This window comes from Pseudomonas fontis, from assembly GCF_028656955.1.
Taxonomy (GTDB): domain Bacteria; phylum Pseudomonadota; class Gammaproteobacteria; order Pseudomonadales; family Pseudomonadaceae; genus Aquipseudomonas; species Aquipseudomonas fontis.
On record NZ_JAMDGY010000051.1, the window covers coordinates 1 to 49,643 of the forward strand.

The following is a 49,643-nucleotide window of genomic DNA, read 5'->3' on the forward strand; positions in this document are numbered from 1 at the left end:
CTCCTCAGGAAAAGTGAGAACCTCAGCAGTGTAGACCTGAGGTTCTCGCCGGGCTGACCATCTCATTAACGCCTAGCCCCCCATTCGGCCCTACGCTGCGCTTCGGGTCCCTTCACTCCGGTGCCGTTAAACGGGCCCGCGGACACAAGTTGCTGCGCAACTTGCACGCCTCGCGTCTTCGGCTTACGCCGAAGGGGGCTACGCCCCTGCCCGTTTAACGACACCTGCGTTCAGCCTCTGGAAGACGGGGCGCTCAGATCAAAATCAAGGGCAGATCAAGATCAACGGCACAATTCGCTTCGCTCTTGCTTTGTTAACTGTGGGCTGGCCTATCGCTGGCTAACGTAGCCGCTGCCGTCAGGCTGCGCTCGCCTGCACAGCAGGCGCCGCCTTTGGGAGCCCTTACGGGCTCCAGCGCAGCCTGCCGGCAGCGGCTACGAAAATTGTGCAAGAGTGTGTTTGTGTGGTTTTTGCTTTAAGTGACGTACACAAATTTTGCAAACGACTCGGTCTCCCGGCCCCCCAGTAGGCTGAGTGGAGCCCACGCGGAGTGGGGTGAGGGCCATGGATGGCCCGAAAGCGCCGATGGGCCAGGGACGTCCCTTCGGCGCGGCCCCACGGAGCGTGGGCGGAAGGGGCCCTTAGCCCCAATAAAATCAAATGGATAAGCCCACAGAAACCAACCTCAAAAACCCTATTTCAACAACGCATCCCGCTCATCCTGCGCCACCACCGCCTGACACAACTCAATCATCTGCTCGCGCATCCACCGATTGGCCGGATCCTGATCCGTACTCTCATGCCAATACAGGTGCGTCTCCAACGCCGGCACCTCAACCGGCAAACTCACATAGTTGAGCTGATGCCGCCGGGCAAAACGCTCCGGCACGGTCATCACCATGTCAGTCTGCTGCAACACCTGCGAGGCCATCAGGTAATGCTGCGAACGCAGGGCAATCTTGCGCTGCACACCCATCTTGCCCAACGCCAGGTCCACATACCCCAGGCCATTGCGCCGGCTGGAGATATGGATGTGGGTCATGGCCAGATAATCATCCAGGCTGATCTTGTCCTTGGCCATCGGGTGCCCCTGGCGCAACGCACACACATACTGGTCCTGCATCAGCTTGACGTGGCGCACCTGCGGGTCAGTGTTCAGCGGGGCATCCACGGCAAAGTCCAGCCGCCCGGCGGCCAGTTCCTTGGTGGTTTCCCGGCGTTTGCAAAGGAAACTCTCGATCACCACCGCCGGCGCCAAGCGCCGCAAACGCTGGAACAGCGACGGCAGGATCACCGCCTCGGTCAGGTCGGTCATGCTGATACGGAAGGTCTTGTTCGCCTGCAACGGGTTGAAGATCCGGCTCTCCTGCACCGACACCCGCAACAACGACAGCGCATTGCGCACCGGGCCGATGATGTTCTGCGCCATCGGTGTAGGCACCATGCCCTGGGCCGTACGCACGAACAACGGGTCGTTGAAGGTCTCGCGCAACCGCGCCAGCGCATTGGACACCGCCGGTTGGGTAATGCCGACAATCTGCCCGGCACGGGTCAGGTTGGCTTCGGTATAGATGGCGTCGAAGACGATGAACAGATTCAGGTCGACCTTGCTCAGGTTCATGGGCGCTGCTCTTGTAGGTGTTATCAGCCGATCATATATCGGTTATGAATGTTAATACACGCCGAGAATAGGCTAGGTGGATTTTGCCGGGTGATCTAGCATCAGTGACAGACCCCTTTTCCGTAGAAGGTACTGCCCATGGATTTCGCCTATTCACCCAAGGTCCAGGCGCTGCGCGAACGTGTTACCGCGTTCATGGACGCCTATGTCTATCCCGCCGAAGCGGTGTTCGAGCGTCAGGTCGCCGAGGGCGATCGCTGGCAGCCGACCGCGATCATGGAAGAACTGAAGAACAAGGCCAAGGCCGAAGGGCTGTGGAACCTGTTCCTGCCCGAGTCGGAACTGGGCGCGGGCCTGACCAACCTTGAATACGCGCCACTGGCGGAAATCATGGGCCGCTCGCTGCTCGGCCCCGAGCCCTTCAACTGCTCGGCGCCCGACACCGGCAATATGGAAGTGCTGGTGCGCTACGCCAGCGAAGCGCAAAAACGCCAATGGCTCGAACCGCTGCTGCGCGGTGATATCCGCTCGGCATTCGCCATGACCGAGCCCGACGTGGCCTCCTCGGACGCCACCAACATGGCCGCCCGCGCCGTGCGCGATGGTGACGAATGGGTGATCAACGGCCGCAAGTGGTGGACCTCCGGGGCCTGCGACCCACGCTGCAAGATCATGATCTTCATGGGCCTGAGCAACCCCGATGGCCCACGCCATCAGCAGCACTCGATGATCCTCGTGCCCACCGACACCCCCGGGGTGAAAATCGTCCGCCCGCTGCCGGTGTTTGGCTACGACGACGCACCGCACGGCCACGCCGAAGTGCTGTTCGAAAACGTCCGGGTCCCGTACGAGAACGTATTGCTCGGCGAGGGCCGAGGCTTCGAGATCGCCCAAGGCCGCCTCGGCCCTGGCCGCATCCACCACTGCATGCGCTCGATCGGCATGGCCGAACGCGCGCTGGAGCTGATGTGCAAACGCTCCGTTGAACGCACCGCGTTCGGCAAGCCGCTGGCGCGCCTGGGTGGCAACATCGACAAGATTGCCGACTCGCGCATGGAAATCGACATGGCCCGCCTGCTGACCCTCAAGGCGGCCTACATGATGGACACCGTCGGCAACAAGGTCGCCCGCAGCGAGATCGCGCAGATCAAGGTGGTCGCGCCCAACGTGGCCCTCAAGGTGATCGACCGCGCCATCCAGATTCACGGTGGGGCAGGGGTGTCCGGCGACTTCCCGCTGGCCTACATGTACGCCATGCAGCGCACCCTGCGCCTGGCCGACGGCCCGGACGAAGTCCATCGCGCGGCCATCGGCAAGTACGAGGTGGGCAAGTACGTGCCCAAGGAACTGCTGCGCAGCGGGCATTGATCCACGCCGCTACAGGGCCCGCTTCGGCGGGCCTTTTTCATCCTGCGGGAGCGCTTTCACCTCGGCCTCTGGGGGTTGCCGGGTCTTGAACAGCGACAGCAGCACCCCCCCGGCCAGCAAGCCGAACGTCACCCCCAGCGAGAGCAGCGGCGGCACCTTGCCGATGATGCCGTGCAGGAAGATCTTGCCGCCAATGAACATCAGCACCAGCGCCAGGGCGTACTTGAGATAGACAAAGCGATGCATCAACGCGGCAAGCGCGAAGTACAGCGCACGCAGGCCGAGAATCGCGAAGATGTTCGAGGTGTAGACGATGAATGGGTCCTGGGTGATGGCGAAGATCGCCGGCACGCTGTCCACGGCAAACACCAGGTCGGCCAGCTCGATCAGCACCAGCGCCAGGAACAGCGGCGTGGCGTAACGTATGGCCTTGCTCGCGCCCGGCGGGGTGAGGTGCACGAAAAAGCGCGCGCCGTGCAGCTCGTCGGTGACGCGCATGTGCCGGCGCACGAACTTGATCACCGGGTTTTTGGCGAGGTCAGGGTGTGCTTCTTCGCGGGTGAACAGCATCTTGATCCCGGTGAACAGCAGGAAGGCACCGAACACGTAGAGAATCCAGTCGAACTCGCGCACCAGCGCACTGCCCACGCCGATCATGATCGCCCGCAACACCACCACCCCGAGGATGCCCCAGAACAGCACGCGATGCTGATAGCGCCGAGGGATGGCGAAGAAGCCGAAGATCATCGCCATGACGAACACGTTGTCCATCGACAGCGACTGCTCGACCAGCAGCCCGGTGTAGAACTCCAGCGCGCTTTGCGCCCCCAGCTCGTACCAGACCCACCCGCCGAACATCACCCCGACACTGAAATAGCCGGCATACAGCAGCAGGCTTTCGCGCATTTCGATTTCGCGCTCTTCGCGGTGCAGCACGCCGAGGTCGAACACCAGCAGGGCAAAAACGATGACGATGAACACCAGCCACAGCCAGGCCTGGGTGCCGAGGAAATCCTGAGTGAAAAACGCCTGTAGAGCTGCCATGAGCCCCTCCTTGATGTCGTAGTTGTCTACACAACTGTGATCCGACATGGCGGCTTGGCAGCCGTCAGAGGGGCCCGGTATCACGCTTTAGAGCCTAGTACCGGGTAGACGCAGGCGTGTGCTTGCGCTGTTACAAGCTTTTACAAGGTTTGTGAAAAAATCGTGATTTGTTGTCATTTGCATATGGAAATGATTCTTAGTAAGTTTTAATCTTCGCCCCCTCGCCAGCGCCAGGACGCTTTGGCTGACAAAAAATAGCAATCAGCGATTGGCCAAGCCATCAGCAGATTGACCATTCAGGGGAATTGAGCGTGCAGTATCGGAGTGGCTTCAAGGCGAAAAAATCGACAGTTGAAACCGTGGGCGGGCGGCTTCAGCGTCACCCACTGGCGTGTGCGGTGCTGGGTGTGACCCTGGCGATGCAATCCACAGTGCTCTTTGCCCAAGGGCAGGCCGCGCAGACGTCCGTACTCGAACTGGGCGCTACCTCGATCATCGACAGTCATCTGGGGGAAACCACGGAAGGCAGCGGCTCCTACACCACCGGGGCAACGCGCACCGCTACCAAGCTGGTCTTGGCACCTCGTGAAACCCCGCAGTCAGTCAGTGTGATCACCCGTCAGCAGATGGACGATCAAGGCTTGACCAGCATCACCGACGTACTGAGCAAAACACCGGGCATTACCGCCAACAAGCTCGACAGCAGCCGGGTTACGTTCAAGGCGCGCGGTTTTCAGATCGACAACTTCCAGCTCGACGGCATTCCTGCTTCTTTCCGCTTCGGCAACAGCCTGGACCAAACCGACATGGTGATCTTCGACCGTGTCGAGGTGCTGCGCGGTGCCACCGGCCTGCTCAGTGGTTTTGGCAGCCCGGCAGCGACCGTCAACCTGGTGCGCAAGCGTCCAACCAGGGAGTTCTCCGGCTATGTGTCTGCCAGCGCAGGGAGCTGGGATACCTACCGCAGCGAGTTCGATATCGGCGGCTCGCTGACCCCGCAGGGCAATGTGCGTGGGCGCTTTGTCGCGGCCTATGAAGATGGCCAGTCGTTCATGGATCACCTGGCTGAAAAGAAGCAGGTGTTCTATGGCATCGTCGAAGCTGACCTCACTGAAGACACGCTACTCAGTGTCGGCCTGAGCCGCCAGACCAATCGCCCGGAAGGCACATCCTGGGGGCCGTCGACGCCCTTGTTGGACAGCAAGGGCAACAAGTTCCGCCTGCCGCGCTCGTTCAATCCCGGCGCCAAGTGGAGCCACTGGGACAATAGCGTAGACAACACCTTCGTGACCCTGGAGCAGCACCTGGCGGCGGATTGGTCGCTGAAGGCCTCGATCAGCCACACCGAGTCGGACTCGCCGACGGTGCTGGGCTCGGCGGCCAATGGCGCGCCAGACCTGAACGATGGCAGCGGCATGTCGATCTGGCTGGGCAAGTATCGCTACAAGAGCACCCAGGATGCCTACGACCTGTATGCTAGTGGCCCGTTCCAGCTCCTGGGGCGAGAGCATGAACTGGTGGTTGGCCTGACGCACCGTGATGTTCAGGCCAAGGACACCAACTGGTCGTTCATGGGCGGCAGTGCCTCGAACATCTTCGAGTGGAACGGCAACATCGCCGAGCCAGACTGGGGTGCGCCGCGCTCCCGTGCAACCACGGACGTACAGGAAACCGCCGCCTACCTGACCAGCCGCTTCAAACCGACTGACGATCTGGCGCTGATTGTCGGTACGCGGGTATCGAACTGGAAGCTGGACAGCAGCAACCATGACCTGGTCTCCGGTGCGCGCAACCCTGACCAGTCACTGCGCGAAACCGGGGTCGTGGTGCCCTATGCTGGCATCGTCTATGACCTGAACGATACCTACTCGGTCTATGCCAGCTACACCAGCATCTTCAAGCCCCATGAAAGTGAGCGCGACGCCAGCGGCAAGACCCTTGCGCCGGAAGAGGGTGATGCCTACGAAATGGGGCTCAAGGGTGCGTTCTTCGACGGTCGCTTGAATGCCAGCCTGGCGGTCTTCGAGATCAAGCAGGACAACCTGGCTGAAGACACCGGCATCATCGACCCCGCCAGCAACCGATCGGTCTTCCGTGCCATCCAGGGCGCCAAGACACGAGGTTACGAACTGGAAGTTGCCGGTGAACTCGCCACTGACTGGCAAGTGCAGGGCGGTTTCACCCACCGCATCACCCGCAATGGCGAAGATCGGAAAATCACCACCACCGAGCCTGAAAACCTGTTCCGCCTTTCCACCAGCTATCGCCTGCCGGGTCAGTTCAACAAGTTGACCATCGGCGGCGCGACAACCTGGCAGAGCAAGATCTGGCAAGACCTTTCCAACCCGCTCGGTGGTCAGACCGAGTACACCCAATCCAGCTATTGGGTCGTGGATGCGATGGCCAAATACCAGGTGACCCAGCAGTTGTCCGTCACCGTGAACGCCAACAACCTGACTGACGAGAAGTACTTCAGCAACCTTGGTTTCTTCAACGGCGGCTATTACGGCGACCCGCGCAACTACATGCTGACCACCCGTTACGCGTTCTGATTGACGTACCTGCCCCCTTCGCAAGGTGCGAGGGGAGTGCAGGGCTCAATACACCCAGACTTCCACCCGGCGGTTGCGGATGCGCCCTTGCTCGTCGTTGTTGGCGGCCACCGGCATCTCGTCACCCAGGCCGATGACCTCGCGCAGGTCGACGCCGTTCTTCGCCAGTTCACGGCGCACCGCCAGGGCGCGCAAGCGCGACAACAGGTCGGCCCGCTGGGTATCGTCCTTGGCATCACCGAAGCCCACCAGCACTACTTTCTGCTGCAGTTTGTCGTTCTGGCGCAGGTACTCCACCACCCGCTGCACATCGCGCAAGGCCTTGTTGTCGAGGCTGGCATTGCCTTCCTGGAAGCGGAAGTTCACCGATAGGCGCTGGGCGGAAGTGGCCAGGCGCCGATAGCGCGGCGGTTGCTCGTCCTGGGCATCGACCTGCAACGGCGTGACCTGCTGGCCAATGAAGCCGTTGCTGGCAACGATGGCCTGGCCCTGGGCTTGCTGGGTGAAGTCGAGCAGTGCCCGTGCCAGTGGGTTGCGCTGGCCGGCCGGCAGGTAGAAATACAGGCGCCGCGCCAACGGATAATCCTCGCTGGCGATCAGCCCGGGGCTGGGCAACATCGCCTGGGAGTGGCCGTCGGCAATCGCCAGCACCTTGTTGCCATGCACGCTGGACAGGCTGCTGAAACCAATGGCCAGGCGGTCGTGGCGCACTTCATTGGCCAGCTCGTCTGCCGCCTCGAAACGCCGTGCGTTGGCCGCCAGCGACTGCTGGTGCGGGTCGAGCACCAGCGCCTTGAAGGTTTCGAAGGTGCCGGAGCGATCATCCCGGGCGTACAGGTGGATCGGCCCGCTGCCAATGCCCAGCTCGCTCCAGTTGCGCAGCTTGCCGGAGAAGATCTCGGCCAGTTGTGCGGTGGTCAATTGCGGCAGGGGATTGTCCGGGTGGACGATCACCGCGACGCCGTCCAGGGCAATCACGTGCTCGGCATCGGCGCGCTTCAGGTCGCCGAAGGCGCGCAGCTCCTGCCATTCGCTGTCCTTGATCGGGCGCGAAGCGGCGGCCATCTCGGCTTGCCCGGCCTTCAACGCGCTGAAGCCGGTGCTGGTGCCGTGGGCGGCAATGGCGACACGGGTGTAATTGCCCTGGGCATCGCGGCCCTGGACGATGACTTCGTTGGCCACCGCCGTGGGCAGGGTCTCGATGGCGCCCAGGCCCTGGGCGGCCAGCAGGCCACGTACCAGCGCCGGCGCGAGGGCCGCGCCGATGGTGTTGGACCCTTGCAGGCGCAGGGCCGGGGCGTCTTCGTTGGCGGCGAAGGCGGGCAGCGCGAGCAGGGTGAAACACAGGGCAATCAGGGCGCGGTACATGCCAGTAGGCACTCTCGGGGTAGAGGTCGTGCGCGCAGAATAAGTCGGTTTGGTGACGGGTTGATGACAAGGTATCGCGCATGGATCCATGAGCGATCAACACAATCCTTCTATTAATACTGTCGGCTTATAGCCAAAACCAATCAGCAGCATCAGGTTTGCCAATGAGCGTTGCTGGCGATCAGTGGTTAGGATTCTCCCCATCAGATTTTCAACCCCCCTGAAGGAGCGTCACTCATGCCTATCATCAATAGCCAGGTAAAACCGTTCAACGCTACTGCTTACCACAACGGCGAGTTCGTCCCGGTATCGGAAGCCAACCTCAAGGGCAAATGGTCCGTCGTATTCTTCTACCCAGCCGACTTCACCTTCGTCTGCCCAACCGAGCTGGGTGACCTGGCCGACAACTACGCCGAATTCAAGAAACTCGGCGTCGAGATCTACGGCGTGTCCACCGACACCCACTTCACCCACAAAGCCTGGCACGACACCTCGGACACCATCGGCAAGATCCAGTACCCACTGATCGGTGACCCGACCCACGTCATTTCGCGCAACTTCGACGTGCTGATCGAAGAAGCTGGCCTGGCCGACCGTGGCACCTTCGTGATCAACCCGGAAGGTCAGATCAAGATCGTCGAACTGAACGACGGTGGTGTAGGCCGTGACGCCAGCGAGCTGCTGCGCAAGGTCAAGGCTGCCCAGTACGTCGCTGCCCACCCAGGCGAAGTCTGCCCGGCCAAGTGGAAAGAAGGCGAAGCTACCCTGGCACCATCGCTGGACCTGGTCGGCAAGATCTAAGACCGTGAACCAGCCGAGGGCGGGCCACCGCACCTGACGTTGTCCCTGCCCCGCAAAACGCCCGGGCGCTTTCGCCCGGGCGTTTTTATTTCTACCGTTTGCACAAGGAATCGCCCGTATGTTGGACGCCACGCTTAAAACTCAGTTGAAAGCCTACCTGGAGCGGGTCACTCAGCCGATCGAGATCGTTGCTTCCCTCGATGACGGCGCGAAGTCCCAGGAACTCCACGACCTGCTGCGCGAGATCGCCAGCCTGTCGAACCTTATTGCCTTGCGTGAGGACGGCAGCGACGCCCGTCGCCCCTCGTTCTCGCTCAATCGCCCGGGTGCCGATATCAGCCTGCGTTTCGCCGGCATCCCCATGGGCCACGAATTCACCTCGCTGGTGCTGGCGCTGCTGCAAGTCGGCGGGCACCCTTCCAAAGCCAGTGCCGAGCTGATCGAGCAGATCGCTTCGCTCAAGGGTGAGTTCAGCTTCGAAAGCTACTTCTCGCTGTCCTGCCAGAACTGCCCGGACGTGGTCCAGGCGCTGAACCTGATGGCGGTGCTCAACCCGAATGTGCGCCACGTGGCGATCGACGGCGCGCTGTTCCAGGCTGAAGTCGAAGCCCGCCAGGTGATGGCGGTGCCGAGTGTGTACCTCAACGGTGAAGTGTTCGGCCAGGGCCGCATGGGCCTGGAAGAAATCGTCGCCAAGCTCGATACCGGCGCCAGCGACCGGCAGGCCGAGAAGCTCAACGCCAAGGACGCCTTCGATGTGCTGGTGGTCGGCGGTGGCCCGGCGGGTGCGGCGGCGGCCATTTATGCCGCACGCAAAGGCATTCGTACCGGTGTGGCGGCGGAGCGTTTTGGTGGTCAGGTGCTGGACACCATGGCCATCGAGAACTTCATCTCCGTGCAGGAGACCGAAGGGCCGAAGCTGGCCATGGCGCTGGAAGAGCACGTCAAGCAGTACGACGTTGACATCATGAACCTGCAGCGTGCCGACGTCCTGGTTCCAGGCACCGACGGTGGCTTGCACGAAGTGCGCATGGCCAGCGGCGCGACGCTCAAGGCCAAGACGGTGATCCTTGCCACCGGCGCCCGCTGGCGCGAAATGAACGTGCCGGGTGAGCAGCAATACCGCAACCGTGGCGTTGCCTACTGCCCGCACTGCGACGGCCCGTTGTTCAAGGGCAAGCGCGTGGCGGTGATTGGTGGCGGCAACTCGGGTGTGGAAGCGGCCATTGACCTGGCGGGTATCGTTGCCCATGTCACGCTGATCGAATTCGACAGCCAGTTGCGCGCCGATGCGGTGTTGCAGCGCAAGCTGCATAGCCTGGCGAACGTGACGGTGATCACCAGTGCGCTGACCACTGAAGTGCTGGGCGATGGCCAGAAGGTCAACGGCCTGCGCTACAAGGATCGCACCAGTGATGCCCTGCATGATGTGGCGCTGGAAGGGATCTTCGTGCAGATCGGTTTGCTGCCGAACACTGACTGGCTCAAGGGCACGGTCGAGCTGTCGCCGCGTGGCGAGATCATCGTCGATGCGCGGGGCCAGACCAATATCCCGGGGGTGTTTGCCGCCGGTGACGTGACCACGGTACCGTTCAAGCAGATCGTGATTGCGGTGGGCGAGGGGGCCAAGGCTTCGCTGGCAGCCTTTGATCATCTGATCCGTACCTCTGCGCCGGCCTGACGGGCCTTATCGCTGGCAAGGCCAGCTCCCACAGCTGCTGATAAGCTTTTTGTAGCCGCTGCCGGCAGGCTGCGCTGGAGCCCGCAAGGGCTCCCAAAGGCGGCGCCTGCTTTGCAGGCGAGCGCAGCCTGACGGCAGCGGCTACGTGGGAGCTGGCCTTGCCAGCGATGCTGTTCAAGCCACTGTGCCAAGTTCGTCACCGTGCCCGGCTAAAGCAATCAAGCCGCAGCGCGCTCCCTGAGGCAGTCTGGTCAGTCTGTTCAAGGAGATGACCATGATCCGACTGACCCTGTCCGATGCCCATTCGCTGGCGCAATCGATCCTCTTGCACGCAGGCTTCAGCGCCGCCCACGCCACGGCAGTCAGCGCCACGATTGTCGCCGGCGAGCGCGATGGCTGCGCCTCCCATGGCCTGTACCGGGTGCTGGGGTGCGTCAGCACCCTGAAAGCCGGCAAAGTGGTTGCCGATGCGCAACCTGAAGTCATCGACCAGGCCCCCTCGATCGTGCGCGTGGACGCTGCCGGCGGCTTCTCGCAACTGGCGTTTCAAGCCGGCCTGCCCATGCTGCAAAACAAGGCCCGCGAGAACGGCATCGCCGCGCTGGCAATCAACCGCTGTGTGCACTTTTCCGCATTGTGGGTCGAGATCGAACAACTGGCCGAGGCCGGGTTCGTCGCCCTGGCATTTACCCCCAGCCATGCCTGGGTCGCACCGGCCGGCGGGCACCAGCCAGTATTCGGCACCAACCCGGTGGCCTTCGGCTGGCCACGTCCTGGCAAACATCCCTATGTCTTCGACTTCGCTACCAGCGCCATTGCCCGGGGTGATATCGAGCTGCACCGGCGTGCCGGCAAAACCATCCCCGAAGGCTGGGGCGTGGACGAGCAAGGGCAGCCGAGCACCGATCCGAACGTGGTGCTGGACCGTGGCGCCATGCTCACCTTCGGTGGCCACAAGGGCTCGGCGCTGGCGACCATGGTCGAGCTGATCGCCGGGCCATTGATTGGTGACCTGACCAGCGCAGAGTCACTGGCCCATGCCGACGGCAGCAAATCTTCGCCCTATCACGGTGAGTTGTTGATTGCCCTGGACCCGAGGCGTTTTCTCGGCGCGGCCACCGACCAGCATCTGGCCCGTGCCGAAACCCTGTTCGAGAGCATTGAGGGGCAGGGCGCGCGCTTGCCGTCGCAGCGACGCTTCGAGGCGCGTGCGCGTAGTCTGGAAGAAGGGGTGCAGATTCCCGAAGCCTTGTACCACGACCTGAAGGCACTGCTGGCCTGAAGCATGTGCCCCTCACCGAGGCAGCTCGGTGAGGGGCGAAGGTTACAGCGCGTCGCGGCTTTGCTGGCCGTCAACCAGGCGCGCAATGCCCAGCGGGTTGGCATTCTGCAACGCCTGCGGCAGCAGGGCATCCGGGCAGTTCTGGTAGCACACCGGCCGCAGGAAGCGCTCGATGGCCAGGCTGCCGACCGAGGTGCCGCGCGCATCGGAAGTCGCCGGATACGGCCCGCCGTGGACCATCGCATCACACACTTCGACACCGGTCGGGTAACCGTTGAACAGCACCCGGCCAACCTTCTGCTCCAGCAGCGGCAACAAGTCGCCATGGGCGTGCAAGTCTGCCGCTTCGGCAATCAGGGTAGCGGTCAGTTGCCCGTGCAGGCCGTGCAATGCCGCGTGCAGTTGCTGCGCATCGGCCACTTCCACCAACACGGTTGCCGGCCCGAACACTTCCTCTTGCAGCAGTGGCTCGCCTTCGATCAGCAGGCGTACATCCGCCTTGAACAGCTGTGGCTGCGCCTGGCTGCCCGTTTGCGCCTGGCCCGCCAGGTGGCTGATGCCCGGATGCGCCTGCAAGGCCTGCACGCCTTTGCTGTAGCTGGCCAGCGTGCCGGCGTTGAGCATGGTCTGCGCCGGTTGTTCGGCCAGTTGCGCCGCCAGTTGCTCGGTAAACGCGGTGAAGGCAGGGGAACGCAGGCCGATCACCAGGCCAGGGTTGGTGCAGAACTGCCCGCAGCCCATCACCACCGACGCCGCCAACTCGCGAGCGATCTGCTCGCCACGGCTTGCCAGCGCCTGCGGCAACACCAGCACCGGGTTGATGCTGCTCATTTCAGCGAACACCGGAATCGGCTGCGGGCGTGCCGCCGCCATGTCGCACAGCGCGCGGCCGCCCTTGAGCGAGCCGGTGAAGCCGACCGCCTGGATCAGCGGATGCTTGACCAGCGCTTCGCCCACCCCGGCGCCGTAGATCATGTTGAACACACCCTGGGGCATGCCGGTTTGCTCGGCGGCGCGAATGATCGCATCGGCGACGATTTCGGCCGTCGCCATATGCCCGCTGTGGGCCTTGAACACCACCGGGCAACCGGCGGCCAGGGCAGCGGCGGTGTCCCCGCCAGCGGTCGAGAAGGCCAGCGGGAAGTTGCTGGCGCCGAACACCGCGACCGGGCCGACACCGATGCGGTATTGGCGCAGGTCGGCACGCGGCAACGGCTGGCGATTTGGCAACGCCCGGTCAATACGCGCACCAAGGAAGTCACCCCGGCGCAGCACCTGGGCAAACAGGCGCATCTGCCCACTGGTGCGCCCGTGCTCGCCAAGAATGCGCGCGTTGGGCAGGGCAGTCTCGCGGGTGACCAGCTGGATGAAGTCGTCGCCCAGCGCATCGAGCTGCGCGGCGATGGCGTCAAGGAACTGGGCGCGGCGTTCAGGTGGCAGGCTGCGATAGCTCGGGTAGGCCTGCGCCGCGGCCTGGGCGGCGGCGTCGACTTCTGCTGCGGTCGCCTGGTGGAAGGCATACGGCAGCGCCTCGCCACCGCTCGCCGCGTGGCTCAGCAGGGTGGTGTTGCCGGCGGCGCTGCGTGCGCCGCCGATGTAGTTGTGGCCGATGATGTCCGGCATGGAGCACTCCTTTACACAGGTTGGGTCAGGCCAGCGAATTGCCCTGGCGCGCGGGGGCGGCCGGTTCGGCAGCGGCGACGCGGGCGGCGGCTTCGGCATCGACCTGATGCAGCGACTTGCCACGGGTCTCCCGGGTCAGGCCGACCGCCACGATGGAAATCAGCGAGGCGCCCACTAGGTACCAGGCGATGGGGGTCGAGCTGTGGAATTCGTTGAGCAGGCTGATGGCGATCAGCGGCGCCAGGGAGCCTGCGAAAATCGGTGCCACCTGGTAGCACAGCGACAACGCGGTATAGCGCACATGGGTGGGGAACATCTCGGCCATCAGCGCGGAGTAGGGCGCGTAGGTCATCGACTCGATGGCCAGCCCCAGGGTGATGGCCGCCATGATCAGCCAGTTGTTGCCGGTGTCCATCAGCGGGAAGCCGATGAAGCCCCAGAACGCCGTCAGCACCGCGCCGGTCAGGTACACCGGTTTGCGCCCGATTAGATCGGACAGGTAGCCCATCAGCGGGATCATGAAGAAGTGCAGCAGGTGTGCACCGAACATCAGCAGGAGGATCTGCGAGGTGTCCTTGTGCACCACGAGCTTGAGGTAGGTGATCGAGAAGGTCACCACGGTGTAGTAGAGGATGTTCTCGGCAAAGCGTGCGCCGATCCCGACCAGTACCGCGCGCCAGTGGTGGCGCAGCACTTCGACCACGCCCAGTTGCTGCTCGGCCTTTTGTGCCTGGCGGGCCTGGGCTTCCTTGAAGATTGGCGCATCGTCGACGCTGGTGCGGATCCAGTAGCCGATCAGCACCACCACCGCCGAGAACCAGAACGCTACGCGCCAGCCCCAGGCGAGGAATTGCTCTTCCGACAAGGTACTCGACAGCGCCAGCAAGGCCACGGTAGCTACCAGGTTGCCGGCCGGCACTCCGGCTTGCGGCCAACTGGCCCAGAAGCCGCGACGGTTGTCCGGGCAGTGCTCGGACACCAGCAGGATCGCCCCACCCCATTCACCGCCAAAGGCAAAGCCCTGGATCAGGCGCAGCAACACCAGCAACAACGGTGCGGCGTAGCCGATGCTGTCGAAGCCGGGCAGGCAGCCCATCAGGAAGGTGGTGATGCCGACCACCACCAGGCTCAGTTGCAGCAGGCGCTTGCGCCCGAACTTGTCACCGTAGTGACCGAACACCAGGCCGCCCAGGGGGCGGGCGAGGAAGCCGACGGCATACAGGGCGAAGGCAGCGATGATGCCGTCAACCGGGCTGTCGGTCTGGCGGAAGAACAGCTGGCCGAAGACCAGGGCCGAGGCCGTGCCGTAGAGGAAGAATTCATACCATTCGGCGACGGTGCCGGCCATGGCGGCGGCCACGACGCGTTTGAGTCCCGAGGGGGTGGTTGCGCTGGACGATGAGCTGGACATGCTGGCGTTTCCTGTATGGGCGCAAAACAGGCGGGCCGGCCTCCATTTACAGAGCCGGCCCGGCAATCACTCAGAGACCGACGTCTGGCAGGTGCGGACGGTTGGCCAGGGCCTTGGCCATGATCGTCTCGACATGCAGGCGGTCCGCTTCCGGCAGGGCCAGGCGTGGCGGACGGGTCAGCGCGCTGCCGCGACCGGCAATGGCTTCGCAGAGCTTGATGCACTGCACCAGGTCGGCGCGGGCATCCAGGTGCAGGATCGGCATCAGCCATTCGTAGATCGGCATGGCTTCGGCGAAGCGACCGGCCTTGGCCAGGCGGAAGATCGTTTCACCTTCCTTGGGGAACACGTTGGACATGCCCGAGACCCAGCCCTGGGCGCCCACCGCGATGCTTTCGACGACCACATCGTCCAGGCCTGCGAAGAGGATGAAACGGTCGCCTACTTCATTGCGCACGTCGATGAAACGGCGGGTGTCGCCGGAGGAGTCCTTGAAGCACACCACGTTGTCGCAGTCGGCCAGGGAAATCAGGATGTCCGGGGTGACGTCGTTTTTGTAGATCGGCGGGTTGTTGTAGACCATCAGCGGCACGTCGGTGTGCTTGGCCACGTAGCGATAGTGCTCGGCGGTCTCGAACGGCTTGGAGCCGTAGACCAGCGCCGGCATCAGCATCACGCCGTCAACGCCAACCTGGCGCACCGCGTTGGCCACCTTGGCCGCCTGCACGCTGGTGAACTCGGCGACGCCGCAGATCACCGGCACACGGCCGCGCGAGGCGTCTACGGCGACTTCGGTCACGGCGATTTTTTCTTCGGCAGTCAGCGAGGTGTTCTCGCCTACCGAACCACACACCACCAGGCCCGACACGCCATCGCGGATGACGTTGGAAATGACTTCGTGGGTTTTCTCCAGGTTGATGGAGAAGTCGTCATTGAATTGGGTGGTGACCGCAGGGAAGACGCCGCTCCAGTTTACGTACTTGCTCATGGTGTTCTCCGGGTTGTTTATTGTATTTCGTATACGATATTGCAAATGTTTGAAGGTCGACCAGTGTTTTTTTCATCTGTTGCTGATCGGCTTTACAAGGTCTTTTCAAATCAGGGGGTTAGCGATCAGGCGCCGGGCCAGGTGTCCGACAACCGGTAGCCTTGTGGCCAGGGATCGGCGGGATCGAGCAGCACCTGATGGGTGCCGGTGATCCAGGCGCGCCCGGAAATGCACGGGTAGATGGCCGGGCGGCCGGCGATTTCGGTGTGTGAATCGATGCGGCAATGGAACTCGGAACCGATGATCGAGCGGCCGATGAAGCGCTCGCCGACCTTCAGCAAGCCTTTGGCCTGCATCACCGCCATGCGCGCCGAGCAGCCGGTGCCGCAGGGCGAGCGGTCGATCTTGCCGGGGCGGATGACCACCGCGTTGGCGCCGGTGGCGATGCCGTTTTCATACTCGACGGGGGCAGCGATCTGGCAGAAGGAGAGGTGCGACCAGTCCGGGTTGGTCGGGTGGCTGAAGCCCAGTTGCTGGTTGGCGGCGTGGGTGATTTTCAGGCCGACCTCGACGATCTCCCGGGCTTCGTCCGGGCGGATGGCGAAGCCCAGTTGGCGGGCATCGGCAATCACGAAACTGTCGCCGCCGTAGGCCGTATCGACCTGCAGCGAGCCGAGGCCTTCGACTTCGATCCAGGCGTCCAGGCGGTCGGCGAAGGAGGGCACGTTCTTCACCTCCACCCGTTGCACCTTGCCGTCGCGGCATTCGGCAACCGCCTCGATCAGGCCGCCGGGGGCTTCAAGTACCAGGCGGGTTTGCGGCTCGGTCATCGGCAGGATGCCGCTGTCGAGCAGCACGGTGGATACGCACAGCGAGTTGGAGCCGGACATTGGCGGGGTGTCGGCCGGCTCCATGATGATCCAGGCCATCTGCGCCCGTGGGTCCTTGGGCGGGACCAGCAGGTTGACGTGGCGGAACACGCCGCCGCGCGGCTCGTTGAGGACGAAGTTGCGCAGGGTCTGGTCCTGGGCGATCCAGCGCGACTGTTCCCAGACGCTGGCGCCGGGCGGCGGGGCCACGCCGCCGACGATCACGTCGCCGACTTCACCTTCGGCGTGGCAACTGACGATGTGGATGACTTTTGATGAACGCATGAGATCTCCTGAGCTTCGTCAATCCCGGTGGGAGCCGGCCTTGCCGGCGAAGCAAGGCATAGCCTTGCCCTAGCCCTCGGGGCTGCCCTGCAGCCCTTCGCCGGCAAGGCCGGCTCCCACAGAGGGCGTTGGGCTATTTGACTGATTTGAGAAACGCCGCCGTCTCCGGCTGCAACGGATTGCCGATCACCTGGTCCGGCGCGCCGATCTCATGCACCAGGCCATTGCGAAAGAACGCCACCCGGTCCGAGACATCCCGGGCAAAACGGATTTCATGGGTCACCAGGACCATGGTCATGCCGTCTTCAGCGAGCATGCGCATGGTGTCCAGTACCTCGCCCACCAGCTGCGGGTCGAGCGCCGAGGTGGCCTCGTCGAACAGCATGTAGTCCGGCGACATCGCCAGCGCCCGGGCAATCGCCATACGCTGCTGCTGGCCACCGGACAACTTGCCGGGGAAGGTCTTGAGCTTGTCGCCCAGCCCCACGTGGGTGAGCTGCTGCACCGCCAGCGCCTCGGCCTCTTGCTTGCTCTTGCCGAGCACCTTGCGTGGCGCCAGCATCACGTTCTCCAGCACGGTCAGGTGCGGGAAGGCGTTCCACTGCTGGAACACGATGCCGATCCTCTGGCGCAGGCGGTTGAGGTCGGTGGCCTTGTCGTGCACCTCGACCCCGTCAACGCGGATGCTGCCCTTCTGGATCGGCTCCAGGCCGTTGATGCACATCAGCAAGGTCGACTTGCCCGAGCCCGAACCACCGATGATCGACACCACCTCGCCCTTTTCCACGGTCAGGCTCACGCCCTTGACCACTTCCAGGTCGCCGAAGGATTTATGTACGTTCTGGATCTCAATCATTTTCTTGCCACCTTCTTTCCAGACGGGCGCCCAGGCGGGCAACCACCAGGCTCATGACGTAGTAGATGAGGCCCGCGATGCACAGCACCAGCAGGGGTTCCTGAATCCGCGTAACGATGGTTTGCGAGGCCCGCAGCAATTCGACGATGCCGATCCACATCACCAGGGCGGTGTCCTTCATCACCCCCAGCACCAGGTTCAGCCAGCCGGGGAAGGCCACGCGGGTGGCCATGGGCAGGACGATCCAGCGCAAGTCCTGCAGGTAGCTCATACCCAGCGAACGGCTGGCCCGGCGCACACTGAGCGACACGGCCAGCACGCCACCGCGAACGATCTCGGTGAAGTACGCGGCGGTGTACACGCCCAGCACGATGCAGCCGACACTGAAGGCACTGATGTTCAGCCCGACGATGCTCTTGAACGAGTTGAACAACACGAACTGGATCAGCAACGGTACGCTGCGAAACACGTCCAGCACCCACGCCAGTGGCAGGCTCAGGCGCGGCCACAAGGCGCGGGCCAGGCCGAACAACAGCCCGGCGAAGGTGCCGATCAAGATCGCCCAGAAGGTCAACTGCAAGGTCACCCAGGCCCCCTCGAGCAGGAACACCAGGTCATTCCAGGTAAAACTGGTGGCGAACATGCAGGCCCCCTCAGTAACGGAACAGACGCCAGGCCATCAGCCGGGCCAGCCCGACGATCGCCTTGGCAATCAGGTAATAGAGCCCCGCCGCCAGGGCGAAGTATTCGAAGGTGCGGAAGGTCTTGACGTTGTAGTCCTGGGTAACCCCGGTGAGGTCGTTGTTCAGGCCGACGATCACCCCCAGCGAGGTCATCAGCACCGCCCAGACCATTTGGTTGGTCAGCGGGTAGAACACCACGCGCAGCAACTGAGGAATGATGATCATCCGGTAGGCCTGGAACGCACTCATGCCCAGCGAACGCGCCGCACGCATCTGCGTGGTCGGCACGGCCTTCAGGCCGCCACGGAAGTTTTCCGCAAGGTAGCCGGCGTTGTTGAAGGTGATCCCGGCCAGCAGGGCGATCCACGAACTGACGTGCAGCCCCAGCGAACCCAGGCCGAAGTACAGGATGTAGATCTGGAACAGCGATGGCGTGTTGCGCGCGATCGACACCCAGCCGTTGGCAAAGCCGCGCAGCACCGGCTGAGTGCCTTCGCGCATCAGGGTCAGGGCCAGGGCAATCAGCACCCCGAAAATCATCGACAAGGCCGCCGTCTCGAAGGTCACCAGGGCGCCCTGAAGCATGTCCGGCAGGGCGCGCAGGGCCGAGCGCCATTGGAAGGTGTAGTCAAACATGCGCAGGGCTCTCCAGGGTGACGGCGGGTTGCAGCCAGGCCGGCAAGCGGCCGCTGGCCTGGCCGGTACAGGCCGACTCGACACACTCGGCAAGGCTGGCGAAGTGCACCGGGCGACCGGCCAGGCCCGGGCCGTAGTGGGCGTATTTGCCGGAGTTGGTCATCAGGGTGCGCGCAGCTGGCGGGATCACCGGTTCGCCGAGCATGCACCAGCAGGTATCGGTCACCAGGGTCACGCCGAAACGTTCGAGCCCGGCGATATGCCCCGCCGCACGCGCCTGTTCCAGCACGGCGCGACCGCAGGTGATGGCGATGACCACGTCAGGGTGCTTGTGGCGGTCGCGGCAGAGTCGATCAAGCTGGGCGAATTCGCTGAAGGAAAAGTGCGGGTTGCCCAGCGACACCACATCCACCCGCGATTCGCGCGCGCTGTTCAGTTCACGCCAGCTGTGCAGCAGCTCGCCCAGTTGCAGGCGTTCGGCGGGCAGTGCCTGGTCAGCCTCCAGTACCTGCGCCGGGTCGAGGGCTTCGGGGGTGACGCCGGCAATATGGAACAGCGGCGCGGCAGACGTCGTGGCAAAGGCCGCGCCAAAGGCTTTCAGGTCATCCAGGCTCGGCTTGGCCTGCTCCAGGCCGAACACCAGCGGGATCCGCGAGCCGGCGAGGGCGCCGATGTGGTAGCCGAGCAGCGGATAGAAGCTGTCGTCCAGCTCGCCCAATGCCGGCAGCTCGATCAACAACTGGGCCATGCGCTGCGCTTGCTGGTGGCAGCCGATATTGGGCGCCCGGCCGGTGAGGGCGATGCAGATATCCAGGTAGTCCGGGTACTTCAGGGTACGGGCGCCGAGTACGCTGTTGGCATACACCACGGCGTTGGACTCGGCCCACACCACCTGCTCGCCAAGCGTTGGCGCCGTGTCGAGCAGGTAGGGCGCACAGGTGAAGCTCAGTTGCGCGCCCATCGCCATGTACGCATCACCCAAGGCACTGGCCGGTACGCCCAGTGCCGGGTCGATGCCCAGTTCACGCCAGCGACGCTGGTCCACCGAGATGGAATTGAGCGTGGTCGGTATGCGCACCTTTGCCCCCCACTGCACCAGCTGTTCGGCAAAGCGCAGGCTGGCCGGGCCGGTGTAGATGCAGCCGTCGATGTGCGCCTGGGTCACGTCCAGCAGTTCGCTGGCGCCTTGCAGCTCGGCCATGCGCAGGACGATCTGCATCGCCATCTGCGCAGCCTGGCCATGGCTGCCGTCGAGCAGCGCATGGTCCATGGCCGTCAGTTGGATGTGGCTTGCAACGGCCACGGGTTCGGCGCCAGGATCCGGCGCTTGCCAGCCATCGGCAGGCGCCTGGGCGAAGCAGCTCAGGTGTTCGCCTTCAACCCGTACAAAGGCTGCGCCGTGCAAACCGGCGAAGGCCTCCCGGCCGATGCACAGCACCGGCAGGGAACGCCCGAACAGGGTCTGTGCGACCAGCACGCCAAGGGTGAGGATCTCGTCCGCTTCGGCCAGCACCAATGCCGCCGGGGCATGGCCGTTGCTGATCAGTTCCATCATCACGCTGCTGCCGGTACACGAGCCGCGCCCGCTGGGGATCGCCAGCACGCGACCGGCAATGCACTGGCCGCTGAGGGGGTGGTGGCGGTCGATGACCTCGCCACTGAACGGGTCGACCCCGCCCCAGAAGCTCAGCCCGGTGTCGGCGAACAGCAGTTCGCCTTCGGCCGCCCCCGCCACCAGGCTACGCCCGGTCAGCGGGTTGGCGCTGCGGGTCAGGCCCGGCATCTTAGTAGTACACCTCTGGCACGGTCAGGTTGGTCGGCGGGATCTCGGTGCCGACCCACTTGGTGAACAGCTCCTTGTAGCGACCGGTGCGCACTTGCTGGTTGACGAACAGGTTGAGGTAGTTGAGCAGGCCGTACTCGTTGCGCTTGGCACCCAGCGACACGTAGTCGATGACATATGGCGCGTTGCCGGCGACTTTCAGGTTCTTGTATTTGCCCGACTTGAGGGTGGCGGCGGCTACGGTGTTGGTGACCACGGTGGCGTCGATATGGCCCTGGGCGACGGCCAGCAGGGTGTCGTTCTGCGACTGGTAGGCACGGAAGCTACCGCTGCCCCAGCTTTTCACGTCCTTCTCCAAGGCGATGGCTTCGTAGGTGCCGCTGGTGTTGCCCAGCGCCTTGCCCTTGAGGTCGTCGAAGCTGTTGATGCCGGTGTTGTCGCGGGTCAGCACGACCATCTGGAAGGCGAAGTAGGGCACGGTCAGGCCGACGGTCTTGGCACGCTCGAGGGTGTCGGAGGTCGACGCGACAATGATGTCGGCGCGCCCGGACACCAGCGCCGGAATACGGTCCGGGAACGGCGTCTCGACCACTTCGGCATCCACGCCGAGCACCTTGGCCAGATCATGGCAGTAGTCCACGTCGAAGCCGGCCGGGTTGTTGGCGTCGTCACGGAAACCCATCGGCGGGAAGTCCAGGGTCACCGCGCAGCGCAGCTTGCCGGAACCGATGATGTCGTCGAGCTTGTCGGCCTGGGCACTGGCAATGCAGGTGGTACCGAGAACAGCGCTGAGGGCTACGGCAAAGGTGCGTTTTTTCATAGGTGCCTCGTGGTCGGAGAAGTGCTGTTAGATATCGTATTGGTAATTTCGTATACGATATTTCTAAGAGCAATCACCGTGCCTGTTTCACCGAAAAAGCGAGAAATAGCTGTCAGCCCTTGTGGCAGGGCGTTTGTAGGAAAGTGCTGGGGATGCGCGAGGAATCAGCTGGAAACGCTGGCAGGTGATGAGGTGTTACATAAGGGAGCAACCCCGTGCGCGAGCGCCCCGTAACGGAACACTCAGCGCTGGTTGTCGCGGTACTGGCTCGGCGAAATCCCGGTGAGGGCGCGGAACTGACGGCTGAATGCGCTGTGGTCGGTGTAACCGCAGCGCAGGGCGATATCGGTGATGGGCAGGTCGAGGTCTTGCAGCAAGCGCGAGGCTTCTTCAAGGCGCGCCTTGTGGATCATCTGCCGGGGTGTGAGCTGGAAGATGCGTTTGCAATGGCGCTCCAGTTGCGCCACTGACAGCCCGGCGATGGCGGTGAGTTCGGCGAGGCTGACGGGGCGGGCGAAGTGGCTGCGGATGTGCGCATCCACGGCGGCGAGCTTGTCGAATGCCGGGTGGCTGGACTGTGGCAGTTGCAGGTCGCGGGAGATCCCGGCGAGGCCGACGATGGCGCCGTTGGCGTCGCGCAGCGGGCGTTTGTGGGTGAGGCACCAGATGGGTTGGTTGCCGAAATACAGGTGCAGTTCGAGTTGGTCGGCCAGCTCCCGGCCGCTGCTCAGTACGCGGCGATCCTGTTCTGTGTAGAGCGGGCCGAAGCGTGCGGGGAAGACGTGTTCGGCGGTCAGCCCAAGCAGTTCGCGGGTGTCTTTGCGGCCGCAGCGCCGGGCCAGGGTCTGGTTGACGAAGGCGTAGCGCGCTTCGCTGTCCTTGATGAAGAACACCACGTCATTGAGCGTGTCGAGCAGGGGGGCGATGGGCTGCAGGCTGCCGAGCAGGGTTGGCAGGTCACAAGGCGCGAATTGGTTGAGCGTGGCGTGCATGGGGCTGTCGGTCCGGGGGGTGACCGTTCGGATCATAGAGGGAAGGGGGGTGGGCTGAAAGGCTTGTGGGCACTTTTGAGGGCCTCATCGCCGGCAACGCCGGCTCCCACAGAGGTGGTATGCACTGCTGACACTGCGGGAGCAACTGTCTTGCAGCAATCTCTGTGGGAGCTGGCCTTGCCAGCGATTGACTGCATAGCAGTCACCGCTGACTCAGCTGGAGATATCCTCCAGGCACAACAGCGTTTCGATGCGTGCCGGGCTGAACGGTGGGCGTGGCGCCGAAGGCTGCCAGCCAAACAAATGCTGCACCGCCGCACCACACACCCGGCCCTGACAAGCGCCCATGCCACAACGGCTGGCAAGCTTGGCCTCACGCCAGCCAACGTGCCCGCTGAGCTCGGCGTAAGCCACATCCTCACAGCGACAGACCAGCGTATCGGCAGTGGCCAGTGCCTTCAGCGCCGGGTTGAGGGCGAACGCCCGATTCAGTGCCCGGGCAAACCCCTGCCAGCGCGCCCGCCGTGTCCACAACGCCTGCGCCGCAGGGTGCTCGCCAACCGCTGCATGCCCGGCAATTGCCCCTTCCACCAACGCCAGTTCGCTGCCCCCGAAACCGCTGCATTCACCCGCCGCATAGACTCCGGCAACGGACGTCGCCTGCCAGCCATCCACGGCCAGCGCCTGTTGTTCCAGCGCACAGCCCAAGGCCTGGCCCAGCTGGCTGTTGGGGATCAAGCCAAAGCCACACGCCAGGCGGTCGCAGGCCACCTCGACAATGTTGCCCTGCTGGCTCAAGCGAACACCTTCCAGCCGATCACTGCCAAGCGCCGCGAGCACATGGGTGCCGGTGCGGTATTGGCGATCAAACAGGCTGAACGACTGCAGCAACTTGTGCGGCCAGCGCGGCAGTTGGGCCGCGAACCCGGCGACTGCCCCGCGTGCGGCTTGCTCGGCAATGCGCACGATCCGTGCGCCGTTGTGCCGGGCCGTGGCAGCACTGGCCAGCAGCAACGGTCCACTTCCGGCGATCACCAGCGCCTGGTCCCGTACCGGCAGCCCCGCCTTGATCAGCGCCTGCAAGCCACCCGCACCGGTCACCCCGGGCAAAGTCCAGCCGGGGAAGGGCAGCAGCAGTTCGCGGGCGCCGGTGCAGAGGATCAGTTTGTCGTAGCGGATCTGCCAGCCGCGCTCGGCGTCCTCTACCAGCAAGGTGTTGGGGCCGGCGCTGGCAATCACGCGGGTGCCGGGACAATGACGCACATTTGGGTGACCAAGCACCCGCTCACGCAGGCTGCGTGCTTGCTCCGGCAATTCTGCCTGGGGGCCGTCGCGCCAGATCTGCCCGCCTGCCAGCGGGTTGTCGTCGAGCAGCACGATACGGGCGGTGCTGCTCGCCGCCGCCAGCGCCGCCGCAAGCCCGGCAGGGCCGGCACCGATGATCAGCACATCAGTCTGTTCAGGGCTCATGGCCGGGTCTCCACGTGCATGCCGTCGCGACACAGGGTTTGGCAGGCGAGACGGCGGCGGCCGTCGATATTCACCCGGCACTCCTGGCAGATGCCCATGCCGCACAACGGCGCGCGGCGCTGGCCGCTGACCGAGGTACGCGCGCAGCCATCACCGCCAAGGGCCAGGGCGGCCGCCACGCTGGTGCCGTCGGGCACGCGCAGGGGGCGGCCATCCAGAATCAGTTCAGGCACAGGCAGCTACTCCCAGGAAGCGTTCAGGTAGATAAGGTTCGGCTGCCAGTGGCGGTGTTTCGCCGAACAGCTGCGCGACCAGCAGGTCGGCGGTGGCGGGGGCCGTGGTTACCCCCAAGCCTTCATGACCGACCGCCAGCCACAAGCCGTCCTGCCGCGGATGGCGACCTACCAGGGGCAGGCCATCCGGGCTGGCCGCGCGAAAGCCGGTCCAGGCGCGGATGCCATTGAGCTGGGCCAGGCCGGGCATGTATTCGGTGGCCCGCTTGAGCATGCGCGCAAGCATCCAGCCTTCGACGGCCGGGTCGGTGGTGCCGAACTGGCGCGAGGCACCAATGAACAGCTGGCCCGTCGGGCGCGGCTGGATATTGCACGCGGTGGACGGGCCGCTGGCGTTGTGCGCGCTGGTCACATAGCCCAGCTCCACCAGCGTATGGGTGACGCTGCCGGGGTAGCGGTCGGTGATCAGCAGGTGGCCTTTCTTCGGTTCAATCGGCAGTTCCGGGCACAGGTCGGTGGCCTGGATGCCGTTGGCCAGCACCACGGCCTCGGCGCTCAGCCACTGGCCATCATCCAGGCGGACCTGATTGCCTTCGATGGCGCTGACCCGTGCCTGACGCTGCTCGATGCCGTTAGCCTGCAACATCCAGCGCGCGGTCGCCGGGGCATAGAGAATGCCGTCCTGGTTGATCAGCAGGCCGCCTTCCAGGCCTTCGCGCAGCGCCGGCTCACGCTGGCGCAGGGCCGGCCCGCCGACCAGCTCGCAGGCCACGCCCTGTGCGCGCAGCACCTGGTATTTGTGCTCGGCGACGGCCATTTCCTCGGCGTTCGCGGCCAGCCACAGCGTGCCGTTGCTGCGGTAGGCGCAACTGTCGGGCAACGCCGGGGCGATCTCGCGCCAGCGTTGCAGCGAATGCTTGCTCAGCGCCAGCTCGGCCGGGTTGTCGTCGAGCACCAGCAGGTGGCCCATGCCGGCGGCGGTGGCGCCGTGCAGGCCGGCGTCCAGCACCAGCACGCGCAGGCCACGGGCGGCGAGCGCCTGGGCGCAGGCCGCGCCGATGATCCCGGCGCCGATCACGATCACATCGGCGCAGGGTTTCACGAGCGAATGCCCCAGGCGAACGGGTCGTCTTCCTGGATGAGCAGCGTGGCTTCGGCGCTGATATGGGCACGGCCACGAATGGTCGGGATGATGCGTTCGCCTTCGGCTTCGTAGGTACCTTCGAACACGCTGCCGATCACGCTGGCCTGGCGCCAGGTCTGCCCGGGTTGCAGCTTGCCGTCGGCGGCCAGGCACGCCAGCTTGGCGCTGGTGCCGGTGCCGCAGGGCGAGCGGTCGTAGGCCTTGCCCGGGCACAGGACGAAATTGCGGCTGTCGGCCGTCGGGTCATCGGCGAACAGCTCGATATGGTCGATCAGGCCGCCGTCTTCGCCGCGGATGCCCTGGTTTTCCAGGGCCTGCTGCACGGCGTAGGTGTAGGCGGTCAACGCCTCGATATTGTCGCCAGCCACCGCCAGGCCATGCTCGGCGATCAGGAAGAACCAGTTGCCACCCCAGGCGACGTCACCGACCACTTGGCCAACTCCCGGCACCTCCAACACCAAGGCCTTGCGGTAGCGGTAGGCCGGTACATTGCGCACGCTGACCGAGTGATCCCCGTGCAGGGTCGCCTGCACGGTGCCGACGGGGGTTTCGATGCGATGCACGCCCGGGCCGATGCGCCCCAGGTGGGCCAGCGAGACCACCAGGCCGATGGTGCCGTGGCCGCACATGCCGAGGTAGCCGGTGTTGTTGAAGAAGATCACCCCGGCACAGGCGCTCGGGTCTACCGGTTCGCACAGCAGGGCGCCGACCAGTACATCGTTGCCGCGTGGCTCGAGCATGCAGGCGGTGCGCCATTGATCGTGCCGTTCAGCCAGCAATTGCTTGCGCTGGGCCATGCTGCCGCTGCCCAGTTCAGGGAAGCCGGCGGTCACCAGGCGGGTAGGTTCGCCGCCGGTGTGGGAGTCGATCACGGTAATGCGTTTCATCGAGAGGCCGCGTCCATTCAGGGGGAATGAACTACAGAGTGGCCTGTTGCAGCGCCTGGCGGCTTGATGCCTTTACGCCGTGCCGACGACGAAATCGGCACAGTGGCAACGCTGTTAGCGAGTCTGTGGCAGGTGCTCGAAGAGGGTCTTGCAGACGCCGGCAATGTGCTCGTCGAGCAAGCCGACGGCACGCTCGACATCGCCGGCGCGGCAGGCTTCGAGGATGTCGCGGTGCTCGTGGTCGGCGCGGTCCTTGCCTGCCGAGAGGCTCATCTGCATGCGCAGGTAGCGCTCCAGCTTGTCGTTCACCGAGCGGATCATGTTGACCAGGAACGGTCGCTGCGCCGGCTCGTACAGGCAGGCGTGCAGTTCCCAGTTCAATTCGGCCCAGCGGCCGACGTCGTTCTCGCCGACGAATTCCTGGCAGATGCGCTCGGCGCGGGCGAAGGTGGCTTCGGTCATGTTCGGGATGGCCAGGCGCAGGGCCTTGTCTTCAAGAAGCATGCGCACTTCGAACATCTGCGCCAGCTCTGCCTCGGACATGCGCGTAACCATCGCCCCACGGTTGCGCTGGAACATCACCAGGCCTTCGGCTTCCAGGCGCTTGAGCGCTTCACGCACGGGGATTTTGCTGACGTTGAACTGGCGGGCGATATCGTCCTGGCGGATCGGCTCGTCCTCGCCAAAGTGCCCGGCAATGATGGCCTCGCGCAGGTGGCGGGTGATGATTTCCGAGGTCGAGGGCGTGTTGCCCAGGTCCGGCGCGTTCAGGCGGGGTACGGTCACGGTGGGGTCGTCCGAAGTTGTTTCTGGATATGGTATACGAATTTACCAAAACCAGTTGTCACTTGCGCCCAATGGTGAATGCACCGAAGCGGAGTAGCCGCTGCCGACAGGCTGCGCTGGAGGCCGTCAGGACTCCCGCTGTTGCGCCTGCGTTGCAGGCGAGCGCAGCCTGACGGCAGCGGCTACAGGTGTTTCAGTAAATCAGAACTCGGTAGGCTGGATGATCTCGACCCAGTAGTCGTCCGGGTCCTTGACGAAGGCCAGGTGCTTCATGCGGCCATCGCTCAGGCGCTTCTGGAAATTGACGCCCAGGGCCTCGAAACGCTCGCAGGCAGCACGAATATCCGGCACCGAAATGCAGATATGGCCGAAACCGCGCGGGTCGGTGTTGCCGTTATGGTAGGCGAAGTCCGCGTCGTTCTCGGTGCCGTGGTTGTGGGTCAGCTCGAGAATGCCGGGCATCGACTTCATCCACTCGTTGCGCTTGGCGTCGTCGGCCGGGATTTGCGCCTTGTCGACCAGTGCCAGGAAGTACAGGCTGAACTCGGCTTCCGGGAAGTCGCGCTTCTCGACCAGGCTGAAGCCCAGCACGCGGGTGTAGAAGTCCAGGGACTTGGTGACGTCTTTCACCCGCAGCATGGTGTGGTTGAAGACGAAATTCTGGGTCGCGGCGTCAGGTTGCGCGGTAACGCCGGGGAGGGTGTTGAGGTCTTGCAGGCTCATGGGCACTCCGCAGGTAAAGGCTGGCGGCAGAAGCACCAGCGAAACAGTCAGCTGGCCATGATACGGAACTGATTCGATTGCGCAAACGGTTTGCGCCCCGTGGGCCAGGGGCCGACGGGGCGCAAGAAATAGATGCCCGCCGAAGCGGGCTTATGGGGCGCTAATCCTTTAGCAGCCTGTATCCTGAAACAGTCGATGTGAAAAATATGTGAAGCGATTCTCAACCGCGCAACCAGCTGTCGACTGTCGCGGCGCCGTACTCCTGCTTCCAGGCTTTAAGGCCTCGGTGGTTGCCGCCTTTAGTCTCGATCAACTCGCCGGTGTGCGGGTTCTCGTAGACTTTCACCACCCGCGCCCGGCGGGTTTTAGGCACGCGCGCAATGCTCTTGGTGGCGGCCCCGGGGTCGAGGATATCGATAATGTCGCGCAGGCCCTTGTCATAGGATTTCATCAGGCTGACAAGTTTCTGCTCGAATTCGATTTCGCGTTTAAGCCCGGCATCCTTTTTCAGCGCCTCCAGTTGTGCGAGCTGTTCCTGAAGGGCTTTTTCGGCAGCACGAAACTCTGCAAGTCTGGACACTGTCATTACTCCTCTTAGTCGGCAAATGGGCGCACGCGTTGGCACGAACAATAAGTGGTTATAACGCAACGTCCACAGGGTTGAACAAGGCAACTCCATAATCCCGAGTGTAGCCAATACCCTTCGGTTAATCAGTAAACTTTTAGTGACGGCGCGCAGGGAACTTCATTACTTGCACTGGCACTCACACTAAAGAATTAACCGGGTAGCCTTGGCGCTGCCTTAGACCATGGTCCAATGGCCCGTAATAGAGCGCTCTACGGATAATTATCGGTCATCGCCAGGTGGCTGGCGGTGCTGCATGACCTGCACCAGCAAAGCGCAGGTTGATTCTTTGCCCCTCTATTGCGGATGTTCGTTTCTGATGTTTGCCCCATTCCCTCTCGCCCCTGGGCGCCGTCTAAGCGGCCTGGTGGTGATGTTCGTCGGTGCGTCGGCCCAGGCCGGTGGTTTTCTTGAAGACAGCAGTGCCAAAGTCGAAGCACGCAATGTTTATTTCAACCGTGATTTTCGCGACGGTCACAGCAGTTCCAGCCAAGGCGCCTCAAAACGCGAAGAGTGGGCACAAGGCTTTATTCTCAATGCGCAGTCCGGTTACACCGAAGGCACTGTAGGCTTTGGTGTGGACGCCCTGGGCATGATCGGTTTCAAACTCGATTCGAGCCCGGCAGACAGCAACAGCGGCTTGTTGCCTTCCAGTGGCCACGACCCGCGTCACTCGGTGGACCAGTACGCCAAGTTGGGGGTTGCCGGTAAAGTGCGCTATTCCAAGAGCGTGTTGAAAGTCGGTGCGCTGCTGCCGGACATGCCACTGCTCAAGTACAACGACGGCCGCCTGCTGCCAACCATGTTCAATGGCGCGCTGCTCACTTCCAAAGAGATCAACGACCTCACCTTCAGCGCTGCGCGCCTGGACAAGTACACCGCCCGGGATTCGACCAATGCCCAGGACCTGCGTGTGCATTGCAAGAACAAGCGCTATGCCTGCGACATCACCGCCGACCACTTCGATATGGCCGGCGTGGACTACCGCTTCAACGAACGCGTGAGTGCGCAGTACCAGGTAGCCAAGCTCGAGAATATCTACCGCCAGCATTTCCTCGGCCTGGTGGCCAGCCAGCCGCTGGATGTCGGCAGCCTGTCTGCCGACCTGCGCCTGATCAAGAGCGACGACATCGGCCGCGCCCGCGCCGGTGACATCGACCACCGTGCGTTCAGCGGCATGCTCGGCTACAGCCTGGGCGGCCACAAGGTCAGTGCCGGCTGGCAGCGCATGTTCGGCGACAGCGCCATGCCGTACCTTGATGGCAGCAACCCGTACCTGGTCAACTACGCCCAGGTCAACGACTTCGCCGCCGCCCAGGAGCGTTCCTGGCAGTTGCGCTACGACTATGACTTCAAGGCCCTGGGCATGCCCGGCCTGAGCTTCTTCACCCGCTACATCAACGGCGACCACATCAAGGTCCCGGGGAGCCTGGCCGAAGGCAAGGAATGGGAGCGCGACAGCGAGCTCAAGTACCAGGTGCAAAGCGGCACGTTCAAGGATGTCAGCGTGCGCCTGCGCAACTCCACCTACCGCAGCAACTACGAGAAGTGGGCGCGTGACATGGACGAAACCCGGGTGATCGTCAGCTACAACTTCTCGATCTGGTAACTCATCGGCGCTTTGCCAATGGGCGCCGGCCGGTCGACAATGGCCGCGCGCCCACTGGAGAGCTTCGCGATGAAACACCTGCTGCTGATCGGCATCGGCCCCGGCAACCCCCGTCAGATCACCCTTGAAGCCATCGATGCATTGAACCGCGCCGAGGTGTTTTTCGTGCTCGACAAGGGCGCGGCCAAGGATGACATGCTGCGCCTGCGCAAAGAGCTGCTGGAGCGGCACGTCAACCGGCCGTACCGTCTGGTTCAGGTGGAAGACCCGCTGCGTGATGGCGAGGCGTCCGACTACGTCGGCGCGGTGCAGGACTGGCACCGTCAGCGGGCGGCTTTGTATGGCCGCCTGATCGACAGCGAGCTGGCTGACGGTCAATCGGGCGCCTTCCTGCTGTGGGGCGAGCCGGGTCTGTATGACAGTACCTTGCGCATCCTCGAGCTGGTCGAGCACCAGCACTTCAGCCTGGAAGTGATCCCTGGCATCAGCAGCGTGCAGGCGCTAGCCGCGCGTCACCGCATCCCTCTCAATCGCATTGGCGAACCGTTGACGGTACTGCCGGGGCGGCGCCTGGCCGAGCAAGCGCAAATCGACAACCTGGTGGTGATGCTCGACGGTCATTGCGCCTTTGCCCAGCTGGAAGACCCCGACCTGCACATCTACTGGGGCGCCTACCTCGGTACCCCGGACGAATTGCTCATCGAAGGCCCGCTACTGGCCGTCAAGGCGCAGATTCTGGCGCAGCGCGAGCAGGCCCGCGCGCGCAAGGGCTGGATCATGGACACCTATCTGTTGCGGCGTCGGTAAGCCGACACAGCATGGCCCCGGTGAAATTGAACAGGCGGTGCTGGGGCAGGTCCATCAGCGCCTGCTCGATGCGCTCGACCAGGGCCTCGGCGTGCCAGCGCGCGTCATAGCGCTGGGCAATCAATTGGCGCGTGGTGTGCTGGGCCTGCTGCCAGCGGGCTTCGTCGCTGTAGAGCTGGGCGGCGGCGTCGGCCAGGGCTTCGGCCAGCGACACTACGCTGCCGGGCCAGGGCAGGGCGCCGTGCATGGCCTCGCTGCCGATGGGCGTGGTCACGCTGGGCGTACCGCATTGAATGGCATCCACCAGCAGCCGCTTGATGCCGCCACCAAAACGCAGTGGCGCCAGGCAGACGCGGGCCTTGCTCATCAATACCTGCGCGGGCTCGGTGCACGCCTGAACGTGAAAACCCTCATCCGGCTGGTGCAGGGCGAGTTCCCTGGCTGCGAGGCTAATCCCGTGGACCTGCAACTGCGCTTCGGGCAGGCGGCGACGCAGCATCGGCCAGAGGCTGTGCTTGAGCCACAGCAGCGCGTCACGGCTGGCAGGGTCGGTGAAGTCAGCCAGGAAGATGAAGCCATCGCGCTCAGCGAACGGGCGTGCCGGCTCGGCGCTCAGCAGGCTGGGACACCAGTGCAGCAGGTGGTCGGGCATGCCGAAGCCGTTGACCAGCAGGTTGATCTCGACATCGGAGGGCAGCAGGCTGAGGTCGCAGCGGTACAGGGCGGCGATTTCGCGTTGGGTCAGCGCAGCGCCGGCCATCTGCTGGTACAGGTCAGGGCCGGAGGTGGCGAACAGCGCGCGAAAGTCGTTGCTGTCCAGGCCTTCCGCGAGGCGCCGCCGCAGCAGTTGCTGGCGGGCGCTGCCCAGGCTTTGCAGGGCATTGCATTCGAGCAGGCGCAAGGCCTCGGGGAAGCGCTGGCGAACCTGCGGGCCAAAGCTTTCCTCGGTACTGAAGTGGTCGAACAGCACCACGTCGGGTGATTGTTCGCAGGCGGTCGGGAATTGCTCGGTAATGCGCCAGCCCCGGGCGATCAGGGCGTTGCGCAGGTCCAGCCGAGGTTGGCCGAGGGCCAGGAGGTTCAGGGGGGAGGTGGACATGGGGGACCCGGTTAAAAGGGGCGTATTAAACCAGAAGGCGGGCCCCCGCAGGGTCACGGCCAAGGGTTCAGCCGGCAAGAATCCCGTTCACCTTGTCACGCAACTGATCAATGCTGAACGGCTTGCCAATCGAGTGCATGCCATCTGGCAGCTCAAGCGCATCGGCATAGCCACTGGCAAACAGGATCGGCAACAACGGCCGCGCCTCCCGTGCCCGCAAGGCCAGGCTCCTGCCGTCCATATCGGGCAGGCCGACATCGGTCATCATCAACGCCAACGACTGCCCGGCGTCTTCCAGTACGTTCAGCGCCGCTGCGGCATCCGCAGCCTCGACCACGGCATAGCCCAGCTCACCGAGCACATCGACAATCAGCATCCGCACGATGTCGTCGTCTTCGACAACCAGCAGGGGCAAGGTAGGGGGCATGGCCAGCAATCCTGTACAAAAGGTGACACTTAATCTGTAAGCGCAACGGCATTCGAAGTTCCCGAAAACCTGAAAAAACCGGGCGGGCGCGCAGCATAACGGCCCTGTACGCAACAGGGAACGATTGCGTTACCTACCCCTCAAATGCTGGCTAAGTGCCCTGTCAGAATAGGCAAAGGCAGATAGACTCGAAAGTCGAAGGGGGCATTTTTGTTTGCATGTGCCGCCATAAACTAGAACTATTACTCGAATTGACTCCTTGTCCGGACTTTGACATGACCCAAGCAGCCTCGACCGACCAACAGAGCTTTCGCAAGCTGCTGAGCCGAAACATCGGCTTGCCTCTGGGGGTTGGCTTGTTGAGCGCGGTGGTGTTCATCGCGATCATTGCCTACCTGCTCTCGGCGATCCAGTGGGTGAAACACACCGACCGGGTGATCAACAACGCCACCGAGGCGGTCAAGCTGTCGATCGACATGGAGACCGGCATGCGCGGCTTCCTGCTGACCGGCGAGGAGCACTTCCTTGACCCCTACGAGGTCGCCAGGCCGCGCATACAGGCCGAGCTGGACAGCCTCAAGCAACTGGTCGCCGACAACCCGACCCAGGTTGACCGGCTGACCCGGCTGCAAGCCCTGCAAAACGAGTGGAATGCCTTCGCCAGCGAACTGATCACCCTGCGCCGGGAAAGCGGCGAGTACCGCGCGCCGATCCGTTCCGGCCGGGGCAAGCGCCTGACGGATGAGATCCGCAAGGAATACGACGCCTTTGTCGCCACCGAGCAGCAACTGCGCCAGGCCCGCAACGAGACCGTCAGCACCATCACGGTGGCCTCGATCTCCATCTACCTGGCCTTCGTCGTGCTGTTCAGCGCCTTGTTGGCCTATATCGGGCGGCGTGACCTGCTCAGCCTGTCCGGCAACTACGCGGCCAACCTCGAAGCCCAGCAGCGCGCCACCGAGCGCCTGCAACAACAGGCCTGGCTGCGCAGCGGGCAAACCCAATTGGCCGAGCAGGTGCTGGGCCAGCTGACCCTGCCGACCCTTGGGCACAATATCCTGCAATTCTTCGGCAACTACCTGGGCAGCGTGGTGGCCGCGGTCTATGTGCGTGACGACCATGGCAACCTGCAACGTGTCGCCAGCTACGGCTTCTCCCGCGAGCAGGAGAACGAGCAGCAGCTGTTCGGCGCCCAGGAAAGCCTGCTGGGGCAGGCCGTGATGCAAGGGCGCCTGGTGCGCCTGGACGATGTGCCCCAGGGCTATTTCAAGGTCAACTCCGGCCTGGGCGATGGCTTGCCATGCAGCGTAATGATCCTGCCGGCGAACAACGATGGCCGGGTCAACGGGGTGGTCGAGCTGGGCTTCCTGCGCCCGTTGAGCGAGCGTGACACCGAGTTCCTCGAACTGGTCGGCGACAACGTGGGTATCTCCATTGAAAGCGCACGTTATCGCCAACGCTTGCAGGAAGTGCTCGCCGAGACCCAGCAGCTCAACGAAGAGCTGCAAGTCCAGCAGGAAGAACTCAAGACCGCCAACGAAGAGCTCGAAGAGCAGTCCCGCGTGCTCAAGGAGTCCCAGGCCCACCTGGAAACCCAGCAGGCGGAACTGGAGCAGACCAACGAGCAGCTTGCCGAACGCACCGAGGCCCTGGCCGAGCAGCGTGATGCGCTGAACCACAAGAACGGCGAGTTGAACCAGGTCCAGGTCGAGCTGCAGGAGCGCGCCGAAGAGCTGCAGCGCTCCAGCAAGTACAAGTCCGAATTCCTCGCCAACATGTCCCATGAGCTGCGTACACCGCTCAACAGTTCGCTGATCCTGGCCAAGCTGCTGGCCGAGAACGCCCAGGAGAACCTTACGGGTGAACAGGTCAAGTTCGCCGAGTCGATCTACTCGGCCGGCAACGACCTGCTCACCCTGATCAACGACATCCTCGACATCGCCAAGGTCGAAGCCGGCAAGCTCGACGTACGTGCCGAAACCACACCGGTCGCACGCCTGGCAGAGGGCATGCGCGGCCTGTTCGGGCCGTTGGCAGCGGAGAAGGGCTTGACCTACACCGTGAGCATCGACCCCGATGTACCGGCAACGCTCTACACCGACCGCCAGCGACTGGAGCAGATCCTCAAGAACCTGCTGTCGAACGCCTTCAAGTTCACCGACAAAGGCCAGGTCAGCCTGAGCATCGGTTATCAGGTGGGCAGCGGCCTGGTGTTCTCGGTGCGCGACAGCGGCATCGGCATTGCCGCCGACCAGCAGCAAAGCATCTTCGAAGCCTTCCACCAGGCCGATGGCACCACCAACCGCAAATACGGCGGCACGGGCCTGGGCCTGTCGATTTCCCGCGACCTGGCGCAGTTGCTCGGTGGCCAGATCAGCGTCGACAGCAGCCTGGGCCAAGGCAGCGTGTTCAGCCTGATCCTGCCCGAGCGCTACGAACCGATCGTCAACCAGAGCCGTCCGGTGGTGATCAGCCAACCGGCGCCGGCCTACCAGCCGCAGGTGGTCGAGCCGGTGCTGGACGTGCCGCGCGCTGCGCCGAGCTTCCCCGACGACCGCCACAACGCGCCGTTCAGCAATCGCTGCATCCTGGTGATCGAGGATGAGCCGAACTTTGCCCGCATCCTCCTCGACCTGGCCCACGAGCTGGGCTACAGCTGCCTGGTGGCCCAGGCCGCCGATGAAGGTTTCGAACTGGCGGCAGGCTTTATCCCCGATGCGATCCTGCTCGACATGCGCCTGCCCGACCATTCCGGGCTGACCGTGCTGCAACGGCTCAAGGAGCAGGCCAGCACGCGGCATATCCCGGTGCACATCATTTCCGTCGAAGACCGCGTCGAGGCCGCCATGCACATGGGCGCCATCGGCTATGCGGTCAAGCCGACCAGCCGTGAAGAACTCAAGGTGGTATTCGCCCGCCTGGAAGACAAGCTGACGCAGAAGCTCAAGCACATCCTGCTGGTCGAGGACGATGACCTGCAACGCGAAAGCATCGCCCGCCTGATCGGCGACGAAGACATCCAGATCACCGCCGTGGGCATGGCCCAGGAAGCCCTCGACCTGCTGCGCGAGAACGTCTACGACTGCATGATCATCGACCTCAAGCTGCCGGACATGCTTGGCAACGAACTGCTCAAGCGCATGACTGCCGAAGACATCCGCGCCTTCCCGCCGGTCATCGTCTACACCGGGCGCAACCTGACCCGTGACGAAGAGGCCGACCTGCTCAAGTATTCGCGCTCGATCATCATCAAGGGCGCCCGCTCGCCGGAGCGCCTGCTTGATGAAGTCACGCTGTTTCTGCACAAAGTCGAATCGACGCTGTCCCATGAAAGGCAACGCATGCTCAAGACCGCGCGCAGCCGCGACAAGGTCTTCGAGGGGCGCAAAATCTTGCTGGTGGACGACGATGTGCGCAACATCTTCGCCCTCACCAGTGCCCTGGAGCACAAGGGGGCGATTGTCGAGATCGGCCGTAACGGCCGCGAGGCCATCGAAAAACTCGAGCAGCACAGCGACATCGACCTGGTGCTGATGGACGTGATGATGCCGGAAATGGACGGCTACGAAGCGACCCGGCTGATCCGCCAGGACGCCCGCTGGCGCAAACTGCCGATCATCGCGGTCACTGCCAAGGCGATGAAGGATGACCAGGAGCGCTGCCTGCAAGCCGGCGCCAACGACTACCTGGCCAAACCGATCGAGCTGGACCGCCTGTTCTCGCTGATCCGTGTATGGCTGCCGCAACTGGAGCGAATTTGATCATAGAGCGCAATACCGACATTGAAATCCGGCTGTTGATCGAAGCGATCTACCTCAAGTACAGCTATGACTTTCGCGATTATTCCGGCGCCTCGATCAAGCGCCGGGTGCTGCACGCAACCCGTCAGTTCGAGTGTGCCACGGTGTCTGCGCTGCAGGAGCGGGTGCTGCACGATCCGGGGATGTTCCTGCAACTGCTGCAATACCTGACGATCCCGGTCAGCGAGATGTTCCGCGACCCCGAGCACTTCCTTGCGCTGCGCCGCGAAGTAGTGCCGCACCTGCGCACCTGGCCGTCGATCAAGATCTGGATCGCCGGTTGCAGCACCGGCGAGGAGGTCTATTCGATGGCCATCCTGTTGCGCGAGGAAGGGCTGTTGGAGCGCACGATCATCTACGCCACCGACATCAACCCAAGCTCGCTGGAGAAGGCCAAGCAGGGCATCTACTCGATGCAGAGCATCCGCGAGTACACCGAGAACTATCAGCGGGCAGGCGGCCGCCAGGCGTTCAGCGACTACTACACCGCCGCCTACGGCAACGCCATTCTCGACAGCAGCCTGCGCGAGAACGTGACCTTCGCCGACCACAGCCTGGCCACCGACAGCGTGTTCTCCGAAACCCAGCTGGTGTCGTGCCGCAATGTGCTGATCTATTTCAACAAGAACCTGCAGGACCGCGCCTTCGGCTTGTTTCACGAGTCGCTGTGCCACCGAGGCTTCCTGGTGCTGGGCAGCAAGGAAACCCTGGATTTCTCTGCCTATTCGGACCGCTTCGAGGCGTTGGTCAAGCCCGAGCGGATCTACCGCAAGCTATGAACCCGGTCGAAGCGATCGTCCTGGGCGCCTCGGCCGGTGGCGTCAGTGCGCTGCTGACGGTGTTTGCCGCGTTGCCGCGCGATTACCCGATCCCGCTGCTGTGCGTGCTGCACCTGCCGGATGACCGCCACAGCCAGCTGGCCGAGGTGTTCAGCCGGCGCCTGCACCGCCCGGTGCGCGAAGCGCAGGACAAGCAGCACATCGAACCCGGCATGATCTATGTAGCAGGGCCGGGCTATCACCTGTCGGTGGAGCGTGATCGCAGCGTGTCCCTGAGCCAGGAGGAGCGCGTGCATTTTTCACGGCCTTCCATCGATTTTCTGTTTGAGTCGGCGGCCGATGCCTACGGCCGTGGCCTGGTCGGTGTGCTGTTGACCGGGGCCAATGAAGACGGCGCCAGAGGCCTGGCGCGTATCCAACAATGTGGCGGCCGGACCATCGTTCAGGACCCGGCCCAGGCGCAAGTCGCCGTCATGCCAGAAGCAGCGCTGGCGCTGCTGCGGCCTGACCATATACTCCCTTTGAACGGCATCGGGCACTTGCTCGCCACGCTGGAATCCTGCGAATGCTAAGCCATATCCAAGCCAAACTGCTGATCGTCGACGACCTGCCGGAGAACCTGGTGGCGCTCGAAGCGCTGATCAAGGCCGACGACCGCGAGGTGTACCAGGCGCAGTCGGCCGACCAGGCACTGGGCTTGCTGCTGGAGCACGAGTTTGCCCTGGCCATTCTCGACGTACAGATGCCCGGCATGAACGGCTTCGAACTGGCCGAACTGATGCGCGGCACCGAGAAAACCAAGAACATCCCGATTGTTTTCGTCAGCGCTGCGGCCCGTGAAATGAACTACGCGTTCAAGGGCTATGAAAGCGGCGCCGTGGACTTCCTGCACAAGCCGCTGGACACCCACGCGGTGAAGAGCAAGGTGGCGGTGTTCGTCGACCTGTTCCGCCAGCGCAAGGCCCTCGACCAGCAGTTGCAGGCGCTGGAGCGCAGCCGCCAGGAGCAGGAGCTGCTGCTGGCCCAGTTGCAGGTGGCACGGGGCGAGCTGGAGCATGCCGTGCGCATGCGGGATGACTTCATGTCGATCGTCTCCCACGAAGTGCGCACGCCGCTCAACGGGCTGATCCTCGAAACCCAGCTGCGCAAGCTGCACCTGGCGCGGGACAACGCCGATGCCTTTACCCTGGACAAGATGCGCGCCATGGTCGAGCGCGACGAACGGCAGATCAACAGCCTGATCCGCCTGATCGAAGACATGCTTGATGTGTCGCGCATTCGCACCGGTAAGCTGTCGATCCGGCCTTCGCAATTTGACCTCAGCCAGCTGGTGACGGGGCTGGTGGAGAACTTCGCCGCGCAGGCCAGGGCGGCGGACTGCAACCTGGAGCTGGAGATCAATGCGCCGGTGGTCGGGGTCTGGGACGAGTTTCGCATCGAGCAGGTGATTGCCAACCTGCTGACCAACGCCCTGCGCTACGGCAGCAAGCGCCCGGTGCAGGTGCGCGTGCAGGAAGCCGACGGCATGGCCTGTGTCGAGGTGCGCGACCATGGCATCGGCATCAGTGAGGCGAACCAGCAACGGATCTTTCAGCAGTTCGAACGGGTCTCATCCAGTCAGAGCACTGCCGGTTTGGGCCTGGGCCTGTATATCTCCGAGCAGATCGTGCTGGCCCACGGTGGCAGTATCCGCGTGAACAGTGCCGAGGGGCAGGGTGCAACCTTTGTCGTGCGCCTGCCGCTGGTACGCGACACGCGTGAAAATACGCAGCAGCAGGCAACCTCTGCGTAAGCCAGGGGTCGTATGGCGGTCCTATCGAGTGAATAGAGCTAAGGCATTGGCATGAGCGAAGATGCACAAGATGTAGTACTGGTGGTCGAAGACGAGCCGGTGATCCGCATGGTCCTCAAGGACTATCTGTCCGGTGAGGGCTATCACGTGTTGGTCGCCGAAGATGGCGAACAGGCGTTCAAGATCCTCGCCAGCAAACCGCACCTGGACCTGATCGTTACCGATTTCCGCCTGCCGGGCGGGATTTCCGGGGTGCAGATTGCCGAGCCAGCAGTGAAGCTGCGCCCGGACTTGAAGGTGATCTTCATCAGCGGCTACCCGGCCGAGATCCGCGAGTCGGGCAGCCCGATTGCCTTCAAGGCGCCGATCCTGGCCAAGCCGTTTGACCTGGACAGCCTGCGCGACCAGATCCAGGAACTGCTGAAATAGCCCGCTTCAGGCAGCGGAACTGATCACCCCGGTTGCCAGGGTGCGTTCAATCGCGCCCAGCAACATGTTCTCCATCAATGCCAGGCGCTGCGCCTCGGGCAAGGGCGATTGCTGCAACCAGCCGGGGAGGCTGTTGAGCAGCGTGGCGATGACGTGCCCGGTGGCTTCCAGGCTGGCCGCTGGCAGCGCCGCTCGGGGGGCGATCAGGTTGAGCAGGCGCGTTTCATAGTCGCGGCGCAAGGCCGCGATACGCGCTTGCTGCTCGTCACTCAGGCAGCACACATCACGCTCCGCCAGGCGGAACTGCAGCGGCCGTTCGGCGTGCAGCGTCCAGTGCGCGCGAATCACCGTCGCCAGTACCTGGGTTGCGCCGCGCGCGCGCGCGGGTGGGTTGAGGGTGGCCAGCAGCTCTTCGAACAGCTCTTCGATCAGGTCGAACAGCAAGTGCTGCTTGCTCGGAAAATGGTGATACAGAGAACCGGCCGTCAGCCCCAGGTGGCTGGCCAGTTCGCGCATGCTGACCTGGCCGAAGCCCTTGTTTGCGAAGAGCTCGAGCGCTTTGTCGCGTCGTTCCTCGAAATTGGCGCAGCGTTCGGCGCAGGTCATTGGCATGCTGCTACCTCAGTAGGTGAAGAAACCGCGACCGCTCTTGCGGCCCAGGTAGCCGGCGGCGACCATTTCCTTGAGCAGCGCGGCAGGGCGGTATTTGCTGTCGTTGAAGCCGTCGTGGAACGACTCGATGATCGCCAGCAGGGTGTCCAAGCCGATCAGGTCGGCCAGGGCCAGCGGGCCGATCGGCTGGTTGCAGCCCAGGCGCATGCCGGTGTCGATGTCCTCGGCGCTGGCCAGGCCCTCCTGCAGCACCATGATCGCCTCGTTGATCATCGGCACCAGGATGCGGTTGACCACAAAGCCTGGGCGGTTGCCCGCGCCGATGGCGGTCTTGCCGACACGCTCGGTCAGGGCCTGGGCAGCGGCGAAGGTGGCGTCGCTGGTTTGCAGGCCACGGATGATCTCGACCAGGGCCATCATCGGCACCGGGTTGAAGAAGTGCACGCCGATGAAGCGCTGCGGTTGGCTGACCGCAGCGCCCAGCTGGGTGATCGACAGCGACGAGGTGTTGGTGGCGATCACGCAGTCGTCCGTCACGCTGGCGGCGACTTGCTGGAGGATACGGATCTTCAGGTCGAGGTTTTCGGTGGCGGCTTCAATCACCAGTTGCGCACTTTTCAGCTGCGCGTAGTCGGTGCTGGTGCGGATGCGCGCCACGGCGGCTTCGGCCTGGGCGGCGTCGAAGGTCTGCTTGCTGACCTGGCGTTCGAGGTTCTTGCGCAGGGTGGCCAGGCCACGCTCCAGGGCGGCGTCGGAGACGTCGATCAGGGTGACCGAGTAACCGGCCACGGCGCATACCTGGGCGATCCCGTTGCCCATGGTGCCGGCGCCGATCACGGCGATGTTTTCAATGCTCACGTTCAACTTCCTCAGACGCGTTCGAAGACGATGGCAATGCCTTGGCCACCGCCGATGCACATGGTCGCCAGGGCGTAGCGGCCCTGGATGCGTTGCAGTTCATGGATGGCCTTGGTGGCGATGATCGCCCCGGTGGCGCCAACCGGGTGGCCCAGCGAGATGCCCGAGCCGTTCGGGTTGACCTTTTCAGGGTCGAAGCCCAGCTCGCGGGACACGGCGCAGGCTTGTGCGGCAAAGGCTTCGTTGGATTCGATGACGTCCAGGTCGGCGACGGTAAGGCCGGCCTTTTCCAGTACTTTGCGGGTAGCCGGCACCGGGCCCAGGCCCATCAGCTCCGGCTCGACGCCGGCGTGGGCGTAGGCCACCAGGCGGGCCAGGGGTTTGAGGCCTTCGCGCTGGACCATTGCACCGGTGGCCAGCACCAGTGCACCGGCGCCATCGTTCAGGCCGCTGGCATTGCCGGCGGTGACCGTGCCGTCTTTCTTGAACACGGCTTTCATGCTGGCCAGTTGTTCGATGCTGACGTCAGCGCGCACGTGCTCGTCGACCTTGAACTGCACCGGGCCTTTGCGGCCTGGGATTTCAATGGTGACGATCTGGCTGTCGAAACGGCCTTCGGCGATGGCGCGGGCCGCGCGTTGCTGGCTGGTGATCGCGACTTCATCCTGCATCTGCCGGGTGATGCCGTTTTTCTCGGCGACGTTTTCCGCGGTGATGCCCATGTGGAAGCCGGCGAACGGGTCGTGGAGGATACCGAGCATGTAGTCGACGCCTTGCAGGTCACCCATGCGCGCGCCCCAACGGGCTTGTGGCAGCAGGTACGGGCCACGGCTCATGGATTCGGCGCCACCGGCAATCACCGCTTCGGCGTCACCCAGCAGCAGGCTCTGCGCTGCCGAGACAATGGCTTGCAGGCCCGAGCCGCACAGGCGGTTGACGTTGAAGGCCGGGGTTTCCTTGGGGATGCCGGCGTTCATGGCGGCCACCCGGGCCAGGTAGGCGTCGCGGGGTTCGGTGGGGATCACGTTGCCCATCACCACGTGGCCGATCTGCTCGGCCTTGAGGCCGGAGCGTTCGAGGGCGGCGCGGGTGACCTGGGTGGCGAGGTCGGCCAGTGGCAGGTCCTTGAGGGCGCCGCCGAAGGTGCCGATGGCCGAGCGTACGGCGCTGACTACGTAGATATCATTGTTGTTCATGGTCGACTCCAGAGTGCGAAAGCGTGGCGGGGCGCGGTGCGGCTCTGCCAGAATGGCGCCCGGGCCACGTCCGGGATGGGCCTGAGTCTAGGCAAAGGCCGTGCGCCGGCCTATGCCTTAACTGTCCAGCCCGATTGACTGTTTTTGCCATACCTTGCGGTTACTGCGGAAAACCTGATGCGGGACAACGATTCGGTCGCGATTTATTTCGTCCATACCATGCTCCATGGCTTGCGCCATCAGCCTGAGCGGGCGCACGCCCTGTTGCGCCAGGCCGGGATCGACCCGGCGCTGATGGGCCAGGCGGGCGCGCGGGTGCCGGCCAAGGCGTTTGCGCGTTTGTGGCTGATCCTCATTGAGGCGCTGAATGACGAATTTTTCAACCTCGACAGCCATGGCATGCCGCTGGGCAGTTTTGCCCTGATCTGCCGTGGGTTGATCCAGGAGCCGAACCTGGAAAAGGCGCTGCGCCAGTGCTTGGGCAATTTCGGGTTGTTCCTGCGTGATTTACGCGGCAGTTTGACGGTGCGCGGCCAGCGCGCGGTGATCAGCCTGCAATCGCAGATCGACGATCCGCTGGCGCGGGTTTATGCCGAAGAGACCTTGCTGGTGCTGGTGGTCAGCCTGTTGTGCTGGCTGGGTGGCCGGCGCATTGCCATCGACCGCACCGAGCTGCGCGATGCGCGCCCGCCGCTGGAGGACGATGCCTTGCTGTGGGGGCCGAACCTGCAGGTGGGCAGTGGGCGAACCGAGGTGGAGTTTGCTGCGGACTACCTGCGCTTGCCGGTGGTGCAGGATTTGGGGGGCTTGAAGACCTTTTTGCGCAGTGCGCCGCAGTGGCTGGTGGTGCGTTACCGCAACCAGAACGGTTTGGCGGCGCGGGTGTACCGGCATTTGCGTGGGCGCTTGTATGGGCAGTGGCCGACGTTGTTGGCGATGGCTGAGCGTGAGGGGTTGAGCCCGAGCAGTTTTCGCCGGCAGTTGGAGCGCGAGGGTTGCTCGTTCCAGCAGATCAAGGATGAAGTGCGGCGGGCGATGGCATTCGAGTGTTTGCGCGGGACCGAGCTGAGTGTGGCGCAGATCGCCGAGCAGACCGGGTTCCAGGAGCCGAGTGCGTTTCACCGGGCGTTCAAGAAGTGGACAGGGGAGAGTCCGGGGAGTTATCGGTTGCGCTTGGCAGGAGGTAACTGACCCCAGCCCCCCGCGCTTTGCTTTGTGGGAGCCGGCGTTGCCGGCGATGGGGCGCGTAGCGCCCCCAAAAGATTCGCCGGCAAGGCCGGCTCCCACAGGTTAGGCCCAGGCCTGGATGTTCAGGCCGGGACCATCGCGAACCCGACGCCAAAGCGGTTCCAGGCATTGATCGTGGCAATCGCCAGGGTCAGGTTCACCACCTCAGCCTCGCTGAAATGCACCAGCAGCGCTTCGTACTGATGCTGCGGTGCATGCTGTTCCGGCAGCAGGGTCAGGCTCTCGACCCAGGCCAGCGCCGCGCGCTCACGCGGGGTGAAGTACGCGGTCTCTTGCCATGCCACCAGCGTCTGCAAACGCGCCTCGGTTTCCCCGGCCTGGCGCGCATCATTGGCATGCATGTTCACGCAATACGCACAGCCATTGATCTGCGACGCGCGCAGGCGCACCAGCTCCAGCAACGAGTTCTCCAGCCCGGACTTGCCCAGTGCCATCTCCAGGCCGACCATCGCCTTGTAGGCCTCGGGTGCATGCTTGGCCCATTCGATACGGTTGCTCATCTTCGTGCTCCAGTGCAGTTCGCGTTATGCGGGAATGGCGCTACCTTACCGCCGCCCCGGCAACCCTCGAATAGCCAATCCGGTGCTTTGTCAGGAGGCCAATCAGCGGGTATTCACAAGCCAACTACAAGCCATCCAATCATTTAATTTTTAGATAGTGACCGCGCTCGGGATAATCGCCGCACTGCCGTTATCGAGCGCCACCCATGCCGTACCCACGCACTACCCGCAGCCTGACCTTGCTGTTGCTCATGGTCGCCGTCGCGCTGAACCTGCGCCCGATCCTCACCAGCATTGGCCCCTTGCTCGAAGACATTCGCCACAGCACCGGCATCGGCTACCAGCAAGCCGCCTTGCTCACCGCCTTGCCGGTGTTGTGCATGGGGCTGGTGCCGCTGCTGCAACCCTGGCTGCGCCGCTGGGTGAGCGAGCGCAACGCCTTGCTCGGTGGCCTGGGGGCGATTGCCCTGGCCTGCACCTGGCGGCTGTACCTGGACAGCAGCACGGCGCTGATTGCCAGCGCAGTGGTCGCCGGGCTGGGCGTGGCGTTTGTCCAGGCGTTGATGCCAGGCCTGGTCAACCGCTGGTTCGCGCAGCGCCTGGCCATGGCGATGGGTATCTACTCGGCGGCATTGATGAGCGGCGGGGGCCTTGCGGCCGTGCTCGGTTCGCGGGTCGCCGAGGGCTTCTCGCGCTGGCAGGCCGGACTGGGTATCTGGCTGGTGCCGGCGTTGCTGGCCTTGCTGTTTTGCCTGATCGTGCGGCCCCGGCTGGAGGCCGCCAGCGGACGCGGCGGGGTCAGCGGGCATTTCTTCGGCAGCCGCCGAGCCTGGCTGCTGGCGATCTATTTCGGCCTGATCAACGGCGGCTACACCAGCATGGTGGCCTGGTTGCCGGCCTACTATCAGCAGATCGGCGGCAGCGCCCATGGCGGGGGCGGCCTGGTGGGGCTGATGACGATCTTCCAGGTGCTTGGCGCATTGGGCCTGCCGCTGCTGTTGCGCGGCGTCAGCGACCGACGCCCCGGCCTGTGGCTGGCGCTGGCCACGCAACTGGCGGGCTTTGTCGGGCTGCTGCTGGCGCCGACGCTCTCAGCGGGCCTGTGGGTCGCCTTGATCGGTTTCGGCCTGGGTGCCTGCTTCAGCCTGAGCCTCACCCTGACCATCGAACACCTCAAGAGCCCAGCCGCCGGCAGCCTGGCGGCGTTCGTGCAGGGCATCGGTTTCATCATCACCGGTATCGTGCCGTACCTGGCCGGCTGGCTGCGGGACATCACCGGTGACTTCCAGGCCTCCTGGCTGCTGCTGACCCTGACCGTGCTGCTGATGCTGCTGGTGACCTGGCGCTTCGCCCCCGACGGCTATGCCGAGGCCATGGCAGGCCCGTCGCCGGGAGTGCCGGACGGCGCCGTCAGGTAAGGGTCTGCAAGGTGTCGCGCACCCGGTCCAGCGCCGGGTCGATATCCAGCAGCTCGATGGCCCCGAACCCCAGCAGCAAGCCCGCTTGTACCGGGACTTCGGCATGGAAGGGCGCCAGCGAATACAGGCCGACCTCGACCTTGCGCGCCAGGCTGATCAGGAAGTCGATATCCAGCGGGCCCTTGGCCAGGGCGCTGAGGTGATAGCCGGCCGTGGCCGGGACGGCGCTGAACCATGGGCTCAGGTCGCCCTGCAGGCGGGCCAGGATGCGTTCGCGGCGCGTTGCGTAAACAGCATGGCAGCGGCGGATATGGCGCAGCAGATGCCCCTCGTCCATGAACCGCGCCAGGGTCCACTGGCTCAGTGACGCGGTGTGCCAGTCAGTCAGTTGCTTGGCCACGCACACCGCCTCCAGCAGCACCGGCGGGACGATGGCGTAACCCAGGCGCAACTCGGGCAGCAGGGTTTTCGAGAAGGTCCCGACGTAGGCCACCAGGCCTTCGCTGTCCAGGCTTTGCAGGGCGTCGGTCGGGCGGCCTTCGTAGCGGAACTCGCTGTCGTAGTCGTCCTCGATGATGATCGCGCCTAGCGCGCTTGCCCGCGCCAACAAGGCCTGGCGACGCGCCAGGCTCATCGGCATGCCGAGCGGAAACTGGTGCGAGGGCGTCACGTAGATCAGCCGCGTACCGTCGGCGATTTGCGCCACGCACAGGCCTTCACCATCCACCGGCACCGCCTGCACCTGCGCCCCGAGGGACAGGAACAACTGGCGGGCAGGGCTGTAGCCGGGGTCTTCCATGGCCACGCGACAGCCCGGCTCGATCAGCACGCGGGCAATCAGGTCGAGCGCCTGCTGGGCGCCATTGCACACCACCACGTCGGCGGCGCTGCAATGCACACCACGGCTGAAGGCGATATGCCGGGCAATCGCTTCACGCAGTGGCGGCAAGCCTTGCGGGTGGCTGTAGCGGCCATTGCTGCTGCGGCTCTGGCGCAGGGCGTGCTGGGTGCAACTGCGCCACTCGTCAAACGGGAACTGGCCCTTGCTGCTGGCACCGCCAATGAAGTCGTAGCGTGCGGTGGCATGGGGCGGGCGGGCCAGGGGCATGGCCCGTGCCCGCCATTTCGCCAGGATTGGCTCGCTGGCCAAGTCCGGCAGTGCCCGAGCCTTGGGCGGGGTGAGCGCATGCGGGGTGATGAAGGTACCTTTGCCGACCTGGCCGCTGAGCAGGTTGTCGTAGGTCAGGCGCGAATAGGCCTCGGCCACGGTCTTGCGCGACACCCCCAGTTGCTCGGCCAGCAGGCGCGTGGGCGGCAGTTGGGTGCCGGCCGCCAGGTGGCCGCTGTCGATGCCTTCGCGCAACTGGCGGTAAAGCTGATCGGCCAGGCCTTTGCGGCCTTGCAGGCTGATGTGGAGTTCCATGCGGGAGCAGTTCCGAGTAGGGCGGGCGCCTGCGCAGGTTAACCGAAATCGCTACGCAGTGCCGTTGGTCTCCCGGCCACCACGGTGCTGGGCAAAGGCTCACACTGGTACCTGTCGGGTTCGCCGGCAGGCCGGCGTGCCTTCCTCTTTGCAGGAGAATCGTCATGAAGTTTCGTTTTGTGCTTGGCCTTGCCGTTCTGGTCGCCGCCAGTGCACAGGCCCAGACCCAACCGCAAGCCACGACACCGGTGCAGGCACAGGAGTACAGCTACGGCACGCGCCTGGACATCAAGAAAGTGGTGTCGATGAGCGAGCCCAGCACCCCGGATTGTGGCGTAGTGAAGGCCCACATGATCTACAACGATCACGCCGGCGTGCAGCATGACTTGCAGTACCTGAAAGTCGCCGAAGGTTGCGACAACCAGCATTGACCCATCCTCTTCCTGTCGTCATCGTTCAAACGCAGCTCGCGGGCCTTGAGGTTGCCAGCGAGGTTTTCGCGTTTGCCCGACGCTTAGCCGTGGGCGTGGCCTGAGACCAAGGCAGCACAGCGCTCACGCAGGAACGCCTGGACAATCCTGACCCGCTCACTTACCTGTACCCGATGCGGGCACATCAGGTAGACCGGCGCGTGTTCGCCCTGCCAGTCCTCCAGCACCTGGCATAGACGCCCGGCACGCACATCGCTGACCACATCGAGCCAGGCCTTGTAGACGATGCCGTGGCCTGCCAGCGCCCAGCGCCTGGCCACCTCGCCATCGTCGCAGCGGTAGTCGCCTTTTACCTTCACTTCACAGACACGCGTGCCCCGGGTAAAGCGCCACAGGTCGTACGGGCGGCCATGGCGCTGATAGATGATGGCCTGGTGTTCGGCCAGGGCCTCGGGCGAGGCCGGCACACCCCTTCGGGCGAGGTACGCGGGGCTGGCGCAGAGCACCCGGTGATGCGCTTCCAGCACCGGCAAGGCCACCAGGCTGGAGTCCACCGGCACGCCAAAGCGCAGCGCGACATCGACCTGCTCGCGGAACAGGTCGTTGGCGCGGTCATTGAGCAGCAGATGCAATTGCAGGTGCGGGTGCATTTCGCGCAGCTCATCCAGCCAGCCGAGCAACACGCTGCGGCCGAAGTCCGACGGTGCCGCCAGCTGCAACACCCCGGCCAGGCCGCCCTGGCCGCCACGGATGGCGCGTTCGCCTTCTTCCAGCGCCGCCAATGCCACCCGTGCCGCCTCCAGGTAACGCTCACCCTCGACCGTCAGGCGCTGCTGGCGCGTGGAGCGGGCGAACAAGCGTGCACCCAGGCGTGACTCCAGGCGCTTGAGCGCAAGGCTGGCAGCCGCCGGGCTGATATCCAGGGTGCGCGCGGCGGCCGAGAGGCTGCCAGTGTCGGCGGCTCTGACCAGGACGTGCAGGTCGTCGAGGGTGCTCATTTGTAAGTAATCCTAATAAGTCTTATCCATTCAGGCCTGTTTATCACGAATAGGCAATAAATGATCATGGTGTCACCCGTTCAGCGCCCATCGAGGTGTTCATCATGTCACTTGATTTCCAGTTCGATCACCTAGCCTTCAGCACCCCCGGCAACTCCACTTTGCAGGCGTCGCTGCAAACCCTGCTTGGCATCGCGCCGGGGTTCCGCCCGCCATTCCCGTTCCCGGGGCAATGGCTGTACCAGGGCGACCAGGCGCTGGTGCACCTGATCCAGCGCGATGAACAGACCGACACCCAATTCAGCCACCTGGCACTGCGCACTGCCCAGCCGGCATCTGCCGTGCTGGCGCGGGTACGTGCCAGTGGCCTGGCGTACCAGGTCGCGGTGGTGCCCGAAGAGCGGGTCTGCCAGATCTTCGTCAATTTGCCCGGTGGCCTGGTCCTGGAACTGGACAGCCCGCTCGACAACCAGGGCATCAGCATCACCCACGACTACCAGCACACCACTCACGCCCCCGTTTGACTTCAGGAAGCCCACTCATGACTACCCCGACATCGCTGTTTACTGCTTTCAACCTTGGACCGCTTGAGCTGGCCAACCGCATCGTCATGGCCCCGATGACCCGCTCGCGCAGCACCCAGCCGGGCGATGTGCCCAATGCCGGCATGGCGACCTACTACGCCCAACGTGCCAGCGCCGGGCTGATCGTCAGCGAAGCGACGCAGATCAGCCCGCAAGGCAAGGGCTACAGTTTCACCCCGGGCGTCTACAGCGCCGAGCAGGTGGCAGGGTGGCGCCAGGTGACCGATGCCGTGCATGCCCAGGGTGGGCGGATCTTCTTGCAGCTGTGGCACGTCGGGCGCATGTCGCATGCCAGTTTTCACGCTGATTCCCAGCCTGTAGCGCCCTCGGCGTTGCGCGCCGATGCCCAGGTCTGGGTGGTGGGCGATGATGGTGTCGGGCGCATGGTGGAAGTGAGCGCGCCGCGTGCCCTCAGCGAATCGGACATCCTTGCGGTGGTCGAGGATTACCGCATCGCGGCGCGTCATGCGCGGGAGGCGGGGTTTGATGGCGTCGAGATCCACGCAGGCAACGGTTACCTGATCGACCAGTTCTTGCGGACCACCTCGAACACCCGTGACGATGCCTATGGTGGCAGCCGTGAGAACCGCATTCGCTTCCTGCTGGCGGTTGCCAGTGCGGTGGCCGGGGAGATCGGCGCGCACCGTACCGGCGTGCGCCTGGCGCCTTACATCACTGCGCGTGGCATGGATTGCCCGGATGTGATCCCGACCATTTTGCAGGCCGCCAAGGCGCTGGATGCTTTGGGCATTGCCTACCTGCACCTGGCCGAAGCTGATTGGGATGACGCCCCGCAAATCCCCGAGCCGTTCCGTCATCAACTGCGTCGTGATTTCAGTGGCGCGATCATTGTTGCCGGGCGCTACACCCTTGAACGCGGCCAGGCGCTGCTTGATGCCGGCCTGGTGGACCTGGTTGCCTTTGGCCGTCCCTTTGTTGCCAATCCTGACTTCCCGGCGCGGCTGAAAAATGGTTGGCCAATGGCGGACTTCGATGGCAGCCAGTTGTTCGGGGGCACTGAGCTGGGCTACAGCAACTATCCGGCCTATCAGTGAGTGTGCGGGCGCGGGTGTGTACGCCGCTTCTGTAGATACCGTCTTGC

The 49,643-nt window shown here is 64.0% G+C and carries 45 protein-coding genes; 17 read left to right on the plus strand and 28 right to left on the minus strand.

Annotation, left to right across the window (positions count from 1 at the left end; all coding sequences use genetic code 11):
• Nucleotides 1-694 precede the first annotated feature (694 nt).
• Nucleotides 695-1,621 carry a LysR family transcriptional regulator gene (locus tag M5G11_RS16265; protein ID WP_273910585.1) on the minus strand — a complete coding sequence of 309 codons (927 nt, stop codon included), beginning with the start codon at nt 1,619-1,621 and terminating at the stop codon, nt 695-697.
• A 138-nt stretch (nt 1,622-1,759) separates the two neighbouring features.
• On the opposite strand from M5G11_RS16265, the gene M5G11_RS16270 reads away from it, so the two are divergent.
• Complete coding sequence (locus tag M5G11_RS16270; RefSeq protein ID WP_273910584.1) at nt 1,760-2,989, plus strand: acyl-CoA dehydrogenase; 1,230 nt, start codon at nt 1,760-1,762, stop codon at nt 2,987-2,989.
• Between the two features lie 9 nt (nt 2,990-2,998).
• Here the strand turns inward: M5G11_RS16270 and M5G11_RS16275 are convergent, their stop codons facing one another.
• Nucleotides 2,999-4,033 (minus strand): TerC family protein, encoded by a 1,035-nt coding sequence (locus M5G11_RS16275; protein ID WP_273910583.1) that lies wholly within the window; start codon nt 4,031-4,033, stop codon nt 2,999-3,001.
• A gap of 311 nt (nt 4,034-4,344) precedes the next feature.
• On the opposite strand from M5G11_RS16275, the gene M5G11_RS16280 reads away from it, so the two are divergent.
• A complete protein-coding gene (locus M5G11_RS16280; protein WP_273910582.1) occupies nt 4,345-6,585 on the plus strand; it encodes a TonB-dependent siderophore receptor in 2,241 nt (746 codons plus the stop codon).
• Between the two features lie 45 nt (nt 6,586-6,630).
• On the opposite strand, the gene M5G11_RS16285 is transcribed toward M5G11_RS16280, so the two are convergent.
• A complete protein-coding gene (locus M5G11_RS16285) occupies nt 6,631-7,941 on the minus strand; it encodes a substrate-binding domain-containing protein (RefSeq protein WP_420793808.1) in 1,311 nt (436 codons plus the stop codon).
• 249 nt (nt 7,942-8,190) lie between these two features.
• On the opposite strand from M5G11_RS16285, the gene ahpC reads away from it, so the two are divergent.
• From ahpC to M5G11_RS16300, 3 genes are all read left to right on the plus strand, one after another.
• Entirely contained in the window at nt 8,191-8,754 is a 564-nt protein-coding gene (gene ahpC, locus M5G11_RS16290) for an alkyl hydroperoxide reductase subunit C (protein WP_273910580.1), read from the plus strand.
• A gap of 118 nt (nt 8,755-8,872) precedes the next feature.
• Nucleotides 8,873-10,435, plus strand: a complete 1,563-nt coding sequence (gene ahpF / locus M5G11_RS16295) for an alkyl hydroperoxide reductase subunit F (RefSeq protein ID WP_273910579.1) — start codon at nt 8,873-8,875, stop codon at nt 10,433-10,435.
• Between the two features lie 274 nt (nt 10,436-10,709).
• Nucleotides 10,710-11,717: an Ldh family oxidoreductase gene (locus tag M5G11_RS16300; RefSeq protein ID WP_273910578.1), complete on the plus strand. Its 1,008-nt coding sequence runs from the start codon at nt 10,710-10,712 to the stop codon at nt 11,715-11,717.
• Between the two features lie 42 nt (nt 11,718-11,759).
• On the opposite strand, the gene M5G11_RS16305 is transcribed toward M5G11_RS16300, so the two are convergent.
• The 17 genes from M5G11_RS16305 to M5G11_RS16385 all read right to left on the minus strand — a co-directional run bounded on the left by M5G11_RS16305 (nt 11,760) and on the right by M5G11_RS16385 (nt 28,486).
• Complete coding sequence (locus tag M5G11_RS16305; RefSeq protein WP_273910577.1) at nt 11,760-13,340, minus strand: aldehyde dehydrogenase (NADP(+)); 1,581 nt, start codon at nt 13,338-13,340, stop codon at nt 11,760-11,762.
• 25 nt (nt 13,341-13,365) lie between these two features.
• Nucleotides 13,366-14,751: a fosfomycin efflux MFS transporter AbaF gene (gene abaF, locus M5G11_RS16310; protein WP_273910575.1), complete on the minus strand. Its 1,386-nt coding sequence runs from the start codon at nt 14,749-14,751 to the stop codon at nt 13,366-13,368.
• A gap of 70 nt (nt 14,752-14,821) precedes the next feature.
• The gene (locus M5G11_RS16315; protein WP_273910574.1) at nt 14,822-15,739 is read right to left on the minus strand and encodes a dihydrodipicolinate synthase family protein; all 918 of its coding nucleotides are present in this window, start codon (nt 15,737-15,739) and stop codon (nt 14,822-14,824) included.
• Nucleotides 15,740-15,864: 125 nt separating this feature from the next.
• On the minus strand, nt 15,865-16,893 hold the full coding sequence (locus tag M5G11_RS16320; protein ID WP_273910573.1) for a trans-3-hydroxy-L-proline dehydratase: 1,029 nt from the start codon (nt 16,891-16,893) through the stop codon (nt 15,865-15,867).
• Between the two features lie 133 nt (nt 16,894-17,026).
• Nucleotides 17,027-17,749 (minus strand): amino acid ABC transporter ATP-binding protein, encoded by a 723-nt coding sequence (locus M5G11_RS16325; RefSeq protein WP_273910572.1) that lies wholly within the window; start codon nt 17,747-17,749, stop codon nt 17,027-17,029.
• Nucleotides 17,742-18,392: an amino acid ABC transporter permease gene (locus M5G11_RS16330; protein ID WP_273910571.1), complete on the minus strand. Its 651-nt coding sequence runs from the start codon at nt 18,390-18,392 to the stop codon at nt 17,742-17,744. Before M5G11_RS16330 ends, M5G11_RS16325 begins: the two co-directional genes overlap by 8 nt.
• 10 nt (nt 18,393-18,402) lie before the next feature.
• A complete protein-coding gene (locus tag M5G11_RS16335; protein ID WP_273910570.1) occupies nt 18,403-19,068 on the minus strand; it encodes an amino acid ABC transporter permease in 666 nt (221 codons plus the stop codon).
• Entirely contained in the window at nt 19,061-20,851 is a 1,791-nt protein-coding gene (gene lhpI / locus M5G11_RS16340; RefSeq protein ID WP_273910569.1) for a cis-3-hydroxy-L-proline dehydratase, read from the minus strand. Before lhpI ends, M5G11_RS16335 begins: the two co-directional genes overlap by 8 nt.
• 1 nt (nt 20,852) lies before the next feature.
• On the minus strand, nt 20,853-21,671 hold the full coding sequence (locus tag M5G11_RS16345; RefSeq protein ID WP_273910568.1) for an ABC transporter substrate-binding protein: 819 nt from the start codon (nt 21,669-21,671) through the stop codon (nt 20,853-20,855).
• A gap of 242 nt (nt 21,672-21,913) precedes the next feature.
• A complete protein-coding gene (locus M5G11_RS16350) occupies nt 21,914-22,663 on the minus strand; it encodes an AraC family transcriptional regulator (RefSeq protein WP_273910567.1) in 750 nt (249 codons plus the stop codon).
• A 213-nt stretch (nt 22,664-22,876) separates the two neighbouring features.
• Nucleotides 22,877-24,133 (minus strand): NAD(P)/FAD-dependent oxidoreductase, encoded by a 1,257-nt coding sequence (locus M5G11_RS16355; RefSeq protein WP_273910566.1) that lies wholly within the window; start codon nt 24,131-24,133, stop codon nt 22,877-22,879.
• Nucleotides 24,130-24,366 carry a (2Fe-2S)-binding protein gene (locus M5G11_RS16360; RefSeq protein ID WP_273910565.1) on the minus strand — a complete coding sequence of 79 codons (237 nt, stop codon included), beginning with the start codon at nt 24,364-24,366 and terminating at the stop codon, nt 24,130-24,132. Before M5G11_RS16360 ends, M5G11_RS16355 begins: the two co-directional genes overlap by 4 nt.
• A complete protein-coding gene (locus M5G11_RS16365; protein WP_273910563.1) occupies nt 24,359-25,468 on the minus strand; it encodes an NAD(P)/FAD-dependent oxidoreductase in 1,110 nt (369 codons plus the stop codon). Before M5G11_RS16365 ends, M5G11_RS16360 begins: the two co-directional genes overlap by 8 nt.
• Nucleotides 25,465-26,397 (minus strand): 4-hydroxyproline epimerase, encoded by a 933-nt coding sequence (locus M5G11_RS16370; protein ID WP_273910562.1) that lies wholly within the window; start codon nt 26,395-26,397, stop codon nt 25,465-25,467. The genes M5G11_RS16365 and M5G11_RS16370 overlap by 4 nt, the downstream gene beginning before the upstream one ends.
• Nucleotides 26,398-26,511: 114 nt before the next feature.
• The gene (locus M5G11_RS16375) at nt 26,512-27,183 is read right to left on the minus strand and encodes a GntR family transcriptional regulator (protein ID WP_273910561.1); all 672 of its coding nucleotides are present in this window, start codon (nt 27,181-27,183) and stop codon (nt 26,512-26,514) included.
• A 201-nt stretch (nt 27,184-27,384) separates the two neighbouring features.
• Nucleotides 27,385-27,906 (minus strand): lactoylglutathione lyase, encoded by a 522-nt coding sequence (gene gloA / locus M5G11_RS16380; protein WP_273910560.1) that lies wholly within the window; start codon nt 27,904-27,906, stop codon nt 27,385-27,387.
• A gap of 220 nt (nt 27,907-28,126) precedes the next feature.
• A complete protein-coding gene (locus M5G11_RS16385) occupies nt 28,127-28,486 on the minus strand; it encodes a histone-like nucleoid-structuring protein, MvaT/MvaU family (protein WP_273910559.1) in 360 nt (119 codons plus the stop codon).
• A gap of 364 nt (nt 28,487-28,850) precedes the next feature.
• Between M5G11_RS16385 and M5G11_RS16390 the strand changes: the two genes are divergently transcribed.
• A complete protein-coding gene (locus M5G11_RS16390) occupies nt 28,851-30,140 on the plus strand; it encodes an OprD family porin (RefSeq protein WP_273910557.1) in 1,290 nt (429 codons plus the stop codon).
• Between the two features lie 69 nt (nt 30,141-30,209).
• Entirely contained in the window at nt 30,210-30,947 is a 738-nt protein-coding gene (gene cobF, locus M5G11_RS16395; RefSeq protein WP_273910555.1) for a precorrin-6A synthase (deacetylating), read from the plus strand.
• Here the strand turns inward: cobF and M5G11_RS16400 are convergent.
• Both M5G11_RS16400 and M5G11_RS16405 read right to left on the minus strand, forming a co-directional pair.
• On the minus strand, nt 30,916-32,046 hold the full coding sequence (locus tag M5G11_RS16400) for a glycosyltransferase family 4 protein (RefSeq protein ID WP_273910553.1): 1,131 nt from the start codon (nt 32,044-32,046) through the stop codon (nt 30,916-30,918). The genes cobF and M5G11_RS16400 overlap by 32 nt on opposite strands.
• Before the next feature lie 67 nt (nt 32,047-32,113).
• The gene (locus tag M5G11_RS16405) at nt 32,114-32,461 is read right to left on the minus strand and encodes a response regulator (protein ID WP_273910586.1); all 348 of its coding nucleotides are present in this window, start codon (nt 32,459-32,461) and stop codon (nt 32,114-32,116) included.
• 287 nt (nt 32,462-32,748) lie between these two features.
• Here M5G11_RS16405 and M5G11_RS16410 point away from each other — a divergent pair, with 287 nt between their 5' ends.
• The 5 genes from M5G11_RS16410 to M5G11_RS16430 are packed head-to-tail and all read left to right on the plus strand — an operon-like array spanning nt 32,749 to nt 39,273.
• Complete coding sequence (locus tag M5G11_RS16410) at nt 32,749-36,234, plus strand: response regulator (RefSeq protein ID WP_273910552.1); 3,486 nt, start codon at nt 32,749-32,751, stop codon at nt 36,232-36,234.
• Nucleotides 36,207-37,052: a CheR family methyltransferase gene (locus M5G11_RS16415; RefSeq protein ID WP_420793807.1), complete on the plus strand. Its 846-nt coding sequence runs from the start codon at nt 36,207-36,209 to the stop codon at nt 37,050-37,052. Before M5G11_RS16410 ends, M5G11_RS16415 begins: the two co-directional genes overlap by 28 nt.
• Nucleotides 37,049-37,624 carry a chemotaxis protein CheB gene (locus tag M5G11_RS16420; RefSeq protein ID WP_273910550.1) on the plus strand — a complete coding sequence of 192 codons (576 nt, stop codon included), beginning with the start codon at nt 37,049-37,051 and terminating at the stop codon, nt 37,622-37,624. Before M5G11_RS16415 ends, M5G11_RS16420 begins: the two co-directional genes overlap by 4 nt.
• Entirely contained in the window at nt 37,618-38,844 is a 1,227-nt protein-coding gene (locus M5G11_RS16425; RefSeq protein WP_273910549.1) for a hybrid sensor histidine kinase/response regulator, read from the plus strand. The genes M5G11_RS16420 and M5G11_RS16425 overlap by 7 nt, the downstream gene beginning before the upstream one ends.
• Nucleotides 38,845-38,895: 51 nt before the next feature.
• Nucleotides 38,896-39,273, plus strand: a complete 378-nt coding sequence (locus M5G11_RS16430) for a response regulator (RefSeq protein WP_273910548.1) — start codon at nt 38,896-38,898, stop codon at nt 39,271-39,273.
• Between the two features lie 6 nt (nt 39,274-39,279).
• Here M5G11_RS16430 and M5G11_RS16435 read toward each other — a convergent pair whose 3' ends face one another.
• The 3 genes from M5G11_RS16435 to M5G11_RS16445 are packed head-to-tail and all read right to left on the minus strand — an operon-like array spanning nt 39,280 to nt 41,939.
• Nucleotides 39,280-39,885, minus strand: a complete 606-nt coding sequence (locus tag M5G11_RS16435) for a TetR/AcrR family transcriptional regulator (RefSeq protein ID WP_273910547.1) — start codon at nt 39,883-39,885, stop codon at nt 39,280-39,282.
• 9 nt (nt 39,886-39,894) lie between these two features.
• Nucleotides 39,895-40,743 (minus strand): 3-hydroxybutyryl-CoA dehydrogenase, encoded by an 849-nt coding sequence (locus M5G11_RS16440; protein ID WP_273910546.1) that lies wholly within the window; start codon nt 40,741-40,743, stop codon nt 39,895-39,897.
• A gap of 11 nt (nt 40,744-40,754) precedes the next feature.
• Nucleotides 40,755-41,939: an acetyl-CoA C-acyltransferase family protein gene (locus M5G11_RS16445; RefSeq protein WP_273910545.1), complete on the minus strand. Its 1,185-nt coding sequence runs from the start codon at nt 41,937-41,939 to the stop codon at nt 40,755-40,757.
• A 177-nt stretch (nt 41,940-42,116) separates the two neighbouring features.
• Here M5G11_RS16445 and M5G11_RS16450 point away from each other — a divergent pair, with 177 nt between their 5' ends.
• Nucleotides 42,117-43,130, plus strand: coding sequence for an AraC family transcriptional regulator (locus tag M5G11_RS16450; protein WP_273910544.1), 1,014 nt, complete (start codon nt 42,117-42,119; stop codon nt 43,128-43,130).
• Nucleotides 43,131-43,249: 119 nt separating this feature from the next.
• Here M5G11_RS16450 and M5G11_RS16455 read toward each other — a convergent pair whose 3' ends face one another.
• Nucleotides 43,250-43,687 carry a carboxymuconolactone decarboxylase family protein gene (locus M5G11_RS16455; RefSeq protein ID WP_273910543.1) on the minus strand — a complete coding sequence of 146 codons (438 nt, stop codon included), beginning with the start codon at nt 43,685-43,687 and terminating at the stop codon, nt 43,250-43,252.
• A gap of 206 nt (nt 43,688-43,893) precedes the next feature.
• Here M5G11_RS16455 and M5G11_RS16460 point away from each other — a divergent pair, with 206 nt between their 5' ends.
• The gene (locus M5G11_RS16460) at nt 43,894-45,105 is read left to right on the plus strand and encodes a CynX/NimT family MFS transporter (RefSeq protein WP_273910541.1); all 1,212 of its coding nucleotides are present in this window, start codon (nt 43,894-43,896) and stop codon (nt 45,103-45,105) included.
• Here the strand turns inward: M5G11_RS16460 and pdxR are convergent.
• Entirely contained in the window at nt 45,098-46,528 is a 1,431-nt protein-coding gene (pdxR, locus tag M5G11_RS16465; RefSeq protein ID WP_273910540.1) for a MocR-like pyridoxine biosynthesis transcription factor PdxR, read from the minus strand. The genes M5G11_RS16460 and pdxR overlap by 8 nt on opposite strands.
• 164 nt (nt 46,529-46,692) lie before the next feature.
• On the opposite strand from pdxR, the gene M5G11_RS16470 reads away from it, so the two are divergent.
• A complete protein-coding gene (locus M5G11_RS16470) occupies nt 46,693-46,959 on the plus strand; it encodes a DUF2790 domain-containing protein (protein ID WP_273910539.1) in 267 nt (88 codons plus the stop codon).
• 83 nt (nt 46,960-47,042) lie between these two features.
• Here the strand turns inward: M5G11_RS16470 and M5G11_RS16475 are convergent, their stop codons facing one another.
• Nucleotides 47,043-47,957 carry a LysR family transcriptional regulator gene (locus M5G11_RS16475; RefSeq protein ID WP_273910538.1) on the minus strand — a complete coding sequence of 305 codons (915 nt, stop codon included), beginning with the start codon at nt 47,955-47,957 and terminating at the stop codon, nt 47,043-47,045.
• 104 nt (nt 47,958-48,061) lie between these two features.
• Here M5G11_RS16475 and M5G11_RS16480 point away from each other — a divergent pair, with 104 nt between their 5' ends.
• Together M5G11_RS16480 and M5G11_RS16485 are read left to right on the plus strand one after the other, a co-directional pair.
• Nucleotides 48,062-48,481 carry a VOC family protein gene (locus tag M5G11_RS16480; protein WP_273910537.1) on the plus strand — a complete coding sequence of 140 codons (420 nt, stop codon included), beginning with the start codon at nt 48,062-48,064 and terminating at the stop codon, nt 48,479-48,481.
• A 17-nt stretch (nt 48,482-48,498) separates the two neighbouring features.
• Complete coding sequence (locus M5G11_RS16485) at nt 48,499-49,596, plus strand: alkene reductase (RefSeq protein ID WP_273910535.1); 1,098 nt, start codon at nt 48,499-48,501, stop codon at nt 49,594-49,596.
• Nucleotides 49,597-49,643: the final 47 nt, after the last annotated feature.

Coding starts and splice junctions, on each gene's coding strand:
- M5G11_RS16415 (WP_420793807.1), top strand. CDS start 36,207: ATGGCTGCCGCAACTGGAGCGAATTTGATCATAGAGCGCAATACCGAC.
- M5G11_RS16475 (WP_273910538.1), bottom strand. CDS start 47,957: ATGAGCACCCTCGACGACCTGCACGTCCTGGTCAGAGCCGCCGACACT.
- M5G11_RS16270 (WP_273910584.1), top strand. CDS start 1,760: ATGGATTTCGCCTATTCACCCAAGGTCCAGGCGCTGCGCGAACGTGTT.
- M5G11_RS16450 (WP_273910544.1), top strand. CDS start 42,117: ATGCGGGACAACGATTCGGTCGCGATTTATTTCGTCCATACCATGCTC.
- M5G11_RS16435 (WP_273910547.1), bottom strand. CDS start 39,885: ATGCCAATGACCTGCGCCGAACGCTGCGCCAATTTCGAGGAACGACGC.
- M5G11_RS16470 (WP_273910539.1), top strand. CDS start 46,693: ATGAAGTTTCGTTTTGTGCTTGGCCTTGCCGTTCTGGTCGCCGCCAGT.
- M5G11_RS16460 (WP_273910541.1), top strand. CDS start 43,894: ATGCCGTACCCACGCACTACCCGCAGCCTGACCTTGCTGTTGCTCATG.
- M5G11_RS16425 (WP_273910549.1), top strand. CDS start 37,618: ATGCTAAGCCATATCCAAGCCAAACTGCTGATCGTCGACGACCTGCCG.
- cobF (WP_273910555.1), top strand. CDS start 30,210: ATGAAACACCTGCTGCTGATCGGCATCGGCCCCGGCAACCCCCGTCAG.
- M5G11_RS16420 (WP_273910550.1), top strand. CDS start 37,049: ATGAACCCGGTCGAAGCGATCGTCCTGGGCGCCTCGGCCGGTGGCGTC.
- gloA (WP_273910560.1), bottom strand. CDS start 27,906: ATGAGCCTGCAAGACCTCAACACCCTCCCCGGCGTTACCGCGCAACCT.
- M5G11_RS16445 (WP_273910545.1), bottom strand. CDS start 41,939: ATGAACAACAATGATATCTACGTAGTCAGCGCCGTACGCTCGGCCATC.
- M5G11_RS16410 (WP_273910552.1), top strand. CDS start 32,749: ATGACCCAAGCAGCCTCGACCGACCAACAGAGCTTTCGCAAGCTGCTG.
- M5G11_RS16345 (WP_273910568.1), bottom strand. CDS start 21,671: ATGAAAAAACGCACCTTTGCCGTAGCCCTCAGCGCTGTTCTCGGTACC.
- M5G11_RS16455 (WP_273910543.1), bottom strand. CDS start 43,687: ATGAGCAACCGTATCGAATGGGCCAAGCATGCACCCGAGGCCTACAAG.
- M5G11_RS16330 (WP_273910571.1), bottom strand. CDS start 18,392: ATGTTCGCCACCAGTTTTACCTGGAATGACCTGGTGTTCCTGCTCGAG.
- M5G11_RS16390 (WP_273910557.1), top strand. CDS start 28,851: ATGTTTGCCCCATTCCCTCTCGCCCCTGGGCGCCGTCTAAGCGGCCTG.
- M5G11_RS16350 (WP_273910567.1), bottom strand. CDS start 22,663: ATGCACGCCACGCTCAACCAATTCGCGCCTTGTGACCTGCCAACCCTG.
- M5G11_RS16370 (WP_273910562.1), bottom strand. CDS start 26,397: ATGAAACGCATTACCGTGATCGACTCCCACACCGGCGGCGAACCTACC.
- M5G11_RS16430 (WP_273910548.1), top strand. CDS start 38,896: ATGAGCGAAGATGCACAAGATGTAGTACTGGTGGTCGAAGACGAGCCG.
- ahpC (WP_273910580.1), top strand. CDS start 8,191: ATGCCTATCATCAATAGCCAGGTAAAACCGTTCAACGCTACTGCTTAC.
- M5G11_RS16325 (WP_273910572.1), bottom strand. CDS start 17,749: ATGATTGAGATCCAGAACGTACATAAATCCTTCGGCGACCTGGAAGTG.
- M5G11_RS16335 (WP_273910570.1), bottom strand. CDS start 19,068: ATGTTTGACTACACCTTCCAATGGCGCTCGGCCCTGCGCGCCCTGCCG.
- abaF (WP_273910575.1), bottom strand. CDS start 14,751: ATGTCCAGCTCATCGTCCAGCGCAACCACCCCCTCGGGACTCAAACGC.
- lhpI (WP_273910569.1), bottom strand. CDS start 20,851: ATGCCGGGCCTGACCCGCAGCGCCAACCCGCTGACCGGGCGTAGCCTG.
- M5G11_RS16400 (WP_273910553.1), bottom strand. CDS start 32,046: ATGTCCACCTCCCCCCTGAACCTCCTGGCCCTCGGCCAACCTCGGCTG.
- pdxR (WP_273910540.1), bottom strand. CDS start 46,528: ATGGAACTCCACATCAGCCTGCAAGGCCGCAAAGGCCTGGCCGATCAG.
- M5G11_RS16485 (WP_273910535.1), top strand. CDS start 48,499: ATGACTACCCCGACATCGCTGTTTACTGCTTTCAACCTTGGACCGCTT.
- M5G11_RS16480 (WP_273910537.1), top strand. CDS start 48,062: ATGTCACTTGATTTCCAGTTCGATCACCTAGCCTTCAGCACCCCCGGC.
- ahpF (WP_273910579.1), top strand. CDS start 8,873: ATGTTGGACGCCACGCTTAAAACTCAGTTGAAAGCCTACCTGGAGCGG.
- M5G11_RS16305 (WP_273910577.1), bottom strand. CDS start 13,340: ATGCCGGACATCATCGGCCACAACTACATCGGCGGCGCACGCAGCGCC.
- M5G11_RS16315 (WP_273910574.1), bottom strand. CDS start 15,739: ATGAGCAAGTACGTAAACTGGAGCGGCGTCTTCCCTGCGGTCACCACC.
- M5G11_RS16320 (WP_273910573.1), bottom strand. CDS start 16,893: ATGCGTTCATCAAAAGTCATCCACATCGTCAGTTGCCACGCCGAAGGT.
- M5G11_RS16275 (WP_273910583.1), bottom strand. CDS start 4,033: ATGGCAGCTCTACAGGCGTTTTTCACTCAGGATTTCCTCGGCACCCAG.
- M5G11_RS16300 (WP_273910578.1), top strand. CDS start 10,710: ATGATCCGACTGACCCTGTCCGATGCCCATTCGCTGGCGCAATCGATC.
- M5G11_RS16265 (WP_273910585.1), bottom strand. CDS start 1,621: ATGAACCTGAGCAAGGTCGACCTGAATCTGTTCATCGTCTTCGACGCC.
- M5G11_RS16355 (WP_273910566.1), bottom strand. CDS start 24,133: ATGAGCCCTGAACAGACTGATGTGCTGATCATCGGTGCCGGCCCTGCC.